Here is a 57671-nt window from a genome sequence, read left to right as displayed (position 1 = left end):
CGTGGAATTTCAACGTCAGGTGCGAGTCGTCGGTAGGGCACATGACTTCATGGAGCTTTTCGCCCGGACGGATGCCGATCACCCGACTTGGAAGTGCGGGGGCCATGGCCTTCGCCAAGTCGGAGATGCGAACCGAAGGGATCATCGGAACGAAGATCTCGCCGCCCGACATGCGCTCAAAGCTCTTGGTGACAAAGTCGACACCTTGCTGCAGCGATATCCAAAAGCGCGTCATGCGCGGATCGGTGATCGGCAGGTGATCGGTGCCGGCCGCGATCAGCTTGTTGTATAGCGGTACGATCGATCCACGGGATCCGACGACGTTGCCGTAACGGACGACGCTGAACATTGTGCGGTGACCGCCGGCCATGTTGTTGGCGGCGATGAACAGCTTGTCCGAGGCTAGCTTGGTCGCGCCGTAGAGGTTGATCGGCTGCGCTGCCTTGTCCGTCGATAGCGCGATCACCTTCTCGATGTCCGACTCCAAGGCCGCCTGGATCACGTTCTCGGCGCCATGAATGTTGGTCTTGATGCACTCGATGGGGTTGTATTCGGCAGCCGGAACCTGCTTCAACGCTGCGGCATGGACAACGAAGTCGATCCCCTTCATGGCAGTGCGAAGGCGCTCGCCGTCCCGCACGTCGCCGATGAAGTAGCGCATCGCAGGCTGATCGAATTCCTGCTGCATCTCATACTGCTTCAGCTCATCGCGCGAATAAACCACGACGCGACGCGGCTTGAAGTCCTTGAACAGGCCGCCGACGAATTTCTTCCCGAACGATCCTGTGCCTCCGGTGATCAGAATGGCTTTATCATTGAACATGTTAGCTCTTGCGCCGGATCGGTTTTTTGGGAAATGGGGGAATGGCGGTGGTTACCACACACTCCTGCCGCCGTCTATGACCAGGTTCTGACCGGTCATGTAGCTCGATGCGTCCGAGCAGAGGAACTGCACGGCGGAGCGGTATTCGTCGACCTCGGCCATACGCCCCATGGGAATCAGGCGCGTCAGCCGTTCGACGAACGCCGGATCCTGGTTGTTGAAGACGCCCCCCGGCGAGATCGCATTGACGCGAACGCCGCGGTCGGCCCAGTAGGTCGCGAGATATTTCGTCAATCCGATGAGGCCGTGTTTGATCACGGAATAGGTCACCGGCTTCACCGGCTGTTCCTCTTCGCGCGCCACATGCGGCTGCCGATACAGCCGCTGGTCCGGCGCGATCACGCCGAGATCGGAGGCGACGTTGAGGATCACGCCGCGGCCGCGTTTGGCCATTTCGTTGCCGAACACCTGCGCGCACAGCATCGCGCCGGTCAGGCCGACGGCGATCTCGTTCTGCCATTGCGGCACCGGGAACGCCTCGAAGCGCGAGGAGTGCATGATGCCCGGGTTCGACGTCACCTTCGGATCGATGGCGGCGTTGTTGACGAGGATGTCGATGGTAACTCCGCGGCCTGCAAGCTGCTCGTTCGCGGCGCGCACCGACTCGAGCGAAGTGACGTCGATCGCAAGGACGATCAGATCGGCTGAAGCCGCGACCTGCTTCAGCGCGGCGACGGCGGTTTCGGCCTGCGTCAAGCCGACGTCGGTGACGACCACGCGCGCGCCGGCTTCGCTGAGCGCTGCAACATGCTGTTTGCCCAACAGGCCGCCGGCGCCGGTCACGAGGGCGGTCCGTCCGGTCAGGTCGTAGCGGGAGAAGGGATTTGCCATCGAAGGCTCCTGTTCAGCTTCTGAGCTGGCCGCCGTCGGCCACCAGGACGCTGCCGGTGATAAAGGCGGCGCGGGTCGAAGCAAGGAAGGCGACGACGTCGGCGATCTCCTCGGGAGTGCCGAGCCGGCGTAGCGCCACTTCGCGCTGGAGCATGTCGTCGACTGCTTGTTTGTTTTCGGCGATCTTCCGCGCCCAGGTGCCGTCCGCGCTCAAAATGTTTCCGGGCGCGACCGCATTGATGCGGATGCCCTCCAGCGCCAGTGGGCGCGCCAGACCGCGCACGGTCGCATTCAGCGCCGCTTTGGCGGCGTAGTAAGCGACGGGCGCGCCGAGTGCGGCCATGCCTGCGATCGAGGAGATGCAGACGATGGTGCGGTCGCCGCTGCCGCGCGCCATCAGCGGCCGGGCGGCCTCGATCATGTTGGTGGTGGCGAAGAGATTGAGGTCGATCACCCGCGACCATTCCGCCGCGGTTTCCTTCCCCGGGGGCACGGATGCGCCGCTGCCGACATTGCAGACGAGGATGTCGAGCCGGCCCCACTGCTTTTCGACGTCCTGAATGAGGGCTGCGGCGTTGGTGGGATCGGTGACATCGGCCAGGTGAATCGAGTTCCGTCCGCCGACTGCGGCACGCGCGGCGTTCAGCGCATCGGCGCCGCGCGCCGCCAGCGCGACCTTGGCGCCTTCTGCCGCGAGCGTCATCGCGATCGCAAGCCCGATCCCGCGGCTGGCGCCGGTGACGAGAGCGACGCGATCGGTCAGCTCGAGCTTCATCGTGCCGCGTCCTCGATCCAGCGAACCGTCATATCGCGGTATTTCGCCAGTGCGCCTGGCGTGGTCGCCGTCGGCGGCGCGCGCGGTTTGCAGGATATATTGGCCCTTGTAGCCGGATCGCTCGATCAGCCGGATCGTCTTGGCAAGATCTGCGTTGCCGGTGCCGAGCGGCACGGTAGTGCCGCCGCGAATGCGGTCCTTTACGTGCACATTGAGGATACGCGGCGCGTAGGCACCGATCTCCTCGTCGCTGTTATAACCAAGCGAAGCGCTGTTACCGCTGTCGTAGTTGATGCCGAAGACGTCGGCTGGATACGTCTCCATGAACCGGGCGAGCTCGCGCGGCAGCAGATCGGATTCGAAGACGATCTTGACGTTCCGTCTTGCAAGCTGCTCGGAGCGAGCGAGCAGCACGCGCTTCAACGTATCGCTTTCGCTCTCGCGCTCGATCTTGCCGTTGTCGACCAGCGGGATCACGACGAATTCGATGCCGATGCGGCTGCAGGCGGCGATCAGGAGATCGAGGTCGGCGACGAGCGCGTCGCGGACGACGGCATCGACCTTCCAGAACGGCGCCTGCATGAAGCAGTCGCCGGTCAGGCTCGAGATCCGTACGCCGTTCTCGCGCGACAGCGCCAGAATGTCCTGTTGCCCGGGCTCGGTCGTGAGCGGGTTCTCGCGCAGCCGTTCCTGATCGACGGTCCATTCCATCCGCGTCAGGCCGAGCTCCTTCGCACGGGGAAATTCCTCGCGCCATTCATTCCAGGGGAATGCCTGGATCTTGCCGTCGACGAGAGCCGACAGCCTGCCTTGCATGAAGCCGATGCGTTCGAGCGTTGCGGTCACGGTTGTTTGTCCGAGCTGATGGCGAGGCCCTTGGTGGTCCAGCCGCCGTCGATGAAGATCTCCTGGCCGGTCATATAGGCGGAGGCGTCCGACGCCAGGAAAACAGCGGCTCCCACCATGTCGGCGGGCTGGCCCCAGCGGCCGAGCATGGTGTGGCGGCGGCGGTCTTCGTGCATGGCGGGATCGGCAAAACTCTTCGCGGTCATCTCGGTCGCGACATAGCCCGGCGCGAGCGCGTTGACGCGGATGCCGTCGGCGGCATAGTCGGCGGCGAGTGCGCGCGTCAGCCCGGCAAGGCCGGCCTTCGCCGCCACGTAGCCGGGATTGCCGGGAAAGCCGCGCACCGAATTGATGCTGGTGACGTTGATGATCGAGCCGCCGGCCGTCTTCAACAGCGGATAAGCGGCGAGGATGGTCGCATAGACGCCGGTGAGGTCAGTCCCGAGCGTCATGCGGAAGCGTGCAAGCTCGGTTTCGGCGTTCGATGGCGGCAGGCTGATGCCGGCGGCGTTGACGAGCACGTCGAGCCGTCCGTGCTGTTTTGCGATGTCGTCGAATGCCTGCGTGATCTTCGCATCATCCGCGAGATCGCAGGCCATCGCGCTCACGCCCTGTGGCGCGGTCCCGGAACGGCTGAGGCCGAACACCGTGGCACCAGCATCTATCAGGCCGGCCGCAATCGCAGCGCCAATGCCGCGGGAGGCGCCGGTGACGGCCGCGATCTTGCCGGCGAGAGAGAAGGCGCTGAGGTCAGGCATAACCGTAACTACGCATGATGGCGGCGCAAAGCTTGACGTCCTCGGGACGATCGATCTGGAACATCTTGTGACGCTCCATCACGTGAAAGCCGATCTTGCCGCCGAGACGATTGCTCTGCTCGCGCAGGAGCGAGGGTACCAAGACGTAGAACGAGCCGTTCTCCAGATAGCGCTTCTCGATCTGCTGCCGCATGCGGCGGTTGCGATAATCGTAGTTGATCGGCTCCGGCCCCTCTTGGCCGATACGCCAGTTGAAATAATCCTCGACCTCGCAGACCGAGAGCAGGCTGTCGAGATGGTCGCGGTCGAAGATCGCAAGCGCGTTCTCGATGTCGCTGGACTCGCGGATCGGCGAGGTGGCCTGGAGCGCGACGACGCGCTCGAACCGTCCCATCCGCTCGTCGGTCGCATCGAGCGCGTGCAGCCAGGCGGATTCGGAGGAGGCGAGGTCACCCGAAATGTCTTCGGGGCGCCGCACGCCGACGGCGCCGGCGGCTTCGGCCGCAGCGAGGATGTTGTCGCTGTCGGAAGACACCGCCACCACGTCGACGCCGCGCGCCGCGCGGGCCTGCTCGACCGTCCACGCGATCAGCGGCTTGCCGCAGAGATCGAGCAGGTTCTTGTGCGGAATGCCCTTGGAGCCGCCACGCGCGGCGATCACAGCCAGCGTCTTGCGCGCCATCAGATATGCCCCTCGAGACGCTCGAGTGCGATCCAGAAGCCTTCGCCCATGTTCTTGTGGCCCTGCCAGATTTCAGGGATGAACGACGCGGTCGGCGCATGCTTGCGCAGCACCCGCCCGATCTCGTCGAAATCGATCTCGCCTTCGCCGACCTGGAGCCCTTCGCCGTCGAGCCCCTTGGCGTCACCGAAATGCAGATGCGCGGTGTGCGGCCCGAGCTGCGCCAGGCCTTGTGCGAAGTCGAAGCCGAAATGGTTGGCGGCAAGCTTGGTATGGGAGATGTCGACGCACATGCGCAGATCATGCTTGGCGCAGAACGCGGCGGATTCCTCCGGGAAGATAAAGATGTTCTGATGGCGCTGGCCGCCAAAATGCCATGGGAACGGCGCCATGGTCTGCGGCGTCAGCTCGACGCCGTCCATGTCGAGCTCCTTCAGGCTCTGGGCGAAGATGCGATAACGCTCGGCCTTCTCCTCCGGCGGCAATGGCTCGTCCATGGTAAAGCCGCCGATGTTGGCGACAATGGACGGGCGCTTCGTCTTGGGGAAGAATTTCTTCAGGCCTCGGGTGATGTCGATCACGGCCTGGGTCTGCTCCAGCGAATAGCGCCGCAGCGCCTCGTCAGGGGTTGCGAGGTCCATCAGCTTGGAGCCGGCAAACAACTCCGGCGCATGTACGACGAAGCCGAGATCGTAGGTGCCGGAGAGATACGCAGCGGGATCGCGCTCCATGTCGCTGTAGCTGAGATGAAACTCGATGATATCAGGCTCGCAGATCTCCAGGAAGCGCTTGGTGTCGTGATAGCGCACCGGCACGCCCCAGGGCCGATCGAAGCGGTAGCGCCGCGCTTTTGCGGTGCCTTCGTCGAGATCGCTCTGGAAGAAATAATCGTCGGTCGCCATCGCCCGCGTGAGCTTGCGGCCGAGCAGCGCCGGCATCTTCAATGGCGACAGGCCCTGTCCCGGGCTCTTCACGGCGATGTCGCTGTCGGAGATCACGGTGCCGGCCGGAAGCTCGCGCGCGGCCACCAGGCTCTTGGCAAGGTTTTCGCGGTTGATGAGCTCCCCCTGGCTCAGCGCGCGCTCGGCCAGTTTCTCACCGCGCGCCGCTTCCACCTCGCGGATGCCCGAGACCAGCGTCTTGAATTCCTCTGGCTCCAGGCTCGCGGCATGGTCCGGACCTTCCATCTCGCGGTCGAGCGTGATGTGGCGTTCGATGACGACGGCACCGAGGGCCACCGCCGCCGTCGAAACGGCAACGCCGCGCTCGTGGCCCGAATAGCCGACGACCGGATGGATCTCGCGCAGCGTTTCCATGAAACGCAGATGGATGTTGTGGAGCGCGGCCGGATAGGTGCTCTGGCAGTGCAGCAGCACGTAGCTCGCATCGCGGTCGTCGAGGAATTTCGCCGCGGTCTTGATTTCGTCCGTCGTGCTCATGCCGGTCGAGACGATCAGCGTCTTGCCGGTGGCGGCAAGGCACGCGAGCAGCGGCAGATTGGTGAGGTCGGCGGAGGCAACCTTGTAGGCCCGCACGCCGAACCCTTCGAGCACGGCGACGCTCTTTGCGTCCCAGGGCGTGCAGAGATACTCGATGCCCTTTGCTGCGCAGTACTCGGCAATCTTCTTCTGCTGCGCGGTCGGAAGCTCGAAGCGGCGCAGGAGATCGAGCGTGTATTCGACGGCGAGGTCGTCGTCCTTCCCGGACAGGCTCGAAGCGCGATAGACCTCGTCGAGCTTGCGCATCTGGAATTTGGCGCAATCCGCGCCGGCCGCGACCGCGGCATCGACCAGCGCAATGGCGCGATCGAAGTCGCCGTTATGGTTGTTGCCGATCTCGGCGATGACGTAGCAGGGCGCACCGTCTCCAACAGAGCGGTTTCCAATCTTTGCGGTCGTCGGATTCCGAATCACGGCACTATTCATCGCGCCAGCATGGCTCCTGTTTCCGATGGTTCGGGTTTCACAGCGTAGACATTATGTCCGAGCAGCGAGATTTTTGCGGTTTCAAGCACCGCGCGCGGGAAATATCGATAGTCGCGCGCGGTCAACGCGTGGAATCCGAACGGCGTGGCCTGCAAGCCACAATAGGCGAACATCTTCCTGACGTCGCTCAGGGAGAAATAATTGATGTGGTCGGGCGGAATCCAGTGTCGTGCATCGCGCCAACTCGGCACCATCTGCCGCAGATCGTTGCGATTGGGGACAATCACAATGGCAATACCTCCGCCGTTCAACGTCTTGACCGCGTCCGCAAGCAGCTGCTGGGGATCGAGTACATGTTCGAGGACGTTGTCGATGACGATGGCGTCGACGGGAGCCGCCGTCTCGGGCTTGAAGAAATCATGGACGATGTTCACGCCGTGCTGCTGGCCGAAATGGGACAGGCCGCTGGCGGGCTCATAGCCGGTATATCTGTAAGGGTCATCCTTCATGAGGTAGCCGAGTTCTCCCCGCCCGCAGCCGATTTCGACAATCTGGGCTCCCGGCTTCAGGTGCAGTTGGATCAACCGTCTGATCTGATGATGACGGCTGCGGAAACGCCAATAGAGTTTTGCCAGATCCCCGTGATCCGCCGTATCGAAACGTGCGGTCGAGGTGTACACGAAGCCACAATCGGAGCATTGTTCGAGGTGATAGGTCGATCCACCGCGTTCGACGGCGCGAAATCGAGATCGTGCTTTCGAACCGCAGAGCGGACAGACGTCACGGGAAATGGATCCGGCGTGATCTTCGGCACCCGTGGTTACCAACGAACCTCCATCGCTGCTCAGCATCATCGGCCTCAGGTCAATTATTGAAACGCGACTTCCAGGTTCGAAGACCATTCTCCTCGAACATGATGCGCGAGCAGCCATGCCCTCGCTGTTCCAGCGCCGAGATCAGCGGGTAGCGCTCGAACGGGCGTACGAAGAACATGAAATAGCCGCCGCCACCGGCGCCGAGCAGCTTTCCGCCGACGGCGCCGTGCGACTTGGCGAAATCGTAAATGGCGTCGAGCTCGCTCGATGAGATCTTCGAACTGAGCTTGCGCTTGGCGTGCCAGGCTTCATCGATGAGGCGTCCGCATTGCAGCAGCCGGCCGCGCAGGAGGTGCCTGCGGATCTCGCGCGTCACTTCCTTCTGCTTGGCGGCGGCCGCCGCCGCATCGGTGGTCTCGTGCTGGGCCTTCTGATCGCGATGGATCGCGCCGGAGTCATGACCCGAACCAGTGTAGCAAAGCACCAGGCTCTCCTCGAGCTCGGCGATGATGTTGGCGTCGAGGCGCAGCGGCACGATAGTGTTCTGGTCGGAGGAGAATTCCATGTGATTGAAGCCTCCGAACACCGTCGCGTACTGGTCCTGCCAGCCGCCGGGAATGTTAAGCATCAAACGTTCAGCCTGGAACGCCATCTCCGCGATTTCATGGCGGTCCCACTGATCTGATCGGAATTCGTTGAAGCAGCCGATAATGGCCGATGAGACCACTGCCGAGCCGCCGAGGCCGGAGCCGACCGGGAAGTCCGCGGAGACCTCAAGCTCGAATCCGTAGGTCGGTTTGATCAAACGTACCACCGATTTGATCAGAGCGAGATCTCCGTCAGTGCCGAGCTCGGCGAGACTATCGGCTTCGACGGCGCAGCGGAAATCGTGCGAATAGATCTTGATCCGGATATCGCTTCGACGCCGCAACGTCGCATGGGCGTACGTCTTGATCGTGGCGTTGATGACTGCGCCGCCGTCATTCACCATGAAATAATGGGTAAGATCTGTGCCGCCGCCCGAGAAGCTGATCCGCACCGGCGAACGGGCGCGCGCGAATACCTCGTTCTCCTCCGAGAGGTTGAACAGCTCGCGGCTGAAGAAGTCGACCAGCAGTCCATCGGCGTCGAGTATGGGGACGACGTGTACGCGCTGGTCGAGCAGTTTGAGAATTCGTTCCCGTGGTCCGCCGGCGTGTGCCCAGACGAAGTTGCGGTTGACGCAGGCTGCCACTTGGTCGTGGATCGTGATGCCTGTGAGCATCCGCCGGCGGATGTCGCCATCCGTCACCGCGCCGACGATTCGTCCGTTCGAATCCTGCGCAAAGAGGATGCCGAGCATGTTGGCGTTGAGGCGCCGGAAGGCTTCCTCAATCGTCTCTGTCTCGGCAATGGTGACGTGGCTCTTGTCTGCCAAGGTTTGGGTCCAAAAAGCGGAGGTAATTCCAGCCCTTATCCCCGGGTGGCAAGCCACTCGAAAAGGCCTAGGTCGGGGTTGTTAGATACGGCAGGGGGGCGGATGATGCAAGTTTCCAGCGAGCGCCCGGACCGCGGCGCAGTGGCGGCGCTGCTGGTTCCGATTTGACCCTTGGTCGGGGGATGCGCACTGGCCGGTGGGCTCAAAATTCGGTATGCGACAGCCTCGTCTCGCGCCACGAATTGCTCGAACATCTTCCCGAACAGGCCTCAGAAGGACGTAACCTGCGTGCATTCTTCCCAACCCCGGCCTGAAGCATTGGATCGGACTTCCTGGGCAAGCCCGGACTCGCCCGTAGCTGCCGCGATCGGCTTCGCTGCGGTATTCATCTGCACGATGTCGGCGACATCGGCCGCAATATGCGCGATCGTGCGCTGGCCGCTTGGAAGTCTCCACTGGCTCGTTTTTGTGAAGGCGTTCTTGCTGTTGGCGGCGGCCGTCTCCTGTGTGTTGGTGCTGACTGTCCGGCGTCAAAAGCGGCATGCCGGGGCGGTCCTCGGAGTGATCGCGACAATCTTTCTGCCGTGCCTGGCGTGGCTAGATCGCACCCTGGCGTGACGTCGTCATCTACCCGATCTTGCTCGGCTTGATCTTTCTTGGTCTCCAGCATTCCGCCGTGATCGCGCGCGGCATGGCGCGGCGTACGTTGATGATTGCCGCTGTCAGCGGCTGCTGTGCCGGAATCGGATATTTTTTCGTGGTGAACTCGAAAGGATACGCCACCGTTCTCACCCCGGAGCAAACGCTGACGGGCCTGCAGCACCTCGACACGCTGTTCCACGCAACCATTGCCAACATGCTTGTGGAGTCCGGGCGCTTGAGCACGGGGTTGGACGGCTTCTTGCCGATCAAATACCACGTGCTGTCTCATATATGGATGGGATGTGTCGGCCTTTGGCTCGGCGTCACAACGCTCGATAGCTATTATCTCGCGGCGCAAATCGTAGCCATTCCGTTGTTGCTTTTCAGCCTTGTGACCGCAGGGGTGCTGCTGCGGCCAGGAAAGGGTTTGGCCGATAGCGCTCTCGCCACGTTCGTTCCGCTCCTGCTCTTGATGGTCGCCGACCTCTGGGGGTGGACTTCGTATCTAGTCTCGGAGAGCTACTTTTTCTCGCTGCTGCTGTTCTTGTTCGCAATGCCGCTGCTGGCAGAGATTGCCGACGAAAGGTCGTCACTCCGATCTCCCGCATTCGCGCTTGTAATCGCTGGGATACTGATCCTCTTCGCCAAGATCTCGGTCGGTGTGATCTTTTGGGGTGCCGCCGGATTCCTGCTGTGGCGTCGCACAGGGCCGACGCCTTTGAATCTCGTCCGGCTTGCGGTTCCTATCGGGTTTCTGGTCGGACTGGCTGGCATGATCAGTTCTCCCGATGCCGGCACTTACGTTCGTACGTTTAGCCCGCTCAGTTTCGTGCGCGAGTACCCGCGCGGGGCCCTGCCAAATATCGTCGCCAACGCACTGCTGCTATACGGGGCCGGGCGCCTGTCGCTCTCCGGCTCGTTGAGCGAGAAACGGCTGGCCGAAGTGCTCGCGCTCGTCGCAATTGGAAGTCTTGTTCCTGCACTATTGCTCGATATAGCGGGCGGTTCAGCCTTCTATTTCGCCAATGTCGGGACTTTCACTTGCATCGTTTTCCTGACCGCTTACCTTGCTCCGATCGTGGAAAAGAGAAAACTTCCGGCATTTCGTCCCGCCGTCATCCTGGTCCTCGCCCTTGTCGTGGGCTTGGCCACCGAAGAGAAGAGGAAAAGTCCCTTCAGATTGGCGGCGCAGTTTCAGGAGTTGCGCGCTCGCGCGCATCTGCTTGCCGGAGAAGGCGATGTGTCTCCGCTCTCGACATGGCGCGCCATTGCAGCCCTGCTGACGCCGGACGCCAGACTTCGGCAGGCGGTAGCGGCCGATGTTAGCCGCGGACCGGGAGCGCAATCGATTCAGACGCTGCTCTCCTTGAGTTCGGCGCAGATGCGCCATGTTGCCGTTTTTGTCGCGCCGGACAACCGGCCGTTCTGGACGAACTTCGTCGACTGTCGAGGAGATCCCTTTCTCGTTCCGGCAACCCTCGGCGTGCCGATGTTGAAAGGGCTCAATCCTCCAGAATTCAAGTGTGCGAGAGATATCTACTACACGACCAGCCTCTACGCGGAAAACGCGATCTCGGAGGTTGTGAGTGACGAACAGCTTTGCGCAAGGACAGCGGGAACGGGGTTGCGCACGATTTTGGTTCTCTCGACGCCGCATGTTGGTCGCAGGGTGGACTGCAACGTTCCGGAGCCGTGAGCGCTCTATAACGGTTAGCTTCCGGTCCCGGCCGTCGCAACAAGTTTTCGTTTAGGTACGATATCGGGTCCGAATAAGGCTGTGCAGGGAGGGCCTCACAGTTCTTGCGTGGACTGCGGGTGATCTCAGAGGTCGATGATGATCCGGAGAAATCGCGTTTCGCGAGCACACAACAGCTTTGCTTGAGCTTGCGAAACTGGAGCGTTTTGCTCGTCAGCCAAGGTCGCGGTGACCGCCATTCGTTCGACGCCTGCGAACTGGCTGAGGGCCGGCAAAAGCTGTTGGCATATGGTCTTGGCGAAGGAATAGAGATCGATGGTCAGCAGAGATCCGGATTTTTGCAAAGATTTGCAAAGACATGGGTCCTGAGACCGCCGGCCAGCGACGAGGTTCGGGGGAACTGCTGCGCCCGCCCGTTCCAGGGCTGAATAATCCAGGGGGCCGTCCGGGAGAGCGCGCCCCCACGGTTCGAAGGGCATCAATGAATGACGCAAGATCCTGTAGCGGCGCGGTGGATTGTTCAGCGGCTTCAGCATCAACCTCATGCTCGTGGCAAGCTTTCGGAGATTGCCGATATTCCGTCTTCTCGAACCGGTAAGCGACGACCTCGGGCGTCGATCCGCCAAGTGCGCAGAGAGAACCGCGGGTTCGGACCCGCTCCAGAATGGCCTTTTCGAGCGAGCCGATGCTTGTCTCGTCTCGGCGCATGGCAACCAGATCGCCGGTCGCGAGCGTCACGTCGGTGCCAGGATGCGAGTATAGATTGCCGGGGCGAGTTCATCGGAAAAAGTAAAGGATCGCGGCCAACTGTGCCACTTGTTCGCATACATGAGTGCAATGTCGCTGAGCATCTGCTGAGTGTTTGCGCCTTCGCCGAGCAGCACAGTGACTTTGGGCGAACTCGCGGCGTATTGGTCGATCAGGTGCTTTGCATCCGCAACGATCGCGCGGTCGTAGTGATCCAGGGACAAAAAATTTCCTGTGGAACGTAGACCGAGTTCGCGATCCACCTTTTCGTGCAAGGCCGTGTACAGGGCAGCGGGTGTGCACCGATCGTGATCCCTGCATTCACCGGGGAACAGCGAATAAGCCGAGTCGGCACGAAACATGTAGAGGCAGGAGAAGATCGAGGCCCAGAACACCGCGGCAGTCGCCAACGCGGTCAACGTGGCCGCCACGCGATCTCCGCCCAACGCGAGACCTGCCAACCATAGCGCGGCCGGAATGAACAACAGTGCGAACGGCAAGAGCGCAATGGTCACTGTGTAGTCGACCGACCGGCCGGCGAAATAGGCGCCCGTAATCGCCGTGAGTATTGCCGCAGGCAGCGCGTGGCGCAGCCAGACGTCGCTCGTGGTCTGCAACGAGCTGCGTTTGTTGTCGATGACCAACAGCCAACAGCCGGCGACCGCGATCGTGACCGCGGCCAGGATCGGGATCCAGCCCCAGAAGACCGCATCGAATGGTACGGACCAGAATTGTGCAAGGGGATTGTAGCTCGACAGAAAGCCGTGATAGATATCGAAGGCTGGCCAACTGCCCGCCGCCAGCAGCGTGCCCAGCGACAGTGCGGCAGGTCCTGAAATCATGGACAGGGCTGCGATGGCGAGGTCCTTCGCCAGTCTGGCGTAGCTCCGGTCGCGGAAATTGCGCAGGGTGAGCGAGCCGGCATAAAGGGCAAACGCGCCGATGAAGGCCTCGATGCTCCAGAGGCCCGAGAGAAAGCCAGCAAGCAAAACGAGTGGGGAATGCCTGACGCCGCCTCGTGCGCCGAGTCCGACGGCCATGAGCAGGATGGGAAGATAACGGGCCCCCAGCACCGAAGGCGCGGTATTGACGTTGCCCTGGCCGTTGTCCCACCCGGACAGCCAAAACAGGATGAACACCAGTCCGAACCAGACCGCGCTCATCCGGGTCCAGCTGGATTGCCACAGCGCGACGATGAAGAGGCCGTAGAAGACCAGGTTGCAGAGCTGGATGGCGATGTTGGCCACCGCGAAGGATGGTGGCCCGAGCCGGAACGCAAAATAGGTGACGAGGACCGGGCCCGGTCCGTACTGAGAGAAAGTGTCGACCATCAGCGTGCCGCCGTGCAGGAGGTGCAAGGCAGGACCAACGACAGTCATGTAGTGAAATGAGTCGGCTGCGAGCGAGAAGTCGAAGCTTAGGATGGTGCTGGCGACGAGCGCGACGGCGAGGGCGGCCCGCTGAGCCGACCGGAGTCGGCCGGGATGGGTCGCAGCAAGGCGCCGTTCGAGCATCATTAGGCATGCGCCGCCTGCCACGAGGAGGGCTGCGATCAATGTTGCGCACAGCAGGCTCGACCGATCCGGAAATCCTCCGCGCACCGTCGGAAAGAACAAGCTGAAGATCGGGTTGAAATGGCGATTTCCCGGCTCGATCCTGAAGAGGGCGATCAGAGCGGCTGCAAAGGCGAACACGAGCGCAATCGTTTGCGTCGACCTTGAACTCCATCGCGTAATGATCGCGCGGGCCCGATCAAGGAAGCCTTCTCTTCGGCACGCGGAGCGCAGCGACGCGATCAGCACGACATACCCGACAGCCGAGACCTCGGCGACGTGCAGCGCGGCTTTGCGCCAGAATTCCACGCCCCCCTTGCTGGCCCAGACCGCGAGGGCGACAAGGGCAAGGCTCACCAGCGCAGCGACTGAGCACCACACGTTCGCGGCTTCCAGCAGACGACCCGCCGTGGGTGAACGACGGTCGAGCCAATACTGCAGTGTCACGGTACATATGGGCAGGACCGAAATGCCCGAGATGAAGACCAGCATGGTTCGCAGCCGGGGTTCGATGCCCAACTGCTTGGCGAGCGCGATTTCGAACAGAAGGCCGAGCAACGTCAGAGCTGCGCTCGACAGCAGCGGCGCCACGTCGTCGAGCCAGGCTCCTGATCGCTGCCGCATGGCCTCGTGGCGATGCTCATGCATGACTGATTTCATGTAACCGTTCCGAAAGCCTCAGGCGGGCAAGGTGCGAGGGCAACGGACGGCGCACTTTGCCGCGACTTTGGGCGACGCGGGCTGCTTCCGCGCGAGGCTTGGGTGATGCGCCTCAGGAGGGCACATGGGCGGCCATGCAGTACTGCGCTCCGAGCGGCAGCCAGCCGAGGCTCGTCTCCACCTTGTGAAAGAATGGCGTATCGAACGGTGTGAAGATAATGAATCGCCGCTTCGGGTCGAGCATGCCGGCGGCACGAAACAGCTTGGCGAGCCGACCGGAGCGGAGCAACACGGCGTTCTCGTCGAACGGGCAGCTCCTGACGATCTTCTGCGTGAGCGGATTGAGCGGATTGTGCTCGATGATGACGACGAGGCCTCCCGGCCGGACCACGCGAGCCGCTTCGACGAGGAAGGACTCCCAATCATCGGGCGGAACGTGATGCATGACAGCGATCGCATAGGCGATGTCGAAGCTGCGATCATTGTAGGGAAGCCGCGTGCCTTCATAGACATCGTAATGGACGTCCGGATTGCTGGCTTTGGCTTCTTCGATGACGGTACCGGCGACGTCGATTCCGGTCAGCTTGATGCCGGATTGCGCGGGCCGGAGGTGTGGATGAATCAAGCCTTGTCCGCAGCCGATATCCAGAACATCGAGCGGTCGCAATGAATAGTCGTTCTGGGAGCGGAGCTTGGAGAACGCATCCAGCAGGTAGCGCGCCTTCGCGCGCGTGAAAAAATCCTGAGGCTGGCCGCTAAAGGCGATCGCGCTGTCGATTTGCGCGCTGTAGCCGTCGCGATATCGATCGAATTCCGTCATGACGCCTGCTCCGTGCCGGTTCGGCGGGGGATATCGACCGGTGCTCTTCGGACGCCCGCCGCCGCCGGCGCCTGTAGTGCCAGGCGTTCCAGGGACACGTTCGGCATATTGACGCTGAACTCGATGACCGTCGTCGGCCGTGAGCGTACCTGATTGTAGATGCGTCCCACATACTCGCCGATGATGCCAAGAAAGATGGCGTTGAGACTGATCCCGAACAGCAGCAGCACTGTTGTCGTGGCAAAGCCCGCCGGCCAGTTGATGCCGAAGAATAGCCGCGAGAAGATGTAGAAAAAGCTCGCGAGGCAGGTCAGTACCGAGATTCCCAGCCCAATGAAGGCGGCGAGGCGAAGCGGGAAGATCGAGTGCGTGATCAATCCGTCTACCGCCAGCGCTATCAGCTTTCCGACCGGAAATTTGCTAACCCCGGCTTGGCGCGCCTGTCGATCGTAGGCTACGCCGATCTGCTTGGTCGCGAGCAGCGAGGTCAGACCGCGCGTATAAGGCGCGACGTCGTTGATCAGATGAAGCTGGTCCAGCACGCTGCGGTCGATCAGCCTGAAATCGCCGCTGTCGAGCATCAGATTGTCGTCGGACAGTCGCTTGAGCAGCCGGTAATAGACCCGTCGCGCCCACTGCAACAACTTGCTTTCCTGCCGAAAGCGCCTGATGCCCACGACCACGTCATGACCCTGCTCCCACAGATCGAGAAATCTGGGGAACACTGTCGGTGGATCCTGGAGGTCGCAGTCGATCTGGATGGCGGCATCTCCGGAGGCCAGACGATAGGCCGTGAGCACGGACCTCTGGAATCCAAAGTTTCGGGCAAATCGCACCGCGCGAACGCGCGGATCGGCCGCCGCCAGTTCGGAGACAATAGCACTCGAATTGTCGGTGCTGTGGTTGTCCGTGAAGATGATCTCGAACGTATAGCGATCTTTCATTTGTTCGAAGACATCGCGAACCGCGTCATAGGCCCTGCGTATGTTGCCCCCCCCCCCTTCCTCATTGAAGACAGGAATCAAAACGGAAATGAGCTTGCGTTCTGTGTCAGCAGACTTTCCGCGCATTTCGTTTGATGTCCTGTCCGTGTGTATCGGTATTGGTCGGGGTTGATGTCGGCTGAAAAATGCTAGTACCAGATGCGGCGCATCGCGCAAAGCCGTCCGGGCCTCTCGCGGGCGAATTACGTAGTATTCCAAAGGGCATATGCTTGATTAATGGGGGGCTTTCCAGTAAGGGTCGCCCGGCACGATTGATGTCGCGCCGTCGCTCGGGAGGATCGCCTCCGGAAATATGCAGTATCTCGTTGTTGCAATTAAGGTTCCGAATGCCCAACGCCTCACATCATGACATCCCAACCGGGAAGCTGACGCGCTGTCAGGTCTGCGGCTCCGAGCGGCTCGAGCTTGTCATCGACCTTGGCCATCAACCGCTGTGCGATTCGCTGCCGTCGAAGGCGCAGCTCGACGGTCCCGAAACGAGCTATCCGCTTCGTCAGGTGTGGTGCCGCGATTGCTCGCTGTCACAGATCGATTACGTCGTTCCGCCGGAAGTCGTATTCCATCCTGAATATCCGTACCGCTCCGGCATCACCAAGGAGCTCGCGGTCTACCAGGATGCGTTCGTGCAGGATGCGGTCGCAGATATCGGGCTCAAGCCGGACGAACTCGTTGTCGACATCGGGTCCAACGACGGAACGCTGCTCTCGGGGTTCAAGCGGCGCGGCATGCGCGTTCTCGGCATCGAGCCGACCAACATCGGGCGGATCGCGCAGGAGCAGGGCATCGACACGCTGCAGGCCTTCTTCGACGAGGAAACGGCCCGCAAGGTCGTAGAGACTCACGGCCACGCGAAGGTCGCGACCGCCACCAACGTCTTTGCGCATGTGGCGCAGCTAGGTAGCTTCATCCGCGGCCTGGAGCGGCTGCTGGCGCCTGACGGCGTCTTCATCCTCGAAAACCATTATCTGCTCGACGTCATCGAGGGCGGCCAGTTCGACACGATCTACCACGAGCACCTTCGCACCTATTCGCTGAAGTCGATCGTCAAGCTGTTCGAATTCTTCGACTTCACCTGTGTCGACGCGCAGCGTGTCAGCCGTTATGGCGGCAATATCCGCGTGTACGTGGCGAAGGGCAGGGGGCGTCCGGTCAAGCCCGCGGTCGCTCAACTCCTGAAGGCCGAGGATGATTTCGGTCTCTCGAACCCCGAATGCTACGCGGCTTTCCGTGCACGCGCCGAAAAGGTCAAGCGCGACCTCCTCGAACTCGCCCTCGACTGCAACAAGAAGGGCCTGAGCTTCGTCGGCAATTCGTGCCCTGGCCGTTGCAGCACGCTGCTGAACTATGTCGGCATCGATCGCATGCTGATGCCTTATATCTGCGAGCAACCCACCTCGCTCAAGCTCGGCCTGCATTTGCCAGGAAAGCAGATTCCGATCGTCGATAACGAGCGCCTGATCCGCGAACAGCCGGACTACGTGGTGCTGCTCGCCTGGCACTATGGTCAACCGATTGCGGAACAATTGCGGGCAAGAGGGTTGAAGTCGAAACTGGTTATGCCGTTGCCCGAAGTCCGCATACTCCCGGATTGAGCGTGGGCCGGACGTCAAGCCGGCGCGCCGGGCCGCCCTCGGTAGGAATAGTGTCATGAAAGCGATGATTCTGGCGGGGGGCCTCGGCAGTCGCCTTAGCGAGGAAACCTCCGTCCGACCGAAGCCGATGGTCGAGATCGGCGGTCATCCGATCCTCTGGCACATCATGAAGATCTACTCGTCGTTCGGCATCAACGACTTCGTGATATGCCTGGGGTACAAGGGCTACCTGATCAAGGAATATTTCTCGCACTACCTGCTGCACACGTCCGACGTCACGATCGATCTCAAGAACAACCAGATCGACTTTCACGCTAGCCGGTCGGAGCCGTGGCGTGTGACACTGGTCGACACAGGAGCGGAAACCGAGACCGGCGGCCGCATCAAGAGGGCGCTCCCTTATGTGCAAGACGAGGATGCGTTCTGCCTGACCTATGGCGATGGCGTCGCCGACATCGACGTCGCGAAGCTGATCTCTTTTCATCGCTCGCATGGCAAGCTTGCGACCGTTACCGGCGTGCGTCCACCGGGCAGGTTCGGGAGCCTCGTGCTCGAGGACAGCGTCGTGAAGGGGTTCAACGAAAAGCCGCTCGGCGACGGCGGGTGGATCAATGGCGGGTTCTTCGTGCTCGATCCTCGCGTCGCCCAGCTGATCACCGGTGACTCCACGACCTGGGAGCGGCAGCCGCTCGAGCAACTGGCCCAAAGCGGCGAACTGCGTGTGTTTCGCCACGAAGGGTTCTGGCAGTCGATGGATACTCTGCGAGAACGCAATTTGCTCGAGGCGCTCTGGAAGGAGAACAACCCGCCGTGGCGTATGTGGACGTGAACCCGGAGTTCTGGCGCGGCCGGCGCGTTCTGGTGACAGGACACACCGGTTTCAAAGGCGCCTGGCTCAGCCTGTGGCTATCCGCCATGAACGCACGCGTTTTCGGTTTCTCGCTAGCCCCACCGACGACGCCGTCCTTGTTCAACCGGGCAGAGGTCGCGGCCGTCGTCGACGACACGCGCGGCGATATCAGGGATATCGGGGCATTGTCGCATGCTCTGGCGACCAGCAGGCCTGCTGTCGTGTTTCACCTCGCCGCGCAATCCGTCCTGCGCGAATCTTATGTCGACCCGATCGGCACTGTCTCGACCAACGTGATGGGTACGGTGAACCTGCTCGAGGCGGTTCGTCAGTTCAATCTCAAGGCGAAGGTGGAGGGGGCGGGCGACGGCGTCCGTTCGCTCGTCATCGTCACCAGCGATAAGTGCTATGAAAATCGCGAGTGGGTGTGGGGCTATCGCGAGAATGAGGCGATGGGAGGCCACGATCCCTATAGCACGAGCAAGGGATGCGCCGAACTGCTGCTGACGTCGTATAATCGCAGCTTCGCGGAGCCGCCGGCGGCTTCGGGGCGTGCGGGCAATGTTATAGGCGGCGGCGATTGGGCGAAAGATCGCATTGTGCCGGACGCAATCCGCGCCTTTGCGATGCATCGCGCACTGGAGGTGCGGCGCCCGCGTGCCATTCGCCCCTGGCAGCACGTGCTTGAGCCTCTTGCCGGATATCTGCTGCTGGCCGAGGCCTCGTTCAGGCAAGGCAGTGCCGTGGCGGAAGGCTGGAACTTCGGCCCGGGGCCAGAAAGCGAGCAGCCGGTGGCGCGCCTCGCCGACACGCTGGCCGCGATTTGGGGCAATGGCGCGCAATGGCAGCATGTCGGCAGCGACGAATTGCACGAGGCGACTTTCTTGAAGCTCGATTCCTCGAAGGCGCGAACACTGCTTGGCTGGCGGCCCCGGCTCGGATTTGACGACGCATTGAAAATGACAGTCGATTGGTACAAGGCGGATTTGGAGCGGTCGGCCTCCTCAATGCGTGATTTCACGCTCGGTCAGATCCAAGACTATTGCCACGCGACCTGACCGGACGTTTCCGACGGCTCACTCCGTGCGGAGGTGAGGAGAGTTTCAATGAGCGGGCTCACGGTAGCCTTGGTCGGTGGCGGACGATGGGGGCGTACGCACGCTTCCATCCTGGCACAGCTTTCCGACCGTGTCGGTCGAGTGCTGTGGGTGTCGCGCCATAATGGCGAAGCCCTCAATGCGTTTCTCGCTGATCGTGCAGGAGCGCCTCATCGGTTCACGCCGCTCGCAAGCCTCGATGCAGCGTTGGCTCTGCGTCCCGACGCTGCCATCGTTGCGACACCTGCCGCCGATCACGCCGGGACTGCCGAGAGCCTGCTGCGCAGGGACGTGCCAACCCTGGTCGAGAAGCCGCTTGCGCTGAGCGTCGACAGTGCAAAGCGTCTGGTCGATCTGGCGGCTGAGCGCAACCTCCCGCTTCTTGTCGGCCTGCATCTGCTAAGTGCCCCGTTCTTGCGTCATTTCTTGGGTTTGTGCGCGGGGCGTGCGGTCGCTGCCATTGAATTGGAGTGGCTGGATCCTGAGCAGGAGACCCGGCACGGCATTGCCAAATTGTCCAACCTCACGACGCATAAGGTCGACGAGATCATTCCTCATCTTTGGTCGATGCTGCATCTGATCGACGACAGCGCGGAGCCGCAACTGCGCGCGGTGAAGCCGTTGGCGCAAGGCGCGGTCGAGGTGGAGCTGAGCTTGGGACGATCGCTTGCAGTGCTTCGGTTCGGACGGAGGGCTGTGCTGCGCAAGCGATTGATCCGCCTCGAACTACGTGATGGCGGCAGGGCCGAGCTTGATTTCGCCATCGAGCCCGGGCGCATCTTCATCGATGGCGTTGAGTTGCCAGGCTTGGATGTCGGCGGCAAGCTCGGGCCGCTTGCGACGGAACTGGCGGGATTCCTGGACGTCGTCCGCGCGGGTCGGGACTTCTCGTCATCGCCCCAGCTGGCGTCCCGTTGCATCGGTGCCGTCGAGCTGGCCGAGGCGGTGCGGACCCGCTTGATTGCAGAAGAGGCGAAGGCAGTGTCAGCCCGTCTCGCGCGCGGGGACGCGATGAAGGATCCCGATATCTCGGCCTGGATCATCGATAATGTTGCCCCGCTCCTGGACATTCAGGAGCCGCGTACCAGCGACCTGAGACAGGAGCTTGCAGACGTTATCGTTGATGCGGTCGAAGCCGCTGACCCCACGGCTCACGTCCACCACGACGGGCTGCGCCCCGTGATCGCAACGATACAGCAATCGGACTTCTTCAGGCATCTGACGCTGAGCCGATTGGCTTGAGCCGCGTGGCGCTGGGCGCCGCGATGATGAAATACGCGGAGGCGGGCCTTGCGATCGCGCCGCTCACCCACGCCTACGGCCGCTGCTACCCGACCGGGACGGTGCCGCGCCAATTCCAGGACCGGCCAAAATATTATCGTCGCGGGTATTGAAGCGCGAACATTCAGTCACGAAACGTCGCGGATGGACTTTGGGCACCAACGCGGTCTTCGCCTAATTTCGACGTTACCGCTCGTCCGCGATCACCTTGCCGTCGTTCGGCAGCGCGCCGGGCCTCACCAGTTCGACGTCGCCTCCGAGTTTCGTCACTGCGCGCAAGCTGTCTGCAATCTCGTCGCGCAACGCGTCGCTCGCGGCCGCCGTTTCCGCTTTCAGCGTCATCGCGTCGGTCTCGCCCTGGCGCGCGACGACGAGGCGTAGTCTTCCGAGCGCGGAATGGCGCTTGCCGATCTCGGCGACCTGCTCGGGGCGGACGAACATGCCTTTGACCTTGGTGGTCTGGTCGGCGCGGCCCATCCAGCCCTTGATGCGCATGTTGGTGCGCCCGCAGGGGCTGGTCCCCGGCAACGCCGCGGTGAGGTCGCCGAGCGCGAGCCGGACCCAGGGATGGTGCGGGTCGAGCGAGGTCACGACGATCTCGCCGACGTCGCCCGGCGCCACGGGATCGCCGGTGCCTGGCTTGACGATCTCCATGATCAGGTCCTCGTTCACGACCATGCCATCGCGCGCCCCGGTCTCGAAGGCGATGAGGCCGAGATCGGCGGTGCCGAAGGCTTGATAGGCGTCGATGCCGCGCGCCTTCATCTCCGCCTGGAGCGAGGGCGGGAACGCCGCGCCCGAGACCAGCGCGCGTTTGATCGAGGAGACATCGCGGCCCGAACTGGCAGCGGCATCGAGCAATATCTTCAGGAAGTCGGGCGTGCCGCTGTAGCCGACAGGGCGGTAGGCCTCGATCAGCTCGAATTGCTGCTCGGTATTCCCGGGACCTGCGGGGATCACGGCGCAGCCGAGCGCGCGCGCCGACGCATCGAAGATGAAGCCGCCGGGGGTGAGATGGTAGCTGAAGGTGTTGAGCACGATGTCATCGGGCCGGAACCCGGCCGCGAACAGCGCCCGTGCGCCGCGCCAGGGGTCGGCCTGTCGTCCCTCCGGCTCGAAAATCGGCCCTGGAGAGGTAAAGAGGCGGGCGAACGATCCGGGCGCAGCCGCGACGAAGCCGCCGAAGGGCGTGGAGGCCTTGTGCAGGGCCGGCAGTTCCGACTTGCGCAGCACCGGCAGGCCTGCCAGGGCCGTCCTCGAGGTCACGGTGGCCGGATCGACGCCTTTCAGCCGATCGGCATAGGCGGGCGCGGTCATCGCACTGCGCAGCACGCCTGGCAGGCGGGAGAACAGATCGGCCTCGCGCGCGGCTTGTTCGCGCGTCTCGAGGGCGTCGTAATGGGCGGTCATGGCTGATCTTTCCGGGTTGGCATCCGTTGCGCGCCGCTGCCGGCATGGGTATCAGACGGCCATTGGCGAGGTTTGAAGAGGACGTGATGGCGGACGAAGGAATCATTGCGGCGGGCGAGGCGGCGGACGTCGTCGCGCGCCTGAAGCGCCGCATGATCGACGAGGCGCTGCCGCTGTGGTCGACGGTCGGCTGGGACCATGGCGCGGGTGGTTTCATCGATCGGCTGCACCATGACGGCACGGCGGACGTGGCCGCGCCGCGGCGCGTGTTCGTGCAGGCCCGCCAGATCTGGTGCTACGCCAAGGCCGCGCAGATGGGCTGGTATCCTGAGGGGCGCGCCATCGCGCTCAAGGGGCTGGAGCATCTGCTCGCACGCGCGAAAGCGCCCGACGGCCGGCCTGGCTACGTGCACCGGCTGACGCCGGAGGGCGCGGTGCTGGACGGCCGGCGCGACGCCTACGACCACGCCTTCATCCTGTTTGCGCTGGCGACCGTCTATGCGCTCGACCAGGATGCGCAAATTCGCGCCGAGATCGACGCACTGCTCGCCTTCCTCGACGGCCATTTGCGCTCGCCGCACGGCGGCGTCCACGAAGGCCTGCCGGTCTCGCTGCCGCGCCGGCAGAATCCGCACATGCATCTGTTCGAGGCGATGATCGCGTGCTTCGACGCGACCCACGATTTGTCGTTCCAGAACCGCGCCGGCGAGTTCTTCGCGCTGTTCCTCGCCAATCTCTACGACAAGCAGACGCGCGCGCTCGGCGAATATTTCGAAGAGGACTGGTCGAAGATCGCGCCGGTCAGCGTCGAGCCGGGACACCAGGCGGAATGGGTCTGGCTGCTGAAGGGGTTCGAACGCATCACGGGCTGCCCGACTGGACAGCGGCGCGCCGAACTGCTGGAGACCGCGCTGCGCTATCGCGACGCGGCCAACGGCTGCCTGATCGACGAGGGCGACGACGCCGGCAACATTCGCCGCAGCACGCGCCGGCTGTGGCCGCAGACCGAGATTGCGAAGGCGTGGATCGCGCAGGCCGAATCCGGCGAGCCGGGCGCGGCGGACGAGGCGCGCTTGGCGCTGGCGCGGCTCGAACGGCATTATCTCAACCATCCCGTGCGGGGCGGCTGGTACGACCAGTTCGATCGCGACGGCAAATCGCTGATCGACACCATTCCTGCGTCGTCGTTCTATCATGTTCTCTGCGCAGTCACGGAAGCGGAGCAGGTATTGGAAGGTTAAAGCCAGCGCTTGCGCCGCTTGAAGCTCTTGAGGTTCTTGAAGCTCTTGCGCTGGTCGCCGGCGCCGCCGAGGTAGAATTCCTTGACGTCCTCGTTGTCGCGCAATTCGTCCGCGGTGCCGTCGAGCACGACCTTGCCCTGCTCCATGATGTAGCCGTGGCTTGCCACCGATAGGGCGGCGCGGGCGTTTTGCTCGACCAGCAGAATGGTGACGCCGAGGTCGCGGTTGATCTTCTGGATGATCGAGAACACCTCTTTCACCAGCAGCGGCGACAGGCCCATCGAGGGCTCGTCCATCAGGATCATCTTCGGTCGCGCCATCAGCGCGCGGCCGATCGCGAGCATCTGCTGCTCGCCGCCGGAGAGATAGCCGGCTAGCCCGGTGCGCTCCTTCAGCCGCGGGAAATAGTCGAAGACCATGTCGAGATCGGCACCGACCTCGCGGTCCTTGCGGGTGAAGGCGCCGAGCTTGAGGTTTTCCAGCGACGTCATGTCGGCGACGATGCGCCGGCCCTCCATCACCTGGAAAATGCCGCGGCGGACGATCTTGTCGGGATCGATACCGTTGATGCGCTCACCCTCGAACAGGATCTCGCCGCGCGTGACCTCGCCGTCCTCGGTCTTGAGCAGCCCCGAGATCGCCTTCAGCGTCGTCGACTTGCCCGCGCCATTGGCGCCGAGCAGCGCCACAATCGCGCCCTTGGGGACGTCGAGGCTGAGGCCGCGCAGCACCAGGATGACATCGTCATAGACGACTTCGATGTTGCGCACGCCGAGGAGGGGCGGCGCTGGTACGATGCTCGGGGAGGGGCGGGATGCTGCGAGAGTCTCGGTCATATCAGGTGCCGCCAATTTGCTGTGCTCATCATGCCCGGGCTTGGCCCGGGCATCCACGTACTTCGTCCGAATGGTCAGGCGTGGATGGCCGGGACAAGCCCGGCCATGACGTCCGATATTGTGGTTACCACCCCAGCAATTCCGGCTTGCGCGGCAGCTCCACGGTCTTGACCTTCTCGAGCTTGATCGTGCCCTTGGCCATGAGGTCGTTGAGGTCGCCGTCGGTCGCGCCCGCAATCTTGGTGCGGTAGAGATCGACCTTCAGCGTGCCGCGGTGGTCCTTTTCGGTCCAGGTCGAGGGATTGCAGACGCCTTCCATGCCTGACGGCACCCAATCCTTCTTCTGGTAAAAGCCCTTCACGACGTTGTCGCCGGTGGCGCCGCCGTTCTTGGCGGCCCAGTCGAGCGCTTCCTTCATGTAGAGAGCCGAGCAGACGGCGGCGATGTAGTGCACGGGGCGATAGACCTTGCCGGTGGGATCGGACATCTTCGAGATCTCCATCACCGTCTTCATGCCGGGCGCATCGCCGCCCCAGCTCACCGAGGTGCGCAGCGGGAAGATCACGCCATCGGCGGCATCGCCCGCGGTCTTGGCGGCGTTCTCGTCCATGCCCCAGACATTGCCCATGAACTGGATGTCGACGCCGGCGGTCTTGCAGGCCTTCATCACAGAGATGTTGGAAGCGGCGGTTGTTGCCGAGATAGGCGTAGTTGGCGCCCGAGGATTTCAGGCTCAGGCACTGCGCACTGTAGTCACCCGGGGCGAGTGCGAATACCAGCGGCGGCAGCACCTCGAAGCCGAGCTCCTGCGCCATGGCTTCGCCGGCGGCCTTCGGTGCGTTCGGATAGGGGTGGTTGGCGCCCATGTGCACGAATTTCGGCTTGCCGGACTTGCCCTTGGCCTTCCAGTCTTCGGCGGCCCACATCAGCATCGCGCGCAGCGAGTCCGAATAGCTCGGGCCGTAGAAGAAATTGTAGGGCGCGGGCTTGGCCTTGCCGCTGACGCCTTCGGGGTCGGTGAGTGCCGCAGCATAGGAGCCGGAGAGGTCGGGGATCTTGTCCTGGGCGAGGAAACCGGTCAGGGCCTCGGTGTCCGCTGTGCCCCAGCCCATGATCGCGGCCACCTTGCTGTCGGGCGCCGACCACTTCTTGTAGAGTGCGATCGCGCGCGGCACCTGGTAGCCATAGTCGTTGGTGTCGACGTTGATCTGCTTTCCGCCCACACCGCCGTTCTTGTTGACCCAGGCAAAAGTATCGGCGACGGCCTGGCCGTAGGGCGTGCCGACGTCGGACGTGCCGCCGGAATAATCGGCGAGATGCCCGATCGCGATCTGCGCCTGCGCGCTTGCCGAGAATGCGGCGATGGCCAACGCCAGCGATGCGGTGCTCAAAAGGGATCTTGTCTTCATTGGTTGTCTCCTCCTGTTTATTTGTTGGTTAGAGAGTTGCCGTGCTCAATGCGAGAACGGGTAGAGTTTCCAGTACGCCTTGATCTGCCGCCAGCGATGGGCGAGCCCGTCCGGCTCGAACATCAGGAACGCGATGATGATTACCCCGATCGCGATCTCGCGCAGGAAGGTGATGTTGGTGTTGAGCGACAGCGCCTTGTCGATCGCGCCGCCCTTCAGGGCAACGCTGAGGAATTCCATCGTCTCAGGCAGCAGCACCACGAAGGCGGTGCCCATCAGCGTGCCCATGATCGAACCGGTGCCGCCGATGATGATCATGGCGAGGAACAGGATCGAGCGTTCGATGCCAAAGCCTTCCTGGGAGACCACGAGTTGGTAGTGCGCATAGAGCGCGCCGGCGATACCGGCGAAGAAGGCGGCGAGGCCAAATGACAGCGTGCGGTATTTAGTGAGATTGATGCCCATGATCTCCGCCGAGAGATAATGGTCGCGGATCGCCACCAGCGCGCGGCCGTCGCGCGTGCGCATCAGATTGGTGACGAGAACGTAGCTTGCGATCACATAGGCGAGCACGACATAGAAATACTGCCTGTCGCCGCGCAGCGTGTATCCGAAGAGCGAGAACGGGTTGGCGCTCGCCGGCACCGAGCCGCCGGTGAACCACTCCGCGCGGGAGAAGAAGTCGAGCAGGATGTATTGTGCCGCGAGCGTCGCGATGACGAGATAGAGCCCCTTCAGTCGCGCCGCCGGGATGCCGAAGATCAGCCCGACCAGCGCAGTGACGACGCCCGCGAGGGGGATCGCGAAGAACACCGGGATCGATGCGTTGTTGGAGATGTAGGCCGAGGTGAAGGCGCCGAGCAGGAAGAAGGCGGCGTGGCCGATCGAAATCTGGCCTGTGAAGCCGACCAGGATGTTGAGGCCAAGCGCGGCGATCGAGAAGATGCCGATCTGGATCAGGATGCTGAGCCAGTAGCCACCAAGGAATTGCGGCACGAGGCAGAGCAGCACCACGCCGACGATCGCAAAGTTGCGGCTCGTCGTGGTCGGGAAGATCGTGGTGTCGGCCGCGTAAGAGGTGCGGAAATCACCAGCAGGGATGAGGGCGGGGCCGGCCATGGATCAGATCCGTTCGATGTCGTGGGTGCCGAACAGGCCGTAGGGCTTGATCATCAGCACGATGATGAGGACGTAGAACGGCGCGATCTCGTAGAGATTGCCCCAGTGCAGGTATTCGCTGTCGACATATTGCGCGATGTTCTCGAGTAGCCCGATGATGATGCCGCCGAGCACGGCGCCGCCGACGGAATCGAGCCCGCCGAGGATCGCAGCCGGAAACACTTTTATGCCGTAAGCGGCAAGGCCCGAGGATACGCCGTTCACGACCGCGACCACGACGCCTGCCACGGCCGACACCGTTGCCGAGATCGCCCAGGCCATCGCGAACACGCTTTTCACGGAAATGCCGAGCGACTGCGCCACCTGCTGGTTGAATGCGGTGGCGCGCATCGCAAGGCCGTACTTTGACGCGCGGAAGAACCAGGCCATGCCGATCATCATCGCGACCGAGACCACGAGGCTCATGACATAGACGGTCTGGATCTGGAGTCCGAACAGATTGACGGACTGGCTCTCGAACACGCGCGGGAACGGCTGCGGATTGACCCCGAACATCCACTTCAGCGTCGCCTGCAGTACGGTGGAGAGGCCGATCGTCACCATGATGACGGAGATGATGGGCTCGCCGATCATCGGCCGCAGGATCAGGACCTGCACCGCGATGCCGAACACGAACATGAACACCAGCGTCAGCGGCATGCCGATCCAGAACGGTACCTGGTATTTCGCGAGCAAGGTCCAGCACACCCAGGCGCCGACCAGCAAGAGCTCGCCCTGCGCGAAATTGACGACCTGTGTCGCCTTGTAGATCAGCACGAACGACATCGCGACCACGCCATAGAGCGTGCCGACCACGAGGCCATTGACGAGGAGCTGAATGAGGAAGGCGGTGTTCATGCCGATGTCCGCGCAAAATGCAGAAGCGATGTTGGTGCACCCTCTCCCCTTGCGGGAGAGGGTGGCTTCGCGAAGCGAAGCCGGGTGAGGGGTTGTCTCCGCAGTGACGGTGCGGAGAGAGGACCCCTCACCCGCGTGAGGGTGTGGTTGGCGGCGGTGATGCCCTCTCCCGCAAGGGAAGAGGGCGCATCGACTGGCCGCGCGTTCTCCCGAAGCGACCTCACTCCGCGGCCTCCGCCAAATGCTCCGGTCGACCCAGATCCACCACTCGCAGCGTCGTCCGGACCCTCTGCGTGGTACCGTCCTGGAAGCGGATCATGGTGTCGACGGGGATATCGGCGTCGCCGCGGTAGATCGCGTCGATGATGGCTTCGTATTTCTCGTTGATGACGCTGCGGCGCACTTTTCGCGTGCGGGTGAGCTCGCCGTCGTCGGCGTCGAGCTCCTTGTAGAGCAGGAGGAAGCGCGAGATGCGCTGCGCCGGCGGCAGTGTGACGTTGACGGTCTCAACCTCCTTGCGGAGCAGCGCATAGACCTCGGGTCGCGAGGCGAGATCGCTGTAGGTCGTGAACGAAAGCCGGTTCTTCTCCGCCCATTTCGAGATGATGGAGTAGCGGATGCAGATCATCGCCGCGAGCGCGTCGCGGCCTGCCCCTAACACCACCGCTTCCGCGATGTAGGGCGAGAATTTCAGCTTGTTCTCGATGAACTGCGGCGAGAAGCGCTCGCCGCGCGAGGTCTCGGCGAGATCCTTGATGCGGTCGATGACCACGAGCTGCTTGTTGTCGTTGAAATAGCCGGCGTCACCGGACAGCATCCAGCCTTCCCGGATGTCGGCGACGCTCGCCTCCGGGTTCTTGTAGTAACCGAGGAACATGTGGGGATGCCGCACCACGATCTCGCCGACGCCGTGAACGTCGGCGTTGTCGATGCGGATCTCGACACTGTCGGCCATCGGCACGCCCGTCGTGTCAGGATCGACTTTGCCCTCGGGATGCAGCGTGTAGGCGCCGAGCAATTCCGTCTGGCCGTAGAGCGTGCGCAGCGGCACGCCCATGACCTGGAAGAACTTGAAGGTCTCGGGGCCGAGTGCCGCGCCGCCGGTTGCGGCCGAACGCAGCCGGCTGAAGCCGAGGCGGTCGCGTAGCGCGCGGAACAGGATCGCGTCGGCAAAGCCCGAACGCTTGCCGTCTGCGAGCGCCGCGAGACCCGACTTCATGCCGATGTCGAACAGGCGCTGCTTGAAGGGCGTCGCGTCCATTACCTTGGCGCGCACGTCCGCAGCGATCGATTCCCAGACGCGTGGCGCGAAGAGCACGAATGTCGGCGCGATCTCGCGCAGATCGTTCATCATGGTATCGGGCTCTTCGACGAAGTTGATCTTCATCCGGCACAATAGGCCTTTGCCGAGCACATAGACCTGCTCCATGATCCAGGGCAGCGGCAGCACCGAGACATATTCGTCGTCCGGTCCTTTCGGGTCAAAGGCGAGATAGGTCGCGCAATGACCGAGCACGCGACCGGCGGCGAGCATCGCAAGTTTTGGATGCGAGGTGGTGCCTGACGTCGTGCAGAGGATCGCGACGTCCTCGCCCTTGGTCGCGTCGACCAGGCGGTCGTAAAGCTCAGGCTCGCGCGTCGCCCGGGCACGGCCGAGCTCGGCAAGCTTCTCCGCGGACATCAAGCGCGGATCGTCATATTTCCGCATGCCGCGCGGGTCGGAATAGATGATGTGCTTCAGCCTCGGCACGCGTTCGGCCAGCGTAAGCAGCTTGTCGACCTGTTCCTCGTCCTCGGCGAAGACGAGCTGGGCTTCACCATAGTTGAGGAGATAAGAGGCCTCTTCGTCCAGCACGTCGCGATAGAGCCCGAGGCTCAATCCCCCGATCGCATGAGCCGCCACTTCCGCGGCGACCCAGTCCGGCCGGTTGTCGCCGATGATGCCGATGACATCCTCGCGCCCCAGGCCCAATTCGACCAGACCGAGCGCGAAATCACGCACCCGCGTCTGATAGTCATTCCAGGTGAAGGGGCGCCACAGCCCGAGATCCTTCTCGCGCAATGCGATCTCGTTACCGTACTCCTTCGCGTTGAGCCGGAGCATCTTCGGATAGGTGTCGGCCTGCGCGACGCGGCCCGCGTAATCCATCATGCCGCGCTCTCCTGCGCCGGCGGTGCATCGTCGGGATCGACCAGCACCTCGTCCTCTTCGCCGAGATAGGCGCGCCTGACGTGGGGATCGGCGAGCACGGCGGCCGGATCGCCCTCGGCGATCTTGCGGCCGAAATCCAGCACCATGACGCGGTGGGAGATGTCCATCACCACGCCCATGTCGTGCTCGATCATCACCACGGTCATCCCGAACTCCTCGTTGAGGTCGACGATGTAGCGGGCCATGTCCTCCTTCTCTTCGAAGTTCATGCCGGCCATCGGCTCGTCGAGGAGAATGAGGCGCGGCTGCAGTGCCATGGCGCGGGCGAGCTCGACGCGCTTGCGCAGGCCGTAGGAGAGGGTGCCGGCCGGCGCCTTTCGCACCGATTGGAGGTCGAGGAAGTCGATGATCTCCTCGACCTTGCGGCGGTGCTCGAGTTCTTCCTTGCGCGCGCCGGTGAGCCAGTACAGCGAGCCCGTGAGGAAATTGTTCTTCAGCAGGTGATGGCGGCCGACCATGATGTTGTCGAGCACGCTCATGTGGTGGAACAGCGCCAGGTTCTGGAAGGTGCGGCCGATGCCGAGCGAAGCGCGCGCGTTGGGCGTCAGGCCGGTGATGTCGCGGCCCTGGTAGAACAGCTGGCCTTCGGTCGGCTTGTAGCGGCCGGAAATACAGTTCACGATCGAGGTCTTGCCGGCGCCGTTGGGGCCGATGATCGAGAACAGCTCGCCATCCCTGATGGCGAAGCCGACATCGGTCAGCGCACGGACGCCGCCGAATCGCAAGGACACGCCGCGCACTTCGAGACTGGTAGCCACCAAACAAATCCCTCCCGGTGATGGCGCATTCAGGGGCGCTCTTCGTCCGTTTCTCTTCGGCGATCCTAGTACGGCTGTGCCGGTGAGGCCATGCAGCAGATGGTCTCGACCGGAGCCGCGCCACTCTCGGTCCCGTTGGGATCAAAAGCCGCATCGTCCGAGGTGGTCCTCAATAGGGGAAAGCGCTATTTTGAAATGTCTCCCGCCTGACAATTCTGCGACAAAGTTTTCGGGCGGTAGCAGCCTCCGTCTTTCGTCGGATGGTGGTCGAAGCGGCCATGCTGCAATGCAGCAGAACAAGGAGTGGCGAACGGTGCGGCTGGCTTCGGGATCATGATTTCAGAGGATCAACTGAAGCGCGTCGCTGCCTGGGCGCGCGAGCTCACAGAAAGGGAGATCGAGGTCGCGCGTGCCGGGATCACGGAGCGGTTCTACGGCACCGGCGAAACCGTGTTCATGCGCGGCGACACGTTCGACTATTGGGCCGGCATGGTTTTTGGGCTTGCCCGGATGGGCGGGGTCTCGCGCGACGGCAAGGAGACGAGTCTTGCCGGGCTGACGGCAGGGGCATGGTTCGGCGAAGGCAGCGTCCTGAAGAACGAGCCGCGCCGCTATGACGTGGTCGCGCTGCGCAACAGCCGCGTCGCTCTGATGGAACGTAGCGCCTTCATGTGGCTGTTCGAGAACAGCGTTGGCTTCAACCGTTTCCTGGTGCGCCAGCTCAACGAGCGGCTCGGCCAGTTCATCGGCATGCTCGAGGTCAATCGCACGCTGGATGCCACCGCGCGGCTTGCCCGCAGCATCGCGTCGCTGTTCAATCCGATCCTCTATCCGGAATCGACCGCGCATCTGGAGATCACCCAGGAGGAGATCGGCGCGCTCTCCGGAATGTCCCGTCAGAATGCCAATCGCGCGCTGAACCGGCTGGAGAAGGAGGGCTTGCTCCGGCTGGAATATGGCGGCATCACCATTCTCGATATCGAGCGGTTGCGCGGTTACGGGGACTAGCGCCCATTGGCAGGAGCGTGCACCGGCCAGAGGTCGGCGCGCCAGCGGATTGCGATCGCCAGCATTGCGATGAATCCTGAGGCGGCATAGAGCGAACCCGTCGCCGAATAGCCGATGACGTCGATCAGGCTGCCGGCTGCGAGCAGTCCGATCGGCAGGCCGTAGATCACCATCATGCGCACGCCCATGACGCGGCCGCGCAGATGCGCACTCGCCGTCCGCATCAGAATCACGGCAGCTGAAATCATCGACATGCTCTGGGCGATGCCGGCGAGGACGAGGCAGGCCATCGCCACGGGCATGGTTCTGATCTCGACGAACACCAGGAGCATGGCGTACCAGGCCAGCGTCGCGCCGATCAGAAGCCGGGCAATGCGCACTCCGCCGACGAGGCTGAGCGTGATGGAGCCGATCAGCGAGCCGACGGCGAAGCTCGCCGAGAGATAGCCGAGGCCGGTCTGGTCGGTATGAAAGATGTCCCGCGCGATGTAGGGCAGCAATCCGCCGGTGAAGGGAAATGCGGTGAGATTGGCCAGAAAGGCGACGCACAGCGCTGCGCGCATCCCCGGGCCATTCCAGGCGTAGACGATCCCTTCCTTCAAATCGCCCAGCAATCTCGAAACGGCGCGGCCGTTCGCCGGGAGATCAGTTGTGACAACGGTTTTTTCCGGCCGGGTCAGGCAGAGCATGAGAAGCGCTGCCACAAAATAGAGACAGGCGATCGCCACATAAACGAGGCCAATGCCGAGGACGGCGAACAGCCCGGCGCCCGTCAACGCGCCGGCGATGCGCGCGCTGTCCTGGGTCGTGCGCGCAACGCTGATGGCGCCCACCAGTTGTTCGGCCGGCATGATCTCGGCAAGCAGGGCGCCGCGAACGCCGAGATCGGAGGGACGGATCAGGCCCATGATCGCGACGATGATCATGACGCTCAGCGGCGACAGATGACCGGTCAGGGCCAGAACCATGATGGTCGACGAAAGCACCGTATAGGCAAGGCGCATTACGACCAGGAGATCGCGATGACCCATGCGGTCGCCGATCATGCCGAGCACCGGTGCGACGAGCGTTCCGACGAATTGCAGCGACGCAAGCACGGTGAGCAGCAACACCGAGCCGGTCTCGATCAGGATGTACCAACCGAGCACGAGAGTCTCGACCTCGAACGCCCAGGAGGTGAGCAGATCGGACGGCCATTGGAAGCGGTAGTTGCGGATGCGAAACGGCGCGAGCGCGGAGGGTCGTGCGGCTGTGCTCAAGGCGCGATGGCGCGTATCACGGCGATTCCCTTGCCTTGTTGCTTCTTCTTGCTGTCCGGCAACCTAGCGCTGGCGATGCTCGTGTCAATCGGCGCCGCCGCAGGCCGGCCCCGCGCTCGGCTCCTACGTCGCCGCGGGTCTCGGCTTCCGCTCCGCCAGCGCCGCGGCCATCGCCGAGATCAGCGGCCGCATGAAATAAGCTTCATCCGCGGGCGAGACGTCGGTGCGCAGGCCATGCGCGGCGAGTTCGCCTGAGACAGCAGGTCCCACCGAGGCGATCAAAGTGCGCTCGAAACCTGCGCGCAGCTTCGCCTCGCTGCCATGCGCCTTCGCGGCTTCGATCAGGCGGCGGACCTGGCCGAGATTGGTCAGCGCAATCGAGTCGATTCGCCCCTCGACCATGTCGTCGATCGCGGTGACGATGTTCGCATCCGCTGCCTTTGAGTCGTAGGCATAAGGCAGCACGGCATCGACATCGGCGCCTTGCGCGGCAAGCGCGCCGGTCAGCGCGCTGTGGTCCTTGTCAGGATAGAGCTGGAGGCCGAGGCGATGCCCCTTCAGGTCGAGCTTGCCGAGCATCTCGATCACGCCCTCGGTGGTCGGCTTCTCCGTGGTCTGCTGCGCCTCGAGTCCGACTTCGCGCAGTGCCTTGCCGGGCTTCGGGCCACGGGTGAATTTTCGCGCCTTGCCGAGCGCCGCGACAAAGGCTTGGTCGAGCCCGCGCGCGACGGCGAGTTTCATGATCCGGCGCAGGCCTTCGCCGGTCATCAGGACGAGGTCGTCGAACGGTTTGTCAATGGCACGGCGGATCCAGGCCTCGACCGGGGCGGGGTCGGGTGCATCCTGGATGGTGAACATCGGGCACTGCACGACCTCGGCGCCTTGCTCGGCCAGCAGCTTCGAGAACTGCGCCTCCTCGCGCGTTTCCAGGATCAGGATGCGGTAACCGTTCAAGCGGTCGGCCATCGGCGTACTCCGGTCAGTCAAAGCAATGGTACATTCAGCCTGATTCCTCGCATTATGTTCATTCAAGTCTTGGGATTGGCGCAAGGGTGGGGTCGGTGATAGAGCAGGGCGCAAATCGCGGGTCGTTTCGCAGCCGCTGCCCAAACCTTCATTAAGGCCCATGCCCGATCATCAATATGTCCTGACCCTGTCCTGTCCGGATCGTCCCGGCATCGTCTCGGCAGTGTCGACCTTCCTGGCCCATAACGGACAGAACATTCTCGACGCCCAGCAGTTCGACGACATCGAGACCAAGAAGTTCTTCATGCGGGTGGTGTTCACCGCCGCCGATCTTGCCGTGGAGCTGTCGGCGCTCCAGACCGGCTTTGCCGCGATTGCCGAGCGTTTCGGCATGGAATGGCAGATGCGCGACCGTGCCGCGCATCGCAAGGTGATGCTGCTGGTGTCGAAGTCCGACCACTGCCTAGTCGACATCCTCTATCGTTGGCGCACCGGCGAGCTGCCGATGAAATTGGCCGCAATCGTTTCCAACCATCCGCGCGAGGTCTATGACGGGCTCGATTTCGGCGGGGTTCCCTTCCACTATCTGCCTGTTACGAAAGAGACCAAGCGCGAGCAGGAGGCGCAGATCCTCGACCTCGTCGCCAAGACCGGGGCCGATCTCGTCGTGCTCGCCCGCTACATGCAGATATTGTCGGACGATCTCTCGGCAAATCTGTCGGGACGCTGCATCAACATCCACCACTCGTTCCTGCCGGGTTTCAAGGGCGCAAAACCCTATCACCAGGCCCATGAGCGCGGCGTCAAGCTGATCGGCGCCACCGCGCATTACGTCACACGCGATCTCGACGAGGGCCCGATCATCGACCAGGACGTCGAGCGCATCAGCCATCGCGATACGCCGGAGGATCTCGTCCGCAAGGGCCGCGACATCGAGCGTCGCGTGCTGGCGCGTGCGATCCGCTACCACCTCGACGACCGCGTCATCCTCGACGGCCGCAAGACCGTGGTGTTTATGGATTGATGTTGCTTCACCGCTCCCGCTTGCAGGGCGAGGGAGCGTACTGTTCTAGCGCACCGCGTTGCCCGACGTAGACCCCGTTGCGCCCTTCTGCGCCTGCTCTTCCTTTTCGCGATCCGCCGCCGGCATCAGCCGCTTGCGCTCGCGCTCCTTCAGGTACGCATCGTATTGCGGCGTGCCGGGTCGCGGCGGTGCGTCGGCCGGCAGACCGCCGGCCCATTGCGGGACGTAGTCGCCCATGCCGGACGAGAGCTTTTCGTTCACGGTGCCGCAGCCGGATAGCCCCCCGGCGAGTGCGAGGAGGATCAGGAGGGAACGAAAAGACTTGGGCATTGTACCGGCACGCGCGAGGTCAGTCATTTTGGACGCCAGGGCTGGCGCCGTGAGAGTAGCCTTCAACAAGGTAAAAGAGACTTATTCGAGGTAGGTAATTAGCTACCGAGGAATGCCGATCCAAGCCACGAAGATGTTCAAATTCTGCAAATGAAAGGCGAAATCCTCCATCCACCCGGCTGGCTGCGTTTGTAGACTCCGGCAAGGGCTCGCGGCAAAGTGGCTTGATCAGCGAGGGGGCTTTTTCGTTGACAGGTCCATTTTATTTGTACAATCGTACAAATGATGGCGACCGCAATCGCGATGCCCGGGTTACCCCGACGTAACTCCGACATCGCTTTCGGATATCGGCAATCGGAACGCTCGGCTTGCGCCGAATGGTCGCCAAACGTCCGATTGACAATAAGGGCGCGAAAGACGCCTTGTGGCGCGCGACATCACGCGTGCGTGACCTAAACTTAGCGCAAGGACCGGGCACTCGGTCCGGCGCACAAGAGATCAGGAATGAAGGGGAGGGACATCTGATGTTCGAACGCAAACAATTGTCTCATAAGGCTGTTTGGGCCGCAGCAGTGGCCGCCATCGCCGGCCTTGCTGCCGTCGCTCCGGCCAAGGCCGAGGACAGCGTCAAGGTCGGCCTGATCCTGCCGATGACCGGCGGCCAGGCCTCGACCGGCAAGCAGATCGAGAACGCGATCAAGCTCTACATGCAGCAGAACGGCGACACCGTCGCCGGCAAGAAGATCGAGATCATCCTCAGGGACGACGGCGCGGTGCCGGACAAGACCAAGACGGCCGCGCAGGAACTGATCGTCAACGACAAGGTCAATTTCATCGCCGGCTTTGGCGTGACGCCGGCCGCGCTCGCTGCGGCTCCGCTCGCGACGCAGGCCAAGATCCCGGAAGTCGTGATGGCGGCTGGCACCTCCATCATCACCGAGCGCTCGCCCTATATCGTGCGCACCAGCTTCACGCTGGCGCAGTCCTCGACCATCATCGCCGACTGGGCGGTGAAGAACGGCATCAAGAAGGTGGCGACGCTGACCTCGGACTATGCGCCGGGCAATGACGCGCTCAACTTCTTCAAGCAGAACTTCACCGCCGGCGGCGGCGAGGTGGTCGAAGAGGTGAAGACGCCGCTTGCCAATCCCGATTTCGCACCGTTCCTCCAGCGCATGAAGGACGCAAAACCCGACGCGATCTTCGTGTTCGTGCCGGCCGGCCAGGGCGGCAACTTCATGAAGCAGTATGCCGAGCGTGGGCTCGACAAGGCCGGCATCAAGGTGATCGGACCGGGCGACGTCACCGACGACGACCTCCTCAACAACATGGGCGACGCCGTGCTGGGCACGGTCACCGCGCACCTCTATTCGGCGGCGCATCCCTCGCAGATGAACAAGGATTTCGTTGCGGCCTACAAGAAGGCGTACGGAAACCGGCCGGGCTTCATGGCGGTGAGCGGCTATGACGGCATTCACCTGATCTACGAAGCGCTGAAGAAGACCAACGGCGACACCGACGGCACCAAGCTGGTCGAAGCCATGAAGGGCCAGAAGTGGGAGAGCCCGCGCGGCCCGATCTCGATCGACCCCGAGACCCGCGACATCGTGCAGAACATCTACATCCGCAAGGTCGAGAAGGTCGACGGCGAGCTCTACAACGTAGAGTTCGCGACCTTCGAGGCTGTCAAGGATCTCGGTAAGACCAAGAAGTGACGCGCGAAAGCGCGTCATCCCGGAGCCCGCCTCCGGTGTCTGCGTCATGCCCGGGCTTGTCCCGGGCATCCACGCAAAGCCGGGAAAACCAGGCAGAACGTGGATGGCCGGGACAAGCCCGGCCATGACGCCCAAGTCCAAGCTGAGACGATGACCTCTATCCTCACCAACCTGTTCGATGGCGTTGCCTACGGCATGCTGCTGTTCGTGCTTGCTTGCGGGCTTGCGGTCACGCTCGGCCTGATGAACTTCGTCAACCTCGCCCACGGCGCCTTCGCCATGGCCGGCGGCTATGTCTGCATGGTGCTGGTCAACCGGATGGGCTGGCCGTTCTTCGCCGCACTTCCGCTTGCCTTCGTCTCCGCTGCTGCGATCGGCATCATGCTCGAGCGCACGCTGTACCGGCACCTCTACGCGCGCAGCCATCTCGACCAGGTGCTGTTCACCATTGGTCTTACCTTCATGTCGGTCGCGGCTGTCGATTACATCCAGGGCTCGTCGCGGGTCTTCATCAACCTGCCGGCCGCGCTCCAGGGCCAGTTCGACGTGTTGGGCGTCGGCATCGGTCGCTACCGCCTGATGATCATCGTGATCTGCGGGCTGCTCACCATCGGTCTCCAGATGGTGCTGGCCAAGACCCGGTTCGGCAGCCGCCTGCGCGCCGCGGTCGATGATCCCCGCGCCGCGAGCGGCCTCGGCATCAACGTGCCGCAGGTGTTCGCCTTTACATTTGCCTTCGGTTGCGGCCTCGCCGGCCTCGGCGGCGCGCTGAGCGCCGAGATCCTCGGCCTCGACCCGTATTTCCCGCTGAAGTTCATGATCTACTTCCTGATCGTGGTCACCGTCGGCGGCTCGTCCTCGATCACCGGCCCGTTTCTGGCCTCGCTCCTGCTCGGCATCGGCGACGTGGCCGGAAAATATTATGTGCCGAAGATGGGACCTTTCGTGATCTACACCATGATGATCGTGATCTTGATCTGGCGCCCGAACGGTCTGTTCGGCCGCACGGCCGCGCGTTGAGTCCGCCGATGAGCGCCTCCTCCGACGTCGGCTATCACGCCCAGCGCCAGGCACGCTGGCACTATGGCGAGGCCGCTTTCTGGCTGATCGTGCTGGCCTGTGGCTTCGCATTTCCCACGCGCTATTTGATCATGACCGACATCCTGAGGCTGGCGCTGTTTGCGATGTCGCTCGACCTCGTCCTCGGCTACGCCGGCATCGTCTCGCTCGGCCATGCCGCCTTCTTCGGCGTTGGCGCCTATGCGGCGGGGCTTCTTGCGCTGCACGGGATCGTCAACGAGCCCGTGCTTGCGCTTGTCGTCGCCGGCCTTGTCGCGATGGTGCTCGGCTTTGCCACCAGCTTCCTGGTGATCCGCGGCGTCGACCTGACGCGGCTGATGGTGACGCTCGGCATCGCGCTGCTGCTTGAGGCGCTGGCCGAACGCTTCTCCAACATCACCGGCGGCACCGACGGGCTGCAAGGCATCGAGATGCAGCCGATCTTCGGCGAAATCCCGTTCGACATGTTCGGCAAGACCGGATTTTTCTATTCGCTCGCCGTTCTGTTCCTGTTGTTCCTGTTCGCCCGCCGCGTCGTGCATTCCCCGTTCGGCCTGTCATTGCGGGCGATCAAGAACAATCCGTTGCGCGCTGCCGCCATCGGTATCCCCGTCAACCGCCGCCTGATCGCGATCTACACGCTCGCGGCGTTCTATGCCGGCATCGCCGGCGCGCTGTTCACCCAGACCACCGCGATCGCCTCGCTCGATGTGTTCGCCTTCGAACGCTCGGCGGACCTGATGCTGGTGCTCGTGATCGGCGGCACCGGCTATCTTTATGGCGGGCTGGTTGGCGCGGTGCTGTTCCGCATGCTCCAGGAATTGTTCTCCACCATCACCCCGCAATACTGGCAGTTCTGGATCGGCCTGGTGCTGGTCGTGATCGTCCTGATCGGCCGTCAGCGCCTGCATCGCTGGGTGCTGTATTTGCCGAACCTGGTCATCAAACAGATTGCCGGGCGCAAGGCCGTGGTTGCCGTGCCGGAGAGCGACGCATGACCATCGCGCTCGAAACCCAAAATCTCGAAAAGCAGTTCGGCGGGCTGCGCGTCACCCGCGACTTGTCGCTAACAATCGAACAAGGCGCCCGCCACGCGCTGATCGGTCCGAACGGCGCCGGCAAGACCACGGTCATCAACCAGCTCACCGGCGTGCTCAAGCCGAACTCTGGCCGCATTCTGCTTGAAGGCCAGGACATCACCGATATTCCCGTGCACAAGCGCGTGTTGCGCGGCCTGTCGCGCACCTTCCAGATCAACCAGCTCTATCCCGACCTGACGCCGCTCGAGACCATCGGTCTCGCGGTTTCCGAGCGCCTCGGCCATGGCGGCGACTGGTGGCGGCGGATGGGCACGCGCAGCGACGTCAACGGCGAGATCGCCGACCTCCTGACGCGCTTCCATCTGCTCGACGTCATGAACGAACAGACCGTGACGCTGCCTTACGGCAAGCAGCGCCTGCTCGAGATCGCGGTCGCGATCGCGGGCAAGCCGCGCGTGCTGCTGCTGGACGAGCCTGCCGCCGGCGTGCCCGAGAGCGAGCGCCACGACATTCTCGCCGTCGTAGGCAGCCTGCCGCGCGACGTCACCGTGCTCCTGATCGAGCACGACATGGACCTTGTCTTCTCCTTTGCCGACCGCATCTCGGTGCTGGTCTCGGGCGCGCTGCTCACCGAAGGCCCGCCCGAGCAGGTCGCGCGCGACCCGCAGGTCAAGGCGGTCTATCTCGGCGAGGAGGCGGTCAATGTCTGACCTGCTCGCGATCGACTCGCTTCGCGCCGGCTACGGCGAAGCGGTGGTGCTGCCGAACATGTCCCTGCGTCTCGCCGAGGGCCAGGTGCTGGCGCTGTTGGGGCGCAACGGCACCGGCAAGACCACGCTGATCAATTCGATCGTGGGCGTGACCCGGCGCTTCTCCGGCACTGTCGAGCTGGCCGGTGCTGACGTCACGACCTTGCGGCCCGACCAGCGGGCGCGCGCCGGCATCGGCTGGGTGCCGCAGGAGCGCAATATCTTTCGCTCGCTCACGGTAGAAGAAAACATGACTGCGGTGGCCCAGCCCGGTTCCTGGACCGTCGAGAGGGTCTACGAGATGTTCCCGCGGCTGAAGGAGCGGCGGAGCAATTTTGGCAACCAGCTCTCCGGTGGCGAGCAGCAGATGCTGGCGATTGGCCGCGCACTGACCCTCAATCCGAAGGTCCTTCTCCTAGACGAGCCGACCGAGGGCCTTGCCCCCATCATCGTCGAGGAGCTGTTAAAGGCGATCGGCGCCATCACTCGGGCGGGCGGCATCTGCTCGATCATCGTCGAGCAGAATGCCCAAAAAATTCTGGGGCTGGCCGACCGCGTTGTGATATTGGAGCGCGGAACGATCGTCCACGACGCCCCGAGCGCCGCGCTGAAGGCCGACCCGTCGGTGCTGGAGCGCCATCTCGGCGTCGCCGGAGCGGCCGCCCACTAGAGATTTCCGGGAGTTAGAAGAATGCAGCGAACCAAAGCCCCCTTCCGCGCCGATGAGGTCGGCAGCCTTCTGCGTCCTGCCAAGATCAAGGAAGCCCGCGCCAGGCTGGAGAAGGGGGAGATCTCGGCCGACGATCTGCGCAAGATCGAGGACATGGAGATCGAGAAGGTCGTGCACAAGCAGGCCTCGGTCGGCCTGAAGCTCGCAACCGACGGCGAATTCCGCCGCTCCTGGTGGCATTTCGACTTCCTGGCCAAGCTCACCGGCTGCGAAATGTTCCACCCCGACACGGGCATCCAGTTCGCGGGCGTCGAGACGCGGCACGACGCGGTGCGGGTGATCGGCAAGCTCGACTTTCCCGATGACCATCCGATGCTGGACCATTTCCGCTTCCTGAAGAAGGTCGCCGATCAGGCTCACGTCACCGCCAAGATGACGATCCCGTCGCCGGCGGTGCTGCATTTCCGTGGCGGCCGCAAGGCGATCTCCAAGGACGTCTATCCCGATCTCGACGCCTTCTACGAAGATCTCGGCAAGACCTACCGCAAGGCCGTGAAGGCGTTCTATGACGCCGGCTGCCGCTATCTCCAGTTCGACGACACCGTGTGGGCCTATCTCTGCTCGCAGGACGAATTGCAGAAGGCACGCGAGCGCGGCGACAATCCCGAGGGTCTCCAGCAGATCTATGCGCGCATCATCAACTACGCGCTGGCCGAGAAGCCGGCCGACATGGTGGTAACGACCCATGTCTGCCGCGGCAACTTCCGCTCGACCTGGATTTCTTCAGGCGGCTACGAGCCCGTGGCCGAGACCATGCTCGCCGGCACAAATTACGACGGTTACTTCCTGGAATACGACAGCGACCGCGCCGGTGGCTTCGAGCCGCTGCGCTTCCTGCCCAAGGGCAACAAGGTCGTCGTGGTCGGTGTCATCACCTCGAAATTCGGCGAGCTCGAGAACAAGGACGCCATCAAGCGCCGTCTGGAGGAAGCCGCCAAGTTCGTGCCGCTTGAGCAGCTTGCGCTCTCCCCGCAGTGCGGTTTTGCGTCGACGGAAGAGGGCAACGTCCTCTCCGAAGAAGAGCAATGGGCCAAGCTCGGCCTTGCGGTGGAGATCGCAAAGGAAGTGTGGGGCAACTGACAGGTTGGTGCGACGCTCGCCTCGCTCGTGTCTCGGACGCGCTGCAACGCTTTAGCGTTGCTGCGCAGAGCCGGGACCCAGAAGGCCACGAACTGCATCGCGGAGACATGGGCCCCGGCTCTGCAGCGCACCGCTGAAGAGGCGTTGCGCTGCGTCCGGGGCACGAGAATATCTCACTTCTCCGCCAGATAAACCTCGCCCAGCAGGGACGAGTTCGACCACGGCACCTGCTTGTTCTTCGTGCTCGAGACCACCTCGGCCCGCACCCGCGTCAGCATCTGCTGTACTTCCAGGCCGGGCGTGCCGAGATGGCGGGAGAGCGCGGCGGAGAACGGCGAGTTGGCGCCTTCGCCGTCGAGCGCGACCTGGCCCGGTGCGGTAGCGAAGGCGATCAGCGTGCCCGCGCCGAGCGTCGCGCCGGTCCCCAGGCTGGTTGGCGCTGCGAGGCCCGACGCCCCCTCGATGGCGCGGTTGGTGCCGGCCGATGCGACCCTTTGTGCCATCGGATTATTGCGGCAGGCATCGAAGATCAGAATGTTGGTGCGGACCTGGTCGTCGAGGCCGGTCATGATCGTGTCCATGTCGATCATCGCGTCCGTCATGCTCGCGCCCGGCTTGAGTTCGACGTCGACCGGAATGAGATAGTTGCGGCCGTCGACCTGCACGCCGTGGCCGGCATAATAAACCACCACCACCTGCGCCCGCGCCGCCTCCAGCAAAAAGTCGCGCGTCATCCTCTGCATCGTTGCGCGGTCGAGATCGACGCCTTCCGACACGGTGAAGCCGATGTCGCGCAGGCTCTTCGCGACGGCGCGTGCGTCGTTGGGCGGATTGGGCAGTGCCTTGACATGCGCATAGGCGCCGTTGCCGATGATCAGCGCCATGCGCGTGCCGCGAGCGTCCGGAGCAGGTGAGGGGGCTGTGTTCGTTTGCTGAGGAGCCGGCGCCTGTGCCGGCTGCGTCACTGCCGACGGGGCATCGCGCGGGATCGGCGCGCTTGCGTCCGTGACCAGCGACAGCCGCACCTTTGCGGTGGCCTGGTTGGCCTTGCTGCCGGCATCGGATGCCATGATCGCCAGCGTCGCCTTGTAGTCGTCTCGCGCGTGCGCGTAGTCGCCTTTTGCCTCGTAGGCGAGCGCGCGATGGGTGTAGCCCGAGATCAGCACGCTGTTCGGCGGCGTCATGATGTTGACGTGCGGCTTTTCCTTCGCGAGCCGGATCGCTTCGCTGCCGTCGGCAATCGCGCGATCGTAATCGCCTCTGACACGCCAGATGGCGGTCCGGTTGATCAGCGGCTGCGGCAGCGTCGGGTCGAGCCGGATCGCCTGGTTGATATCGGCGAGCGCGCCGTCGAGGTCCCCGAGCGCCTCCTTGGAGATGCCGCGGTTCTGGTACGAGAATGCCGATTTTGGATTGGTCGTGATCGACATGTCGTAGTCGGCGATCGCCTTGGCGTAATCGCCTTTGCCGCGCCAGGCATTGCCGCGATTGTGGAAGATGGTGCCATCAGGCGGGCCGAGCTTCAGCGCATCGTCGAAATCGGCGACCGCGATCTCGTAGTCGCCTTTGTCGTAATACGCCGAGCCGCGCAGGTTGTGGAGTGCCTGGTTCGGCTGGAGCCGGATCGCTTCCGTGGCGTCAGTGATGACCTTGGCGTAATCGCCCTTCTTGTTCCAGCCTACCGCGCGCCAGAAGTAGACCGTCGCGAGCTGCTCGCCTTTGAACACCTTCAGCGCAATGATCCTGGTGCAGGCGTCGATCATCTGATCCGCCGGCGTGGTGTCGGTAGTGCAGAGCGGCCCAAGCTGGCTGCGCGCCTGCGCAAAAGCGGGCGCCGACCACAGGGTTGCGGCGAGCAGGCAGAACGCGACGAGCAGGCGACGCATTGGTGGTGGTCCGTTGAGGAGAGGCGTCTGTTTGTTGCCCGGCGGGGCGCCGTGGTTCACGGCCTCGCCGTTGTGCACACGGCAAACGGAGGGCGGCTCGATCCCCTATTCCCTCGGTGGGCAGATTTTGCTAGGAGGCAATACCCAACCCTTCTGCCCACCGCGTCCCACTCCATGAAGAACGACGAAATCCTGAGCCAAATCACCGAGTTCTGCCGTAAGGCGGACATGGCGGAGTCGACGTTCGGCCGGCGCGCGGTGAACGATGGGAAGCTCGTGCACCGCTTGCGCGAGGGCAAGCGCATCACCATCGACACGCTGGACCGGATCCAGGCCTACATGGCCGCATCGATGGCCGGCGGCGTGCCGCCCCCGCGGGGGCTTCAGGTGCCGCCGGAAAAACGCGATCCGCGCGGCAATTTCCGCTTTTTCGAGAACCGCCAGAAAATACCTGCTGTTCGTCCACACTTGCAGTGAGAAGCGGGTGGTCGCCGAGCGCGTGGCGCTGGAGCTTGCCAGCATCCATCCGCGGCCCCCGGCGCTGCGCGTGTTCGACGCCGGCGTGGGCGACGGCACGGTGCTGGCGCGCGTGCTGCGCTCGATGCATCAGCGCTTTCCGCACATGCCGTTCTATGTCGCCGGCAAGGAGCTCAGCCTCGAGGACCTCCGCCTGACGTTGGAGAAGGTGCCGGATCGCATTTTCGAGCATCCGGCGTCGGTGTTCGTCTTTACCAACATGTTCTACTCCGAGGCGCCCTGGCTCACGCCGGCATCGCCCGCGGCGGCCGCCGCGACGGTCTGGCACGAGGTTCCCTTGCGGGGGGCTTCCTCGGGCGAGTTCGAGACCCAGATCGCGGAGCTGAAGCCGTTTTTGGAGCAGAATTGGCGTGCGGCGGTCAGCCCGCGCACGGGCATGCCGCTATATGAGCGGCCTGTCGTGCTGGTGCTTTACCGCGAAGACCAGCGGTTTCTGCTCGATTCGACCATTCCGCGGCCAGGCCAGACCGAGGCCAATTTCGACCTCGTTATTGCATCCCAGCCATACCGCGCGCTGTCCTCGGTCAATTTTCGGGCAAAACGGATTATTGCGCCCCTGGCGCGGGCCTTGCGGGCAGGCGGCCGCCTGATCGGAATTCACTCCCACGGCCAGGATCCGGGCATGGAAATGATCCGGGCGATCTGGCCCGGAGAAAATCCTTTCTCAGTGAGCCGTCATGAGCTATTGCGCGCAGTAAAGTACGAACTCGGCTCGGTGGGCCGCGACTTAAATTTTAATGCTTATGCGGATAACCGCTCGATCTTCAGGTATGATATGGAAGCTCTGCCCAACGAGGTGACAGGCACTATCGGCACCTCGACGGCCTTTGCAGCGTGGAATGCGGCAGTGTACGTCGCTCAGATCGAGGACGATCGGTTGACAGAAATGACTCAAAACGGCCGCACTCTGGATGCCGCCAGGGATGTGCTGCGAAAGTACAATGGGCTCTGGTTTCTCGACGAATCCTACGTCATCTCGCGCCGGCGTGATTGACATCATCCAAAGCTAAATATCGCAACGTCCGCCAGCTAGCGGCGGAACAAGGGGTTACTGATGCGCGCGTCCTATCTCTTCACCAGCGAGTCCGTGTCCGAAGGCCATCCGGACAAGGTGTGCGACCGGATCTCCGACGAGATCGTCGATCTGTTCTACCGCGAAGGACCGAAGGCAGGCATCGATCCCTGGCAAATTCGTGCCGCCTGCGAAACGCTCGCGACCACCAACAAGGTCGTGATCGCCGGCGAGACCCGCGGTCCCGCATCCGTCACCAACGAGCAGATCGAAGGCGTCGTCCGCGCCGCGATCAAGGACATCGGCTACGAGCAGGACGGCTTCCACTGGAACACCGCTGACATCGAGATCCTCTTGCATCCGCAGTCCGCCGACATCGCGCAGGGCGTCGATGCGCTGCAGCCGGGCGAGGTCAAGGAAGAAGGCGCGGGCGACCAGGGCATCATGTTCGGCTACGCCACCAACGAGACGCCCGATCTGATGCCGGCGCCGATCTTCTACGCCCACAAGATCCTCCGCCTCATCTCCGAAGCGCGCCACTCCGGCCGCGAGAAGGTGCTGGGCCCTGACTCCAAGAGCCAGGTCACCGTGCAGTACGAGAACGGCAAGCCGGTCGGCGTGCGCGAGATCGTGGTGTCGCATCAGCATCTCGTCGAGGACATCTCGTCCAAGCAAATTCGCGACATCGTCGAGCCCTACGTGCGCGAGGCGCTGCCGAAGGATTGGATCACGGCGAAAACCATCTGGCACATCAACCCGACCGGCAAGTTCTACATCGGCGGTCCCGACGGCGATTCCGGCCTGACCGGCCGCAAGATCATCGTCGACACCTACGGTGGTGCGGCCCCGCACGGCGGCGGCGCGTTCTCCGGTAAGGATCCGACCAAGGTCGACCGCTCCGCGGCTTACGCTGCCCGCTACGTTGCCAAGAACATCGTCGCGGCCGGTCTCGCCGATCGCTGCACGCTGCAGCTCGCTTACGCCATCGGCGTGGCGCGCCCGCTGTCGATCTACATCGACACCCACGGCACCGGTAAGGTGTCGGAAGATCAGCTCGAGAAGGCCGCTGCCAAGGCGATGGATCTCACCCCGCGCGGCATCCGCAGCCATCTCGATCTCAACCGCCCGATCTATGCGCGCACCTCCGCCTACGGCCATTTCGGCCGCACGCCCGACAACGAGGGCGGCTTCTCCTGGGAGAAGACCGATCTCGTCGAAGCGCTCAAGCGCGCCGTCTGATCACCGACGTCATTTCCGGGGCGCCGCGACAGCGGCGAACCCGGAACCTTATCCATCGTATCGAGATTCCGGGTTCGTCTCTTCGAGGGCGACCCGGAATGACCAATTCAACAACAGGACCTCCGCTATGAATGCGAAGCCCGGCTTCACCGACTACATATCGTCAAGGACATTTCGCTCGCCGATTTCGGCCGCAAGGAACTCTCGCTGGCCGAAACCGAGATGCCCGGCCTGATGGCCACGCGGGAAGAATACGGCCCGAAGCAGCCGCTGAAGGGCGCACGCATCGCCGGCTCGCTGCATATGACGATCCAGACTGGCGTGCTGATCGAGACGCTGGCCGCACTCGGCGCCGACATCCGCTGGGTCTCCTGCAACATCTATTCGACGCAAGACCACGCGGCGGCTGCGATCGCGGCCGCCGGCATTCCGGTGTTCGCGGTCAAGGGCGAGAGTCTTACCGAATACTGGGACTACACCGCCAAGCTGTTCGACTGGCACGGCGGCGGTCACCCGAACATGATCCTCGACGACGGCGGCGACGCCACCATGTACGTCCATCTCGGTCTGCGCGCCGAGAACGGCGACACCAAGTTCCTGGACAACCCGGGTTCGGAAGAAGAGGAAGTATTCTTCGCGCTTCTGAAGAAGCAGCTCAAGGGAAAAGCCGAAGGGCTACTTCGCCGGGATCGCCAAGAGCATCAAGGGCGTTTCCGAAGAAACCACCACGGGCGTGCATCGTCTCTATGACATGCAGAAGGCGGGCACACTGCTGTGGCCTGCCATCAACGTCAACGACAGCGTCACCAAGTCGAAGTTCGACAACCTCTATGGCTGCCGTGAATCGCTGGTCGACGGTATCCGTCGCGGCACCGACGTGATGATGTCGGGCAAGGTCGCGATGGTCGCGGGCTTCGGCGACGTCGGCAAGGGTTCGGCCGCTTCGCTGCGCCAGGCCGGCTGCCGCGTGCTGGTCTCGGAAGTCGATCCGATCTGCGCGCTCCAGGCTGCGATGGAAGGCTACGAAGTCGTGACCATGGAAGACGCCGCCCCGCGCGCCGACATCTTCGTCACCGCGACCGGCAACAAGGACATCATCACCATCGAGCACATGCGCGCGATGAAGGATCGCGCCATCGTCTGCAACATCGGCCACTTCGACAACGAGATCCAAATCGCGGGTCTGCGCAACTTGAAGTGGACCAACGTCAAGCCGCAGGTCGACGAGATCGAATTCCCCGACAAGCACCGCATCATCATGCTGTCGGAAGGCCGCCTGGTGAATCTCGGCAACGCCATGGGCCATCCCTCGTTCGTGATGTCGGCCTCCTTCACCAACCAGACGCTGGCGCAGATCGAGCTTTTCGCCAACAACAAGGACGGCAAGTACAAGAAGGAAGTCTACGTGCTGCCGAAGTCGCTCGACGAAAAGGTCGCGCGCCTGCACCTCGCCAAGATCGGCGTCAAGCTCACCGAACTGCGCAAGGACCAGGCCGACTACATCGGCGTGAAGCAGGAAGGTCCGTACAAGTCGGACCACTATCGGTACTGAGGCGCTGATCGTATCGATCATCGACGCAAAGCCCCGGAGCGATCCGGGGCTTTGTTGTTTTGAGCGCGACGCACGTGTCTCCTCGCGGTTGTGTCAGGGCCGATTGCTAGCAGTTGACGCGCGATCATCTCGGTCAGACAATCCTTGGCGGCGGAGGAAACCATGGCCCAAGACCATTTCGATGTGCTGATCGTCGGCGCCGGCCTGTCCGGCATCGGCGCGGGCTATCATCTTCAGACCAAATGCCCGGGCAAGAGCTACGTCATCCTCGAGGGGCGCGACTGCATCGGCGGCACCTGGGACCTGTTCCGCTATCCCGGCGTTCGCTCCGACAGCGACATGTTCACGCTCGGCTATTCCTTCAAGCCGTGGACCAATCCGAAGGCGATCGCCGACGGGTCGCAGATCCTGAATTATGTGCGCGAGACCGCAGCCGAGAACGGCATCGAAAAGCACATTCGCTTCCGCCATCGTGTCAAACGTGCGGCGTGGTCGACGAGTGAGGCGCGCTGGACGATCGAGGTTGAGCGCATCACGGGCGAGGGCGCGACCGAAACCGTGCGCTTCACCTGCAATTTTCTGTTCATGTGCTCGGGCTATTACAAATACGAGGCGGGCTACACGCCGGAGTTTTCGGGCGTCGCGGATTTCGACGGCCGCATCGTGCATCCGCAGAAATGGACCGACGACATCGACTGCGCGGGCAAGCGCGTCGTCGTGATCGGCTCGGGCGCGACTGCGGTGACGCTGGTGCCGGAGCTCGCCAAGACGGCTGCGCGGGTCACGATGCTCCAGCGCTCGCCGACCTATGTGGTGTCGCGTCCGGCGCAGGATCCCGTCGCCAACAAATTGCGCCGCAATCTGCCGACGCGCCTTGCCTATCATCTGATCCGATGGCGCAACGTGATGTGGGGGATGTTCTTCTTCCAGCTCAGTCGCCGCCGCCCGGCGAAAGTGAAGGCGCTGGTTCTCAAGGGCGTACAGATGGCCCTCGGCTCCGACTATGACGTCGCGACCCATTTCACGCCGCGCTACAATCCCTGGGACCAGCGGCTCTGCCTCGTGCCGGATGGCGATCTGTTCAAGGCGATCCGCGAGCAGCGCGCCTCCGTGGTCACCAAAGAGATCGACACGTTCACGCACGACGGCATCCGCCTGAAGGACGGCAGCGAGCTTGCGGCCGACATCGTCGTGACCGCGACGGGGCTGGTGCTCCAAGTCGTCGGCGGTCTCGACATCAGTGTCGACGGCCGCGCCGTCGATTTCGCCGATACGCTGACCTACAAGGGCATGATGTACGCCGACGTGCCGAACATGGCTTCGGCGTTCGGTTACACCAACGCATCATGGACGCTGAAATGCGACCTCACCTGCGAATATGTCTGCCGGCTCATCAATTACATGGACCGGCACAATTTCCGGCAGTGCATGCCGCATAACGACGACCCGGAGATCACCGCGCAGCCGTCGCTCGATTTCACCTCGGGTTACGTGCAGCGCTCGGTCGCGAAGATGCCGAAGCAAGGCTCGAAGCAGCCGTGGCGGCTTTACCAGAACTATGCGTTCGACATCGTCTCCTTGCGGTTCGGCCGGATCGACGACGGCGTGATGCGGTATTCCTGATCGCGCCGGCGGCCCGCAGCGCCGATCCAAATCCGGAGCGATCGCCGAGATGGCCGGTGACCAGCGGGCCGACGATTGCGCCAAGGCCGTACAGCCCCCAGTAGCGGGGGCCGGCCGCGATGCCCTGGCCGAGCCCGCCCGCGACGAAATCGACGATGAAGACCATGTGCGGCACCAGGGCCACCGCGTTGAGGCCGTATTGGACCAGCAGGGCGCGGACAGCGGGCGAAGCATGGTCGTGCTTCGCGTGATGCGAAGTCGCCGCATCGGCCTTAAACTCAGCAGGCCAGCTCCACCAGCTCGCTAGCGTGAGTACAGACGAGAGCGCACCAAGCCCATACCAGCTCTGCTGCAAACCCTGCTGGAGCAGCAGCCACCAGCGAGCCCGACGCGGCGACGCCGAGCCCGACGCCCGCAAAGATCACGCCGCCGACGATGCCGCGCCGCGTGGCCGAAGTGTGCGGCAGAATGACGGAGGCCGCCAGCGCCATGATGATTCCTCCGGTGAGGCCGGACAGGAAGCGCCGCCTATGCGGCCGTGGCGTCCGCCGTCGCCGGGCGTGGCGTGGCGCGGATGTATTCGTACCAGGTGGCCGAGCAGGTCGCGCGCGGCGAATTAGAGATCGTGCTGGCCGGCGACGAAGATCCGGAGATGCCCGCGCATTTGATCTGCCCGCAGGGCCGGCTCTCGGTGCCCAAAGTGCGAGCCTTCACCGACTTTGCCGTGCCCCGGCTGAAGAAGCACTTTGCGCAACTGAAGAAGAGCATCAAGGCGCGTTGAACGGCTGCGCGCTCGGCAATGCGTTGTTTCGCGTATTCGGCCACCCCGGTGAATCGGCCATGCTGGCCGAACGGTTAACGCCGGATTAACCGCGGAGTCCTAGCCTGTCTCGGCCGGGGTTACTTGCAAGGCCGAGGTGAGCCCAATGGAAGCCCAGAAGATCGCGGTCGACGCCGTCGTCGCGTTGACCGATTGCGACCGCGACGCCGTCATCGCCTTCATCCGCCGGCTCTATCTCGCCGGCGTAACCGATCCCAAGCGCCTGACCTTCAAGGGTCTCCAGGCGCTGTCGCGGCTCTGATTCGGCTCGTTTCAGCCTCAAGTCACCCGTCCTTACTCTCTCGAGCGTGATTGCAGCCCACCGGTGAATATCTTGCCGGTCGGGCGGTGTCGGGGTAGATCACGTCCCCGGCTGGATCACTGGGGGAACGGGAGATGCTGAAACAGCTTTTTGCACCGCAGCTCGTCATACTCTATGTGCTGGCGGCGTCGACGATCTACATTCATTTCCGCGGCAAGCACCGGCTGCGCTTCGCGCGCCAGCTCGGCGATCACTCCACCTATCTCTCGCCCTACAACGTGCTGATGTATGCGGGATCGGCGGTGCCGAACAGGCCGGTGATCCCGGTCGATCAGTTTCCCGAGCTCAAGCCGCTCAGCGAGAATTGGCAGACCATTCGCGATGAGGCCATTCGCCTGTTCGACGAAGGCTTCATTCGCGCAGCGGCGAAGAACAACGATTGGGGTTTCTACTCGTTCTTCAAGAGCGGCTGGAAGCGGTTTTACCTGAAATGGTACGACGACTTTCTACCCTCGGCGCGCACGCTGTGCCCGAAGACGGTGGAGCTGCTCAACTCTATCCCGAGCGTGCATGGCGCGATGTTCGCGATGCTGCCGCCGGGCGGCAAGCTCGGCGCGCACCGCGATCCCTTCGCCGGCTCGCTGCGCTACCACCTCGGCCTCGTCACGCCGAACTCGAACAAGTGCCGGATCCTGGTCGACGGCGTCGAATGCGTCTGGCGCGACGGCGAGGCCTTCATGTTCGACGAGACCTTCATCCACAGCGCGGAGAATGAGACCGACGTCAACCGCATCATCCTGTTCTGCGACGTCGAGCGTCCGATGAAGTACGGCTTCATGACCGCGATCAACCGCTGGGTCAGCCATCACATCGTCAAGGCGTCGGCGACGCAGAACGTCGACGGCGAGGATGTCGGCGTGCTCAACAAGCTGTTCGGCAAGCTCTACGAGATCCACCTTGCGAGCCGCAAGGTCAAGCAATGGAATCGCAACGTCTACTACACGGTGAAATACTCGCTGACGGCGCTGATCCTCGGCCTCATCGTGATGTCGGCATTGCGGTGATCGCTTATGCATGGGGTGGCGAAGCAAACCACAAGCATTTTCTAGTGATGGTGCTTGTGTCCTTCGGAGCTATCAGGGCGCTGGTAACCTCGCAGCTCCGCGTATCGCTGCATTTGGCTCTGATCGAGCAAGGCGGCTGTCGACAGATGATATTTGAGGTGGCTTTCGCGGAGCAGTGCCTGGGTTTCCGAAATAGCAACGAGGGTCGCCTTGAGTGACTCCGGGGTCACGACGCGGGCAGAGAAGAGCCGGTCCAACTCCGTTTCCTGCTCGACAAGCTTGTTACCCAGTGGGACCGCCTCTTGCTTCATGGCATCGAAGAGGCGCTGAACCTGGATGCGCTGATCCGCGGTCAAGTCAAGCCGATCACCGAACTCAAGAACATGGCTCGGACCGGGATATCCATTGAGTTCGGCGGCAAGCGCCAGGCCCATGCCACGACCGGTTCGAAGATCGTCGACCTGCTGGTGCGACAGCGCCTTGATGGGGCGCTGCTCAAGGCCAGCATAGGGCTGACTGGACTGCGCGCTGGCAACGTTGCACGAGACGATGAACGTGGCCGCAAGCAGGATAAGGCGTCTCATGAGTCTGGCTCCATGAAATCGGGCCCGGGTTCGTTGATCGTGTCCATCGGTGCTCTCCACATATCTTGCTGGACGGTTCGCCCCATGGCAACAAGATTGCCTGATGAGCGGTCAAACATGGAGCAGGCAATGGCCCCGTTGCCAGTTGCGAACACTGAGCTGGTGCAATTCTTCCGCGAGTGGCTAAATACCTTCGCGGGCTATGTCCGCGAGGTCGATTATGCTTCGGCGCGGCCGCTCTTCCATCCGGATGTGCTGGCCTTCGGCACGCATAACGATGTCATCCCAGGCCTCGATCAATGGGTCTCGACGCAATGGGACAACGTCTGGCCGAAGACGACCGACTTCCGATTCGTGATTGAGCAAACCTCGATCCTGGCATCACGGGACGGCGCGATGGCAACCGTGATCGCGCCGTTCACGAGCACGGGCTATCACCCCGATGGCAGCCCGTTTCCGCGTCCGGGCCGCGCCACCATGGTGTTTTCCTGCAATGCCGAGGGTTGGCTGTGCGTGCATTCCCACATGTCGCTCAATCGCGGTGTGCCGCAGGCAAGCCACGCCGACCGGCCGGTGAAGGCCTGGTAGATCGGCATCGTCCGCCATCGAAATGCAAAAGGCCCCGGACATGTCCGGGGCCTTGTTATTTCGAGCCGCCGTAAGCCCTACTCCGGTTGGCCGATCGACACCTTCAGCGTGCCGACGCCATCGACGCCGCATTCGAGCTTGTCGCCGGGCTGGAGCTGCGACACGCCGGCCGGTGTGCCCGTCATGATGATGTCGCCGGCGGCGAGCTTCACCTGCTGCGAGAGCTGCCAGATGATCTCAGGCACGTTCCAGATCAACTCGGTAAGGTCGCCCTGCTGCGCTTCCTTGCCGTTGACCGTGAGCCAGATCTTGCCCTTGGCGGGATGGCCGATCTTCGATGCCGGCTGCACCGCAGAGCAAGGGGCGGAGCCGTCGAACGACTTGCCGACCTCCCACGGACGCTCCTTCTTGCGCGAGGCGATCTGGAGGTCGCGGCGGGTGAGATCGATGCCGACGGCGTAGCCGTAGACATGGTCGAGCGCCTTGTCGGCGGGGATATTGAGGCCGCCGCTTTTCATCGCGACGATCAGCTCGACCTCGTGATGGAGATCCTTGGTCAGCGGCGGATAGGGAATGGTGGCGCCGTCAGGCACAAGCATGTCGGCGTGCTTGGCGAAGAAGAACGGCGGGGCGCGCTCGTCGTTGCCCATCTCGCGGATGTGCTCGAGATAGTTGCGGCCGACACACCAGATGCGGCGCACGGGATAACGGCCGCTTTCCCCGACGACGGGAAGCGATGCCTGGGCCGGAAGCGGGATGACGTAGGAGGCGGCGTTCATGAAGCGGTCTCGCTGCTCTTGGGGTGAAACGAACTCTATGCGGTTGCGCTGATCGGCGCCAGAGCGCCTGCGTCGTGATGTTGCAGGCGGAAGAACGAAGCGTAGCGTCCGCCGCGGCGGAGCAGCTCGTCATGCCGGCCCTGCTCGACGATCTCGCCGCCCTCGACTACCAGGATCGCATCCGCGTGCATGATAGTGTGCAGGCGGTGCGCGATCACGATGGTGGTGCGGTTCCGGCAGAGATGCTCGATCGCCTCCTGCACTTGCCGCTCGGACTCGGAATCCAGCGCGGCTGTGGCTTCGTCGAGCAGGATGATCGGCGCGTTCTTGATCAGCGCGCGCGCGACCGCGATGCGCTGGCGCTGGCCGCCGGACAGCTGCGTGCCGTGCTCGCCGACCGGCGTGTCGTAGCCGAGCGGGAAGCTCATGATGAAATCATGTGCGCAGGCTGCTTTCGCAGCATCGATGATTTGTTCTTCGGTCGCACCAGACCGGCCGAAGGCGATGTTGCTGCGGATGGTGTCGCGGAACAGATAGACGTCCTGACCGACATAGGCGGTCTGTGCGCGAAGCGATTTGCGCGAGATCGAGCCGATCGACTGGCCGTCGATCACGATGACGCCTTGAGTCACCTCGTAGAAGCGCAGCAGCAGCGCCAGCACGGTCGACTTGCCGCCGCCGGAGGGGCCGACCAATGCGGTGACCTTGCCGGGCTCGGCAACGAAACTCATGCGGTTGAGAACGGTCTCGCCGGTCCGGTAAGAGAAGCTGACGTCGTTGAGCTCGATGCGTGCATCCGACAGTTTCAGCGCCGGCTTGTCGTCGTCAGAGTGCTCGCTCGCGGGGCTGTCGACGACTTCGAGCAGCATGCGGGCGCCGACGAGCTGGCTGTTGAGGTCGATGTTGAGCCGCGCCAGCCGTTTGGCGGGCTCGGTCGCCATCAGGAACGCGGTCATGAACGAGAAGAACGCGCCGGGCGTGGCGTTGAGCGCGACCACGCTATAGCCGCCATAAAGCAGGCAGCCGGCGACCGCGAAGCCGCCGAGCATCTCCATCAGCGGGTTGGAGCGGTTGGCGACGCGGGCCATCTTGTTGGCGTTGCGCTCGACGATCGCGATGTTCTCGTCGATGCGGTTCTGCATGGTGTCTTCGAGCGTGAACGCCTTGACTGTGCGGATGCCTTGCAGCGATTCCTGCATCGTCTCCAGGATGTCGGCGGTGCCGGTGAACTGGTTATAGGCGAGGCCCTTGATGCGCTTGACCAGCTTGCGCAGCACCAGCATCGCCGGCGGCACCACGACGAGGCCGATGAACGACATCACCGGGTCCTGCCACACCATCACGCCGATCATGGCGAGCAGCATCATGAGGTCGCGCCCGACCGCGTTGACCAGCATGTTGAGGACATCGGTGATGGACTTTGCTCCGGCCGTCAGCCGCGCCAAAAACTCCGACGAATGCCGCTCGGAGAAGAATCCGACGCTCTCGCGCATCAGCTTGGCGAACAGCTGGCGCTGGTTGGTGGCGAGGATGGCGTTGGAGATCTTGGTCAGGATCACCATGTGGCCGTAAGTCGCCACGCCCTTGATGAAGAGCAGGATCACCGTGATGCCCGAGAACATCGCGATGCCCGGGATGTTCTTGTCGACATAGGCCTGGTTGATGACCTGGCCGAGCACGTAGGTCGCGCCCGCGGTCGATCCGGCGGCAAGCGCCATCAGCGCGAAGGCGACGAGGTAACGCCGCCAGTAGATGACCCCTTGTTCCGTGACAAGGCGGCGAACGAGGACCGCTGCCGCATAGGGATCGTCGGTGATTTTCTTTGGAAACTGGGCCATCCGTAGTCCATTGACGGCACAGGAAAAAAGCCTGCCCGCGCGTCAGGGATCGAACGGCCTCTGTGCCCGCTAAAGCCGCGCTTTTCAAGCCCAATTAAGGACTTGCGCCCGGATGGAATCTAGGCCGAGGCGGCGTGGCGGAGTTCGCCGTGGCGCTCGCGGAACAGCTTGTCCTCCCACGCCAGCGCATGCGCGGCGATGGTCTCGAGGTCGTCGTATTGCGGCTTCCAGTCGAGCAGGCTGCGGATGCGGCTGGTGTCGGCGACCATGGTCATGATGTCGCCGGACCGGCGCGGGGCGTATTGCACGGCAAAGCTGCGCCCGGAAACCCGGCGCACCGCGTCGATGGTTTCCAGCACGGAATAGCCGCGGCCATAGCCGCAATTCAGCGTCGTCGAGGCGCCGCCATTGCGCAAATACGCGAGCGCCGAGCGATGCGCCTGCGACAGGTCCGTGACGTGGATGAAGTCGCGGATGCAGCTGCCGTCCTGGGTCGGATAGTCGGTGCCGAACACGTCGATCTTGGCACGCTGGCCGGTCGCGGCTTCCACTGCGATCTTGAGCAGATGCGTGGCGCCGACGGTGGCGAGCCCGATGCGCGCCTGCGGATCGGCACCCGCAACGTTGAAGTAGCGCAAGGTCACGTATTGCATGCCGTAGGCGGCGGCGACGTCGTGCAGCATTATCTCGGTCATCAGCTTCGACGAACCGTAGGGCGACAGCGGCCGCGTCGGCGCGTGTTCGGGCACCGGTACCAGGTCCGGATTGCCGTAGACGGCGGCGGTCGAGGAGAAGATGAAGCGGTTGATGCCGCGCTTGACTGCGACGTTGAGCAGGTTGCGGGCGGTCATGAAATTGTTGCGGTAATAGCCGAGCGGATCGCGCATCGAATCCGGCACGACCACCGAGCCCGCGAAATGGATGATGCTCTCGATATTGTGCTGGGCGATCACGCCTTCGAGCAGGTTCTCGTCGCCGGCATCGCCAATGAACAGCGGCACGCCTTCGGGCAGATACGCGGAGAAACCGGTGGAGAGATCGTCGATCACGACGACGTCCTCGCCGGCTTCCGCCAGCGCCAGAACCGTGTGACTTCCGATATAGCCGGCGCCGCCGGTGACTAGCACAGTCATGGTCTCACCCGTCTTCGATCAACGCTGCAAACTAACGTCTGCGTGGTGAAGAGGGGGTATCGGCACGGCTGAACTGGTCACTATGCTTAATGTTGCGTATAGGGGGCCAACGAAGCGGAGCATGACGTGGCGAATTCCCCCGGCGATCTCGAAGTGATCGTGCCAAATCTGCACAGGCGCTATTCCGGGGTCACCGCGACCAACCGGATGGTGGCGCCGCGGCTGGCAAAGCTGTTTCGCGCGAGCTGGTTCGGCTCCGACGCGCCGGAGGGGATCGCGCGGCTGAGCAGTGCCGATCTCCTGAAATTATGGCGCCGCAAGCAGCCCTTGATCTGGCATGCGCGGCGCAACAACGAGATGATCGCAGGCGTCGTGCTGCGCGCGCTCGGCTGGCCGTTGAAACTGGTCTTCACCTCCGCAGCACAACGGCAGCACACCTGGATCACGCGCTGGCTGATCCGGCGCATGGACGCGATCATCGCGACGTCAGACATCTCGGCCTCGTTCCTGAAAGTGCAGGCGACGGTGATCCCGCATGGCGTCGACACTGAAATCTATGCGCCGCCGCTCGATCGCACTGCTGCCTTCGCAGAAGCTGCGCTGCCGGGCCGCTATGCCATCGGCTGTTTTGGTCGCGTGCGCGCGCAGAAGGGCACCGATGTCTTCGTCGATGCGATGTGCCGCTTGCTGCCGCGGTATCCGGATTTCAGCGCTATCATCGTCGGACAGGTCACGCCCGAGCAAACTCCCTTTGCGAACGATCTGAAGAAGCGGATCGAGGCCGCCGGCCTGCAATCGCGTATCGTCATCACCGGCGAGTTGCCGATTGAGGACGTGCAGCGCTGGTATCAGCGGCTGACGATCTACGCCTTCACCTCACGCAACGAAGGTTTTGGCCTGACGCTGATCGAGGCGATGGCAGCCGGCAGCGCCCTGGTCGCCGCGCGCGCAGGCGCCGCCGAACTTGTGGTCGAGGATGGTGTGACCGGCGTGCTGATCTCGACCGGCGACGCGGATGCGCTGGCAGCAGCGCTCGAG

Annotated in this window: 47 protein-coding genes and 5 pseudogenes (2 of these 52 cut by a window edge); 24 read left to right on the top strand and 28 right to left on the bottom strand. The window is 63.1% G+C overall.

All coding sequences use genetic code 11. The annotated features are described in order from the left end of the window. The 8 genes in view from pseB to ACVWW3_RS17545 are tightly spaced (at most 51 nt apart) and all read right to left on the bottom strand, a layout consistent with a single transcriptional unit that may run on beyond the window. Positions 1-823: the 5' portion of a UDP-N-acetylglucosamine 4,6-dehydratase (inverting) gene (pseB, locus tag ACVWW3_RS17580; protein WP_456649207.1), read on the bottom strand. The gene continues 179 nt to the left of window position 1, outside the view; only the first 823 of its 1002 coding nucleotides appear in the window; the start codon lies at positions 821-823; its stop codon lies off the left edge, out of view. A 51-nt stretch (positions 824-874) separates the two neighbouring features. Further along, positions 875-1714 carry an SDR family oxidoreductase gene (locus tag ACVWW3_RS17575; RefSeq protein ID WP_456672036.1) on the bottom strand — a complete coding sequence of 280 codons (840 nt, stop codon included), beginning with the start codon at positions 1712-1714 and terminating at the stop codon, positions 875-877. 13 nt (positions 1715-1727) lie between these two features. Beyond that, on the bottom strand, positions 1728-3335 hold the full coding sequence (locus ACVWW3_RS17570) for an SDR family oxidoreductase (protein WP_456672035.1): 1608 nt from the start codon (positions 3333-3335) through the stop codon (positions 1728-1730). Continuing rightward, on the bottom strand, positions 3332-4093 hold the full coding sequence (locus tag ACVWW3_RS17565) for an SDR family oxidoreductase (protein ID WP_456649211.1): 762 nt from the start codon (positions 4091-4093) through the stop codon (positions 3332-3334). Before ACVWW3_RS17565 ends, ACVWW3_RS17570 begins: the two co-directional genes overlap by 4 nt. Continuing rightward, positions 4086-4775 carry an acylneuraminate cytidylyltransferase family protein gene (locus ACVWW3_RS17560; RefSeq protein WP_456649212.1) on the bottom strand — a complete coding sequence of 230 codons (690 nt, stop codon included), beginning with the start codon at positions 4773-4775 and terminating at the stop codon, positions 4086-4088. Before ACVWW3_RS17560 ends, ACVWW3_RS17565 begins: the two co-directional genes overlap by 8 nt. Continuing rightward, positions 4775-6688: an N-acetylneuraminate synthase family protein gene (locus ACVWW3_RS17555; RefSeq protein ID WP_456649213.1), complete on the bottom strand. Its 1914-nt coding sequence runs from the start codon at positions 6686-6688 to the stop codon at positions 4775-4777. Before ACVWW3_RS17555 ends, ACVWW3_RS17560 begins: the two co-directional genes overlap by 1 nt. Positions 6689-6696: 8 nt before the next feature. Then, complete coding sequence (locus tag ACVWW3_RS17550) at positions 6697-7551, bottom strand: class I SAM-dependent methyltransferase (RefSeq protein ID WP_456649214.1); 855 nt, start codon at positions 7549-7551, stop codon at positions 6697-6699. 13 nt (positions 7552-7564) lie between these two features. After that, positions 7565-8932: a GHMP family kinase ATP-binding protein gene (locus ACVWW3_RS17545; RefSeq protein ID WP_456672034.1), complete on the bottom strand. Its 1368-nt coding sequence runs from the start codon at positions 8930-8932 to the stop codon at positions 7565-7567. A gap of 676 nt (positions 8933-9608) precedes the next feature. On the opposite strand from ACVWW3_RS17545, the gene ACVWW3_RS17540 reads away from it, so the two are divergent. Beyond that, entirely contained in the window at positions 9609-11270 is a 1662-nt protein-coding gene (locus ACVWW3_RS17540) for a hypothetical protein (protein ID WP_456672033.1), read from the top strand. Positions 11271-11395: 125 nt separating this feature from the next. Here ACVWW3_RS17540 and ACVWW3_RS17535 read toward each other — a convergent pair whose 3' ends face one another. The 4 genes from ACVWW3_RS17535 to ACVWW3_RS17520 all read right to left on the bottom strand — a co-directional run bounded on the left by ACVWW3_RS17535 (position 11396) and on the right by ACVWW3_RS17520 (position 16120). Continuing rightward, positions 11396-11806 (bottom strand): hypothetical protein, encoded by a 411-nt coding sequence (locus tag ACVWW3_RS17535; protein WP_456649218.1) that lies wholly within the window; start codon positions 11804-11806, stop codon positions 11396-11398. 198 nt (positions 11807-12004) lie between these two features. After that, the gene (locus ACVWW3_RS17530; protein WP_456649219.1) at positions 12005-14230 is read right to left on the bottom strand and encodes a hypothetical protein; all 2226 of its coding nucleotides are present in this window, start codon (positions 14228-14230) and stop codon (positions 12005-12007) included. Positions 14231-14342: 112 nt separating this feature from the next. Continuing rightward, positions 14343-15050 carry a class I SAM-dependent methyltransferase gene (locus ACVWW3_RS17525; RefSeq protein ID WP_456649220.1) on the bottom strand — a complete coding sequence of 236 codons (708 nt, stop codon included), beginning with the start codon at positions 15048-15050 and terminating at the stop codon, positions 14343-14345. Continuing rightward, positions 15047-16120 carry a glycosyltransferase family 2 protein gene (locus ACVWW3_RS17520; RefSeq protein WP_456672032.1) on the bottom strand — a complete coding sequence of 358 codons (1074 nt, stop codon included), beginning with the start codon at positions 16118-16120 and terminating at the stop codon, positions 15047-15049. The genes ACVWW3_RS17525 and ACVWW3_RS17520 overlap by 4 nt, the downstream gene beginning before the upstream one ends. 260 nt (positions 16121-16380) lie before the next feature. On the opposite strand from ACVWW3_RS17520, the gene ACVWW3_RS17515 reads away from it, so the two are divergent. The 5 genes from ACVWW3_RS17515 to ACVWW3_RS17495 are packed head-to-tail and all read left to right on the top strand — an operon-like array spanning position 16381 to position 20987. Beyond that, positions 16381-17646, top strand: coding sequence for a class I SAM-dependent methyltransferase (locus ACVWW3_RS17515; RefSeq protein WP_456649222.1), 1266 nt, complete (start codon positions 16381-16383; stop codon positions 17644-17646). A 55-nt stretch (positions 17647-17701) separates the two neighbouring features. After that, positions 17702-18475, top strand: coding sequence for a glucose-1-phosphate cytidylyltransferase (gene rfbF / locus ACVWW3_RS17510; protein WP_247443658.1), 774 nt, complete (start codon positions 17702-17704; stop codon positions 18473-18475). Beyond that, entirely contained in the window at positions 18457-19554 is a 1098-nt protein-coding gene (gene rfbG, locus ACVWW3_RS17505) for a CDP-glucose 4,6-dehydratase (RefSeq protein ID WP_456649223.1), read from the top strand. Before rfbF ends, rfbG begins: the two co-directional genes overlap by 19 nt. Positions 19555-19602: 48 nt before the next feature. Then, positions 19603-20835, top strand: a complete 1233-nt coding sequence (locus ACVWW3_RS17500) for a Gfo/Idh/MocA family oxidoreductase (protein ID WP_456649224.1) — start codon at positions 19603-19605, stop codon at positions 20833-20835. Continuing rightward, positions 20832-20987, top strand: a complete 156-nt coding sequence (locus ACVWW3_RS17495) for a hypothetical protein (protein WP_456649225.1) — start codon at positions 20832-20834, stop codon at positions 20985-20987. Before ACVWW3_RS17500 ends, ACVWW3_RS17495 begins: the two co-directional genes overlap by 4 nt. Before the next feature lie 73 nt (positions 20988-21060). On the opposite strand, the gene ACVWW3_RS17490 is transcribed toward ACVWW3_RS17495, so the two are convergent. Then, the gene (locus tag ACVWW3_RS17490) at positions 21061-22284 is read right to left on the bottom strand and encodes a phenylacetate--CoA ligase family protein (protein WP_456649226.1); all 1224 of its coding nucleotides are present in this window, start codon (positions 22282-22284) and stop codon (positions 21061-21063) included. An 86-nt stretch (positions 22285-22370) separates the two neighbouring features. On the opposite strand from ACVWW3_RS17490, the gene ACVWW3_RS17485 reads away from it, so the two are divergent. Beyond that, complete coding sequence (locus ACVWW3_RS17485; RefSeq protein ID WP_456649227.1) at positions 22371-23525, top strand: AGE family epimerase/isomerase; 1155 nt, start codon at positions 22371-22373, stop codon at positions 23523-23525. On the opposite strand, the gene ACVWW3_RS17480 is transcribed toward ACVWW3_RS17485, so the two are convergent. The 6 genes and pseudogenes from ACVWW3_RS17480 to ACVWW3_RS17455 form a co-directional block, all read right to left on the bottom strand. Continuing rightward, positions 23522-24361, bottom strand: a complete 840-nt coding sequence (locus ACVWW3_RS17480; protein WP_456649228.1) for an ABC transporter ATP-binding protein — start codon at positions 24359-24361, stop codon at positions 23522-23524. The genes ACVWW3_RS17485 and ACVWW3_RS17480 overlap by 4 nt on opposite strands. A 124-nt stretch (positions 24362-24485) precedes the next feature. Then, positions 24486-25770, bottom strand: a pseudogene (locus ACVWW3_RS17475) (ABC transporter substrate-binding protein). A gap of 45 nt (positions 25771-25815) precedes the next feature. Then, on the bottom strand, positions 25816-26889 hold the full coding sequence (locus ACVWW3_RS17470; RefSeq protein WP_354106672.1) for a branched-chain amino acid ABC transporter permease: 1074 nt from the start codon (positions 26887-26889) through the stop codon (positions 25816-25818). A gap of 3 nt (positions 26890-26892) precedes the next feature. Beyond that, entirely contained in the window at positions 26893-27786 is an 894-nt protein-coding gene (locus ACVWW3_RS17465) for a branched-chain amino acid ABC transporter permease (protein ID WP_456649230.1), read from the bottom strand. Positions 27787-28006: 220 nt separating this feature from the next. Then, positions 28007-29938 carry an AMP-binding protein gene (locus ACVWW3_RS17460; protein ID WP_456649231.1) on the bottom strand — a complete coding sequence of 644 codons (1932 nt, stop codon included), beginning with the start codon at positions 29936-29938 and terminating at the stop codon, positions 28007-28009. Continuing rightward, positions 29935-30756, bottom strand: a complete 822-nt coding sequence (locus ACVWW3_RS17455; protein WP_247350464.1) for an ABC transporter ATP-binding protein — start codon at positions 30754-30756, stop codon at positions 29935-29937. Before ACVWW3_RS17455 ends, ACVWW3_RS17460 begins: the two co-directional genes overlap by 4 nt. Before the next feature lie 333 nt (positions 30757-31089). Here ACVWW3_RS17455 and ACVWW3_RS17450 point away from each other — a divergent pair, with 333 nt between their 5' ends. Next, complete coding sequence (locus ACVWW3_RS17450; protein ID WP_456649232.1) at positions 31090-31764, top strand: Crp/Fnr family transcriptional regulator; 675 nt, start codon at positions 31090-31092, stop codon at positions 31762-31764. Here the strand turns inward: ACVWW3_RS17450 and ACVWW3_RS17445 are convergent. Then, positions 31761-33023, bottom strand: a complete 1263-nt coding sequence (locus tag ACVWW3_RS17445) for an MFS transporter (RefSeq protein WP_456649233.1) — start codon at positions 33021-33023, stop codon at positions 31761-31763. The two genes, ACVWW3_RS17450 and ACVWW3_RS17445, sit on opposite strands and share 4 nt — an antisense overlap. 123 nt (positions 33024-33146) lie before the next feature. Beyond that, positions 33147-33989 (bottom strand): uroporphyrinogen-III synthase, encoded by an 843-nt coding sequence (locus ACVWW3_RS17440; RefSeq protein WP_456649234.1) that lies wholly within the window; start codon positions 33987-33989, stop codon positions 33147-33149. Between the two features lie 160 nt (positions 33990-34149). On the opposite strand from ACVWW3_RS17440, the gene purU reads away from it, so the two are divergent. Then, positions 34150-35013 carry a formyltetrahydrofolate deformylase gene (gene purU, locus ACVWW3_RS17435; protein WP_456649235.1) on the top strand — a complete coding sequence of 288 codons (864 nt, stop codon included), beginning with the start codon at positions 34150-34152 and terminating at the stop codon, positions 35011-35013. 45 nt (positions 35014-35058) lie between these two features. Here the strand turns inward: purU and ACVWW3_RS17430 are convergent, their stop codons facing one another. Next, complete coding sequence (locus tag ACVWW3_RS17430; protein WP_456649811.1) at positions 35059-35343, bottom strand: hypothetical protein; 285 nt, start codon at positions 35341-35343, stop codon at positions 35059-35061. 524 nt (positions 35344-35867) lie between these two features. Here ACVWW3_RS17430 and ACVWW3_RS17425 point away from each other — a divergent pair. From ACVWW3_RS17425 to ACVWW3_RS17400, 6 genes are all read left to right on the top strand, one after another. After that, entirely contained in the window at positions 35868-37058 is a 1191-nt protein-coding gene (locus ACVWW3_RS17425; protein WP_247352155.1) for an ABC transporter substrate-binding protein, read from the top strand. A 150-nt stretch (positions 37059-37208) separates the two neighbouring features. Then, a complete protein-coding gene (locus tag ACVWW3_RS17420) occupies positions 37209-38078 on the top strand; it encodes a branched-chain amino acid ABC transporter permease (RefSeq protein ID WP_456649236.1) in 870 nt (289 codons plus the stop codon). A gap of 8 nt (positions 38079-38086) precedes the next feature. Beyond that, positions 38087-39115 (top strand): branched-chain amino acid ABC transporter permease, encoded by a 1029-nt coding sequence (locus ACVWW3_RS17415; protein WP_247443644.1) that lies wholly within the window; start codon positions 38087-38089, stop codon positions 39113-39115. Beyond that, positions 39112-39867: an ABC transporter ATP-binding protein gene (locus ACVWW3_RS17410; RefSeq protein WP_456649237.1), complete on the top strand. Its 756-nt coding sequence runs from the start codon at positions 39112-39114 to the stop codon at positions 39865-39867. The genes ACVWW3_RS17415 and ACVWW3_RS17410 overlap by 4 nt, the downstream gene beginning before the upstream one ends. Next, positions 39860-40576 carry an ABC transporter ATP-binding protein gene (locus tag ACVWW3_RS17405; RefSeq protein WP_247352147.1) on the top strand — a complete coding sequence of 239 codons (717 nt, stop codon included), beginning with the start codon at positions 39860-39862 and terminating at the stop codon, positions 40574-40576. The genes ACVWW3_RS17410 and ACVWW3_RS17405 overlap by 8 nt, the downstream gene beginning before the upstream one ends. 21 nt (positions 40577-40597) lie before the next feature. Beyond that, complete coding sequence (locus ACVWW3_RS17400; RefSeq protein WP_247352145.1) at positions 40598-41716, top strand: cobalamin-independent methionine synthase II family protein; 1119 nt, start codon at positions 40598-40600, stop codon at positions 41714-41716. Positions 41717-41889: 173 nt separating this feature from the next. Here the strand turns inward: ACVWW3_RS17400 and ACVWW3_RS17395 are convergent, their stop codons facing one another. Beyond that, positions 41890-43602, bottom strand: a complete 1713-nt coding sequence (locus ACVWW3_RS17395) for a caspase family protein (protein WP_456649238.1) — start codon at positions 43600-43602, stop codon at positions 41890-41892. Between the two features lie 174 nt (positions 43603-43776). Here ACVWW3_RS17395 and ACVWW3_RS17390 point away from each other — a divergent pair. The 4 genes and pseudogenes from ACVWW3_RS17390 to ACVWW3_RS17375 all read left to right on the top strand — a co-directional run bounded on the left by ACVWW3_RS17390 (position 43777) and on the right by ACVWW3_RS17375 (position 49565). Next, positions 43777-45133, top strand: a pseudogene (locus ACVWW3_RS17390) (hypothetical protein). A 60-nt stretch (positions 45134-45193) separates the two neighbouring features. Then, complete coding sequence (gene metK, locus ACVWW3_RS17385; protein ID WP_247352142.1) at positions 45194-46390, top strand: methionine adenosyltransferase; 1197 nt, start codon at positions 45194-45196, stop codon at positions 46388-46390. Positions 46391-46517: 127 nt separating this feature from the next. Next, positions 46518-47942: pseudogene (gene ahcY / locus ACVWW3_RS17380) on the top strand (adenosylhomocysteinase). Between the two features lie 162 nt (positions 47943-48104). After that, a complete protein-coding gene (locus ACVWW3_RS17375; RefSeq protein ID WP_456649239.1) occupies positions 48105-49565 on the top strand; it encodes a flavin-containing monooxygenase in 1461 nt (486 codons plus the stop codon). On the opposite strand, the pseudogene ACVWW3_RS17370 reads toward ACVWW3_RS17375, so the two are convergent. Next, positions 49552-50089 (bottom strand): annotated as a pseudogene (locus ACVWW3_RS17370) (YbfB/YjiJ family MFS transporter); the annotation flags it as partial. The gene ACVWW3_RS17375 and the pseudogene ACVWW3_RS17370 overlap by 14 nt on opposite strands. On the opposite strand from ACVWW3_RS17370, the pseudogene ACVWW3_RS17365 reads away from it, so the two are divergent. The 3 genes and pseudogenes from ACVWW3_RS17365 to ACVWW3_RS17355 form a co-directional block, all read left to right on the top strand. Then, positions 50086-50346: pseudogene (locus ACVWW3_RS17365) on the top strand (LysR substrate-binding domain-containing protein); the annotation flags it as partial. The pseudogenes ACVWW3_RS17370 and ACVWW3_RS17365 overlap by 4 nt on opposite strands. 145 nt (positions 50347-50491) lie before the next feature. After that, positions 50492-50647: a hypothetical protein gene (locus ACVWW3_RS17360; protein WP_247352127.1), complete on the top strand. Its 156-nt coding sequence runs from the start codon at positions 50492-50494 to the stop codon at positions 50645-50647. A gap of 134 nt (positions 50648-50781) precedes the next feature. Beyond that, on the top strand, positions 50782-51711 hold the full coding sequence (locus ACVWW3_RS17355) for an aspartyl/asparaginyl beta-hydroxylase domain-containing protein (RefSeq protein ID WP_456649240.1): 930 nt from the start codon (positions 50782-50784) through the stop codon (positions 51709-51711). Between the two features lie 41 nt (positions 51712-51752). On the opposite strand, the gene ACVWW3_RS17350 is transcribed toward ACVWW3_RS17355, so the two are convergent. Further along, positions 51753-52295, bottom strand: a complete 543-nt coding sequence (locus ACVWW3_RS17350; RefSeq protein WP_456649241.1) for a Spy/CpxP family protein refolding chaperone — start codon at positions 52293-52295, stop codon at positions 51753-51755. A 129-nt stretch (positions 52296-52424) separates the two neighbouring features. Between ACVWW3_RS17350 and ACVWW3_RS17345 the strand changes: the two genes are divergently transcribed. Further along, a complete protein-coding gene (locus ACVWW3_RS17345) occupies positions 52425-52883 on the top strand; it encodes a YybH family protein (protein WP_456649242.1) in 459 nt (152 codons plus the stop codon). Between the two features lie 77 nt (positions 52884-52960). On the opposite strand, the gene ACVWW3_RS17340 is transcribed toward ACVWW3_RS17345, so the two are convergent. From ACVWW3_RS17340 to galE, 3 genes are all read right to left on the bottom strand, one after another. Next, positions 52961-53662, bottom strand: coding sequence for a fumarylacetoacetate hydrolase family protein (locus tag ACVWW3_RS17340; protein ID WP_456649243.1), 702 nt, complete (start codon positions 53660-53662; stop codon positions 52961-52963). Between the two features lie 35 nt (positions 53663-53697). After that, positions 53698-55500 carry an ABC transporter ATP-binding protein gene (locus ACVWW3_RS17335; protein WP_456649244.1) on the bottom strand — a complete coding sequence of 601 codons (1803 nt, stop codon included), beginning with the start codon at positions 55498-55500 and terminating at the stop codon, positions 53698-53700. Between the two features lie 119 nt (positions 55501-55619). Beyond that, the gene (galE, locus tag ACVWW3_RS17330) at positions 55620-56633 is read right to left on the bottom strand and encodes a UDP-glucose 4-epimerase GalE (protein WP_456649245.1); all 1014 of its coding nucleotides are present in this window, start codon (positions 56631-56633) and stop codon (positions 55620-55622) included. Between the two features lie 126 nt (positions 56634-56759). Between galE and ACVWW3_RS17325 the strand changes: the two genes are divergently transcribed. Further along, positions 56760-57671 carry the 5' portion of a glycosyltransferase family 4 protein gene (locus ACVWW3_RS17325; RefSeq protein ID WP_456649246.1) on the top strand. Its footprint extends 126 nt past the window's final position, so the window shows 912 of its 1038 coding nt (coding positions 1-912); it begins with the start codon at positions 56760-56762; its stop codon lies beyond the right edge, outside the window.

Source organism: Bradyrhizobium sp. LM2.9 (assembly GCF_054056555.1).
Note: the sequence above shows the minus strand (reverse complement) of the source record. Positions and strands in the feature narration are given on the sequence as shown.

Bases quoted from the DNA above. Each gene is read 5' to 3' on its own strand.
- ACVWW3_RS17575 (WP_456672036.1), bottom strand. From the start codon at position 1,714: ATGGCAAATCCCTTCTCCCGCTACGACCTGACCGGACGGACCGCCCTC.
- ACVWW3_RS17565 (WP_456649211.1), bottom strand. From the start codon at position 4,093: ATGCCTGACCTCAGCGCCTTCTCTCTCGCCGGCAAGATCGCGGCCGTC.
- ACVWW3_RS17560 (WP_456649212.1), bottom strand. From the start codon at position 4,775: ATGGCGCGCAAGACGCTGGCTGTGATCGCCGCGCGTGGCGGCTCCAAG.
- ACVWW3_RS17550 (WP_456649214.1), bottom strand. From the start codon at position 7,551: ATGCTGAGCAGCGATGGAGGTTCGTTGGTAACCACGGGTGCCGAAGAT.
- ACVWW3_RS17535 (WP_456649218.1), bottom strand. From the start codon at position 11,806: ATGCTGAAGCCGCTGAACAATCCACCGCGCCGCTACAGGATCTTGCGT.
- ACVWW3_RS17530 (WP_456649219.1), bottom strand. From the start codon at position 14,230: ATGAAATCAGTCATGCATGAGCATCGCCACGAGGCCATGCGGCAGCGA.
- ACVWW3_RS17525 (WP_456649220.1), bottom strand. From the start codon at position 15,050: ATGACGGAATTCGATCGATATCGCGACGGCTACAGCGCGCAAATCGAC.
- ACVWW3_RS17520 (WP_456672032.1), bottom strand. From the start codon at position 16,120: ATGCGCGGAAAGTCTGCTGACACAGAACGCAAGCTCATTTCCGTTTTG.
- ACVWW3_RS17515 (WP_456649222.1), top strand. From the start codon at position 16,381: ATGCCCAACGCCTCACATCATGACATCCCAACCGGGAAGCTGACGCGC.
- rfbF (WP_247443658.1), top strand. From the start codon at position 17,702: ATGAAAGCGATGATTCTGGCGGGGGGCCTCGGCAGTCGCCTTAGCGAG.
- ACVWW3_RS17500 (WP_456649224.1), top strand. From the start codon at position 19,603: ATGAGCGGGCTCACGGTAGCCTTGGTCGGTGGCGGACGATGGGGGCGT.
- ACVWW3_RS17490 (WP_456649226.1), bottom strand. From the start codon at position 22,284: ATGACCGCCCATTACGACGCCCTCGAGACGCGCGAACAAGCCGCGCGC.
- ACVWW3_RS17485 (WP_456649227.1), top strand. From the start codon at position 22,371: ATGGCGGACGAAGGAATCATTGCGGCGGGCGAGGCGGCGGACGTCGTC.
- ACVWW3_RS17480 (WP_456649228.1), bottom strand. From the start codon at position 24,361: ATGACCGAGACTCTCGCAGCATCCCGCCCCTCCCCGAGCATCGTACCA.
- ACVWW3_RS17470 (WP_354106672.1), bottom strand. From the start codon at position 26,889: ATGGCCGGCCCCGCCCTCATCCCTGCTGGTGATTTCCGCACCTCTTAC.
- ACVWW3_RS17465 (WP_456649230.1), bottom strand. From the start codon at position 27,786: ATGAACACCGCCTTCCTCATTCAGCTCCTCGTCAATGGCCTCGTGGTC.
- ACVWW3_RS17460 (WP_456649231.1), bottom strand. From the start codon at position 29,938: ATGATGGATTACGCGGGCCGCGTCGCGCAGGCCGACACCTATCCGAAG.
- ACVWW3_RS17450 (WP_456649232.1), top strand. From the start codon at position 31,090: ATGATTTCAGAGGATCAACTGAAGCGCGTCGCTGCCTGGGCGCGCGAG.
- ACVWW3_RS17440 (WP_456649234.1), bottom strand. From the start codon at position 33,989: ATGGCCGACCGCTTGAACGGTTACCGCATCCTGATCCTGGAAACGCGC.
- purU (WP_456649235.1), top strand. From the start codon at position 34,150: ATGCCCGATCATCAATATGTCCTGACCCTGTCCTGTCCGGATCGTCCC.
- ACVWW3_RS17430 (WP_456649811.1), bottom strand. From the start codon at position 35,343: ATGCCCAAGTCTTTTCGTTCCCTCCTGATCCTCCTCGCACTCGCCGGG.
- ACVWW3_RS17425 (WP_247352155.1), top strand. From the start codon at position 35,868: ATGTTCGAACGCAAACAATTGTCTCATAAGGCTGTTTGGGCCGCAGCA.
- ACVWW3_RS17420 (WP_456649236.1), top strand. From the start codon at position 37,209: ATGACCTCTATCCTCACCAACCTGTTCGATGGCGTTGCCTACGGCATG.
- ACVWW3_RS17415 (WP_247443644.1), top strand. From the start codon at position 38,087: ATGAGCGCCTCCTCCGACGTCGGCTATCACGCCCAGCGCCAGGCACGC.
- ACVWW3_RS17410 (WP_456649237.1), top strand. From the start codon at position 39,112: ATGACCATCGCGCTCGAAACCCAAAATCTCGAAAAGCAGTTCGGCGGG.
- ACVWW3_RS17405 (WP_247352147.1), top strand. From the start codon at position 39,860: ATGTCTGACCTGCTCGCGATCGACTCGCTTCGCGCCGGCTACGGCGAA.
- ACVWW3_RS17400 (WP_247352145.1), top strand. From the start codon at position 40,598: ATGCAGCGAACCAAAGCCCCCTTCCGCGCCGATGAGGTCGGCAGCCTT.
- ACVWW3_RS17395 (WP_456649238.1), bottom strand. From the start codon at position 43,602: ATGCGTCGCCTGCTCGTCGCGTTCTGCCTGCTCGCCGCAACCCTGTGG.
- metK (WP_247352142.1), top strand. From the start codon at position 45,194: ATGCGCGCGTCCTATCTCTTCACCAGCGAGTCCGTGTCCGAAGGCCAT.
- ACVWW3_RS17375 (WP_456649239.1), top strand. From the start codon at position 48,105: ATGGCCCAAGACCATTTCGATGTGCTGATCGTCGGCGCCGGCCTGTCC.
- ACVWW3_RS17360 (WP_247352127.1), top strand. From the start codon at position 50,492: ATGGAAGCCCAGAAGATCGCGGTCGACGCCGTCGTCGCGTTGACCGAT.
- ACVWW3_RS17355 (WP_456649240.1), top strand. From the start codon at position 50,782: ATGCTGAAACAGCTTTTTGCACCGCAGCTCGTCATACTCTATGTGCTG.
- ACVWW3_RS17350 (WP_456649241.1), bottom strand. From the start codon at position 52,295: ATGAGACGCCTTATCCTGCTTGCGGCCACGTTCATCGTCTCGTGCAAC.
- ACVWW3_RS17345 (WP_456649242.1), top strand. From the start codon at position 52,425: ATGGCCCCGTTGCCAGTTGCGAACACTGAGCTGGTGCAATTCTTCCGC.
- ACVWW3_RS17340 (WP_456649243.1), bottom strand. From the start codon at position 53,662: ATGAACGCCGCCTCCTACGTCATCCCGCTTCCGGCCCAGGCATCGCTT.
- ACVWW3_RS17335 (WP_456649244.1), bottom strand. From the start codon at position 55,500: ATGGCCCAGTTTCCAAAGAAAATCACCGACGATCCCTATGCGGCAGCG.
- galE (WP_456649245.1), bottom strand. From the start codon at position 56,633: ATGACTGTGCTAGTCACCGGCGGCGCCGGCTATATCGGAAGTCACACG.